This window comes from Caballeronia sp. LZ035 (assembly GCF_031451175.1).
In the GTDB taxonomy this organism is placed as follows: domain Bacteria; phylum Pseudomonadota; class Gammaproteobacteria; order Burkholderiales; family Burkholderiaceae; genus Caballeronia.
On sequence record NZ_JARUXS010000003.1, the window covers coordinates 1,557,177 to 1,614,847 of the forward strand.

At 64.6% G+C, this 57,671-nt stretch carries 47 protein-coding genes (2 of these 47 cut by a window edge); 18 read left to right on the forward strand and 29 right to left on the reverse strand.

The genetic code is table 11. The features are described from left to right. On the forward strand, nt 1-264 hold the 3' portion of the coding sequence (locus QCE88_RS29740; RefSeq protein WP_309908562.1) for a PLP-dependent aminotransferase family protein. The gene continues 1,128 nt to the left of window position 1, outside the view; only the last 264 of its 1,392 coding nucleotides appear in the window; the start codon falls outside the window, past its left edge; its stop codon occupies nt 262-264. 12 nt (nt 265-276) lie between these two features. Here QCE88_RS29740 and QCE88_RS29745 read toward each other — a convergent pair whose 3' ends face one another. The 8 genes from QCE88_RS29745 to QCE88_RS29780 all read right to left on the reverse strand — a co-directional run bounded on the left by QCE88_RS29745 (nt 277) and on the right by QCE88_RS29780 (nt 12,400). Then, entirely contained in the window at nt 277-738 is a 462-nt protein-coding gene (locus tag QCE88_RS29745) for a hypothetical protein (protein WP_309908563.1), read from the reverse strand. A gap of 226 nt (nt 739-964) precedes the next feature. After that, a complete protein-coding gene (locus tag QCE88_RS29750) occupies nt 965-1,834 on the reverse strand; it encodes a hypothetical protein (protein ID WP_409018241.1) in 870 nt (289 codons plus the stop codon). 20 nt (nt 1,835-1,854) lie between these two features. Beyond that, a complete protein-coding gene (locus tag QCE88_RS29755) occupies nt 1,855-4,272 on the reverse strand; it encodes an NfrA family protein (RefSeq protein WP_309908564.1) in 2,418 nt (805 codons plus the stop codon). 8 nt (nt 4,273-4,280) lie between these two features. Next, nucleotides 4,281-6,461 carry a glycosyl transferase family protein gene (locus QCE88_RS29760; RefSeq protein ID WP_309908566.1) on the reverse strand — a complete coding sequence of 727 codons (2,181 nt, stop codon included), beginning with the start codon at nt 6,459-6,461 and terminating at the stop codon, nt 4,281-4,283. Beyond that, nucleotides 6,458-8,710: a cellulose synthase gene (locus QCE88_RS29765; protein WP_309908568.1), complete on the reverse strand. Its 2,253-nt coding sequence runs from the start codon at nt 8,708-8,710 to the stop codon at nt 6,458-6,460. Before QCE88_RS29765 ends, QCE88_RS29760 begins: the two co-directional genes overlap by 4 nt. 713 nt (nt 8,711-9,423) lie before the next feature. Next, the gene (locus tag QCE88_RS29770; protein WP_309908570.1) at nt 9,424-9,735 is read right to left on the reverse strand and encodes a hypothetical protein; all 312 of its coding nucleotides are present in this window, start codon (nt 9,733-9,735) and stop codon (nt 9,424-9,426) included. Further along, nucleotides 9,722-11,077, reverse strand: coding sequence for an acyclic terpene utilization AtuA family protein (locus QCE88_RS29775; protein WP_309908572.1), 1,356 nt, complete (start codon nt 11,075-11,077; stop codon nt 9,722-9,724). The genes QCE88_RS29770 and QCE88_RS29775 overlap by 14 nt, the downstream gene beginning before the upstream one ends. 18 nt (nt 11,078-11,095) lie before the next feature. Further along, nucleotides 11,096-12,400, reverse strand: coding sequence for a citrate:proton symporter (locus tag QCE88_RS29780; RefSeq protein WP_309908573.1), 1,305 nt, complete (start codon nt 12,398-12,400; stop codon nt 11,096-11,098). 100 nt (nt 12,401-12,500) lie between these two features. Here QCE88_RS29780 and QCE88_RS29785 point away from each other — a divergent pair, with 100 nt between their 5' ends. Beyond that, nucleotides 12,501-13,391 carry a LysR family transcriptional regulator gene (locus QCE88_RS29785; RefSeq protein WP_309908575.1) on the forward strand — a complete coding sequence of 297 codons (891 nt, stop codon included), beginning with the start codon at nt 12,501-12,503 and terminating at the stop codon, nt 13,389-13,391. Between the two features lie 54 nt (nt 13,392-13,445). On the opposite strand, the gene QCE88_RS29790 is transcribed toward QCE88_RS29785, so the two are convergent. Then, a complete protein-coding gene (locus QCE88_RS29790; protein ID WP_309908576.1) occupies nt 13,446-14,504 on the reverse strand; it encodes an NAD(P)-dependent alcohol dehydrogenase in 1,059 nt (352 codons plus the stop codon). Nucleotides 14,505-14,898: 394 nt separating this feature from the next. Between QCE88_RS29790 and QCE88_RS29795 the strand changes: the two genes are divergently transcribed. Continuing rightward, nucleotides 14,899-15,195, forward strand: coding sequence for a hypothetical protein (locus QCE88_RS29795; RefSeq protein WP_309908578.1), 297 nt, complete (start codon nt 14,899-14,901; stop codon nt 15,193-15,195). Here QCE88_RS29795 and QCE88_RS29800 read toward each other — a convergent pair. Continuing rightward, a complete protein-coding gene (locus QCE88_RS29800; RefSeq protein WP_309908579.1) occupies nt 15,187-15,504 on the reverse strand; it encodes an HNH endonuclease signature motif containing protein in 318 nt (105 codons plus the stop codon). The two genes, QCE88_RS29795 and QCE88_RS29800, sit on opposite strands and share 9 nt — an antisense overlap. Nucleotides 15,505-15,649: 145 nt before the next feature. On the opposite strand from QCE88_RS29800, the gene QCE88_RS29805 reads away from it, so the two are divergent. Continuing rightward, complete coding sequence (locus QCE88_RS29805) at nt 15,650-15,952, forward strand: hypothetical protein (protein WP_309908580.1); 303 nt, start codon at nt 15,650-15,652, stop codon at nt 15,950-15,952. 1 nt (nt 15,953) lies between these two features. On the opposite strand, the gene QCE88_RS29810 is transcribed toward QCE88_RS29805, so the two are convergent. Then, entirely contained in the window at nt 15,954-17,153 is a 1,200-nt protein-coding gene (locus tag QCE88_RS29810) for a nitronate monooxygenase family protein (RefSeq protein WP_309908582.1), read from the reverse strand. 337 nt (nt 17,154-17,490) lie between these two features. Here QCE88_RS29810 and cyoA point away from each other — a divergent pair, with 337 nt between their 5' ends. The 5 genes from cyoA (at nt 17,491) to QCE88_RS29835 (ending at nt 22,691) form a co-directional block, all read left to right on the forward strand. Continuing rightward, nucleotides 17,491-18,378, forward strand: coding sequence for a ubiquinol oxidase subunit II (gene cyoA / locus QCE88_RS29815; protein ID WP_309908584.1), 888 nt, complete (start codon nt 17,491-17,493; stop codon nt 18,376-18,378). A gap of 3 nt (nt 18,379-18,381) precedes the next feature. Next, entirely contained in the window at nt 18,382-20,388 is a 2,007-nt protein-coding gene (gene cyoB / locus QCE88_RS29820) for a cytochrome o ubiquinol oxidase subunit I (RefSeq protein ID WP_309908586.1), read from the forward strand. Further along, the gene (gene cyoC, locus QCE88_RS29825) at nt 20,389-20,997 is read left to right on the forward strand and encodes a cytochrome o ubiquinol oxidase subunit III (RefSeq protein WP_309908587.1); all 609 of its coding nucleotides are present in this window, start codon (nt 20,389-20,391) and stop codon (nt 20,995-20,997) included. After that, a complete protein-coding gene (cyoD, locus tag QCE88_RS29830) occupies nt 20,997-21,329 on the forward strand; it encodes a cytochrome o ubiquinol oxidase subunit IV (RefSeq protein WP_309908588.1) in 333 nt (110 codons plus the stop codon). The genes cyoC and cyoD overlap by 1 nt, the downstream gene beginning before the upstream one ends. 213 nt (nt 21,330-21,542) lie before the next feature. Continuing rightward, a complete protein-coding gene (locus QCE88_RS29835; protein ID WP_409018252.1) occupies nt 21,543-22,691 on the forward strand; it encodes a YhcG family protein in 1,149 nt (382 codons plus the stop codon). A 112-nt stretch (nt 22,692-22,803) separates the two neighbouring features. Here the strand turns inward: QCE88_RS29835 and QCE88_RS29840 are convergent, their stop codons facing one another. The 3 genes from QCE88_RS29840 to QCE88_RS29850 are packed head-to-tail and all read right to left on the reverse strand — an operon-like array spanning nt 22,804 to nt 27,772. Then, nucleotides 22,804-23,082, reverse strand: coding sequence for a helix-turn-helix domain-containing protein (locus QCE88_RS29840; protein ID WP_309817917.1), 279 nt, complete (start codon nt 23,080-23,082; stop codon nt 22,804-22,806). A 15-nt stretch (nt 23,083-23,097) separates the two neighbouring features. Continuing rightward, nucleotides 23,098-24,966, reverse strand: coding sequence for a biosynthetic-type acetolactate synthase large subunit (gene ilvB / locus QCE88_RS29845; protein ID WP_309908589.1), 1,869 nt, complete (start codon nt 24,964-24,966; stop codon nt 23,098-23,100). 7 nt (nt 24,967-24,973) lie between these two features. After that, nucleotides 24,974-27,772 carry a 2-oxoglutarate dehydrogenase E1 component gene (locus QCE88_RS29850; RefSeq protein ID WP_309908590.1) on the reverse strand — a complete coding sequence of 933 codons (2,799 nt, stop codon included), beginning with the start codon at nt 27,770-27,772 and terminating at the stop codon, nt 24,974-24,976. A 323-nt stretch (nt 27,773-28,095) separates the two neighbouring features. On the opposite strand from QCE88_RS29850, the gene QCE88_RS29855 reads away from it, so the two are divergent. Together QCE88_RS29855 and mug are read left to right on the forward strand one after the other, a co-directional pair. Further along, entirely contained in the window at nt 28,096-29,136 is a 1,041-nt protein-coding gene (locus tag QCE88_RS29855; RefSeq protein ID WP_309908593.1) for a GlxA family transcriptional regulator, read from the forward strand. 2 nt (nt 29,137-29,138) lie between these two features. Beyond that, entirely contained in the window at nt 29,139-29,651 is a 513-nt protein-coding gene (mug, locus tag QCE88_RS29860) for a G/U mismatch-specific DNA glycosylase (RefSeq protein WP_409018242.1), read from the forward strand. Nucleotides 29,652-29,662: 11 nt separating this feature from the next. On the opposite strand, the gene QCE88_RS29865 is transcribed toward mug, so the two are convergent. Continuing rightward, nucleotides 29,663-30,592, reverse strand: a complete 930-nt coding sequence (locus QCE88_RS29865; RefSeq protein WP_309908595.1) for a LysR family transcriptional regulator — start codon at nt 30,590-30,592, stop codon at nt 29,663-29,665. A gap of 272 nt (nt 30,593-30,864) precedes the next feature. On the opposite strand from QCE88_RS29865, the gene QCE88_RS29870 reads away from it, so the two are divergent. The 4 genes from QCE88_RS29870 to QCE88_RS29885 are packed head-to-tail and all read left to right on the forward strand — an operon-like array spanning nt 30,865 to nt 35,728. Next, nucleotides 30,865-31,539 carry an antibiotic biosynthesis monooxygenase gene (locus QCE88_RS29870; RefSeq protein WP_309908597.1) on the forward strand — a complete coding sequence of 225 codons (675 nt, stop codon included), beginning with the start codon at nt 30,865-30,867 and terminating at the stop codon, nt 31,537-31,539. Beyond that, entirely contained in the window at nt 31,536-33,098 is a 1,563-nt protein-coding gene (locus QCE88_RS29875) for an MFS transporter (protein ID WP_309908599.1), read from the forward strand. The genes QCE88_RS29870 and QCE88_RS29875 overlap by 4 nt, the downstream gene beginning before the upstream one ends. 12 nt (nt 33,099-33,110) lie before the next feature. Next, complete coding sequence (locus QCE88_RS29880) at nt 33,111-34,193, forward strand: HlyD family secretion protein (RefSeq protein WP_309908600.1); 1,083 nt, start codon at nt 33,111-33,113, stop codon at nt 34,191-34,193. Then, nucleotides 34,190-35,728, forward strand: a complete 1,539-nt coding sequence (locus QCE88_RS29885; protein ID WP_309908602.1) for an efflux transporter outer membrane subunit — start codon at nt 34,190-34,192, stop codon at nt 35,726-35,728. Before QCE88_RS29880 ends, QCE88_RS29885 begins: the two co-directional genes overlap by 4 nt. 122 nt (nt 35,729-35,850) lie before the next feature. On the opposite strand, the gene QCE88_RS29890 is transcribed toward QCE88_RS29885, so the two are convergent. The 6 genes from QCE88_RS29890 to QCE88_RS29915 all read right to left on the reverse strand — a co-directional run bounded on the left by QCE88_RS29890 (nt 35,851) and on the right by QCE88_RS29915 (nt 41,602). Next, nucleotides 35,851-36,051: a copper chaperone gene (locus QCE88_RS29890; RefSeq protein ID WP_309908604.1), complete on the reverse strand. Its 201-nt coding sequence runs from the start codon at nt 36,049-36,051 to the stop codon at nt 35,851-35,853. 72 nt (nt 36,052-36,123) lie between these two features. Beyond that, nucleotides 36,124-37,677 carry a DHA2 family efflux MFS transporter permease subunit gene (locus QCE88_RS29895; RefSeq protein WP_309908605.1) on the reverse strand — a complete coding sequence of 518 codons (1,554 nt, stop codon included), beginning with the start codon at nt 37,675-37,677 and terminating at the stop codon, nt 36,124-36,126. 58 nt (nt 37,678-37,735) lie between these two features. Then, nucleotides 37,736-38,929, reverse strand: coding sequence for an HlyD family efflux transporter periplasmic adaptor subunit (locus tag QCE88_RS29900; protein WP_309908607.1), 1,194 nt, complete (start codon nt 38,927-38,929; stop codon nt 37,736-37,738). A gap of 31 nt (nt 38,930-38,960) precedes the next feature. Continuing rightward, entirely contained in the window at nt 38,961-40,433 is a 1,473-nt protein-coding gene (locus tag QCE88_RS29905; RefSeq protein ID WP_309908609.1) for an efflux transporter outer membrane subunit, read from the reverse strand. A gap of 57 nt (nt 40,434-40,490) precedes the next feature. Continuing rightward, on the reverse strand, nt 40,491-40,928 hold the full coding sequence (locus tag QCE88_RS29910) for a MarR family transcriptional regulator (RefSeq protein ID WP_309908611.1): 438 nt from the start codon (nt 40,926-40,928) through the stop codon (nt 40,491-40,493). A gap of 119 nt (nt 40,929-41,047) precedes the next feature. Further along, nucleotides 41,048-41,602: a DUF4863 family protein gene (locus QCE88_RS29915; protein WP_309908613.1), complete on the reverse strand. Its 555-nt coding sequence runs from the start codon at nt 41,600-41,602 to the stop codon at nt 41,048-41,050. A gap of 372 nt (nt 41,603-41,974) precedes the next feature. On the opposite strand from QCE88_RS29915, the gene QCE88_RS29920 reads away from it, so the two are divergent. From QCE88_RS29920 to QCE88_RS29930, 3 genes are read left to right on the forward strand one after another with little or no spacing between them, the layout of a single operon-like run. Beyond that, nucleotides 41,975-43,549 carry an MFS transporter gene (locus QCE88_RS29920; RefSeq protein WP_409018243.1) on the forward strand — a complete coding sequence of 525 codons (1,575 nt, stop codon included), beginning with the start codon at nt 41,975-41,977 and terminating at the stop codon, nt 43,547-43,549. A gap of 11 nt (nt 43,550-43,560) precedes the next feature. Continuing rightward, nucleotides 43,561-44,637, forward strand: a complete 1,077-nt coding sequence (locus QCE88_RS29925) for an HlyD family secretion protein (protein WP_309908615.1) — start codon at nt 43,561-43,563, stop codon at nt 44,635-44,637. After that, nucleotides 44,634-46,160 carry an efflux transporter outer membrane subunit gene (locus QCE88_RS29930; protein WP_309908616.1) on the forward strand — a complete coding sequence of 509 codons (1,527 nt, stop codon included), beginning with the start codon at nt 44,634-44,636 and terminating at the stop codon, nt 46,158-46,160. The genes QCE88_RS29925 and QCE88_RS29930 overlap by 4 nt, the downstream gene beginning before the upstream one ends. On the opposite strand, the gene QCE88_RS29935 is transcribed toward QCE88_RS29930, so the two are convergent. The 8 genes from QCE88_RS29935 to QCE88_RS29970 form a co-directional block, all read right to left on the reverse strand. Next, nucleotides 46,141-47,079 (reverse strand): aldo/keto reductase, encoded by a 939-nt coding sequence (locus QCE88_RS29935; RefSeq protein ID WP_309908618.1) that lies wholly within the window; start codon nt 47,077-47,079, stop codon nt 46,141-46,143. The two genes, QCE88_RS29930 and QCE88_RS29935, sit on opposite strands and share 20 nt — an antisense overlap. 16 nt (nt 47,080-47,095) lie before the next feature. Next, nucleotides 47,096-47,479, reverse strand: a complete 384-nt coding sequence (locus QCE88_RS29940) for a nuclear transport factor 2 family protein (protein ID WP_309908620.1) — start codon at nt 47,477-47,479, stop codon at nt 47,096-47,098. 36 nt (nt 47,480-47,515) lie between these two features. After that, entirely contained in the window at nt 47,516-48,835 is a 1,320-nt protein-coding gene (locus QCE88_RS29945) for an epoxide hydrolase (RefSeq protein WP_309908621.1), read from the reverse strand. A gap of 53 nt (nt 48,836-48,888) precedes the next feature. Further along, nucleotides 48,889-49,449, reverse strand: coding sequence for a VOC family protein (locus QCE88_RS29950; protein ID WP_309908622.1), 561 nt, complete (start codon nt 49,447-49,449; stop codon nt 48,889-48,891). Between the two features lie 17 nt (nt 49,450-49,466). After that, entirely contained in the window at nt 49,467-49,826 is a 360-nt protein-coding gene (locus QCE88_RS29955) for a BON domain-containing protein (RefSeq protein WP_309908624.1), read from the reverse strand. A gap of 140 nt (nt 49,827-49,966) precedes the next feature. Further along, nucleotides 49,967-50,830, reverse strand: a complete 864-nt coding sequence (locus tag QCE88_RS29960; protein WP_309908625.1) for an alpha/beta hydrolase — start codon at nt 50,828-50,830, stop codon at nt 49,967-49,969. Between the two features lie 10 nt (nt 50,831-50,840). Beyond that, complete coding sequence (locus tag QCE88_RS29965; RefSeq protein WP_309908627.1) at nt 50,841-56,795, reverse strand: AAA family ATPase; 5,955 nt, start codon at nt 56,793-56,795, stop codon at nt 50,841-50,843. A 144-nt stretch (nt 56,796-56,939) separates the two neighbouring features. Beyond that, nucleotides 56,940-57,671: the 3' portion of an enoyl-CoA hydratase/isomerase family protein gene (locus QCE88_RS29970; protein WP_309908628.1), read on the reverse strand. The gene runs 108 nt beyond the window's last position; the window shows 732 of its 840 coding nt (coding positions 109-840); its start codon lies off the right edge, out of view — the gene reads right to left on this strand; it ends in the stop codon at nt 56,940-56,942.

Sequence of the window (57,671 nt, forward strand, 5' to 3'; positions counted from 1 at the left end):
TTCGATGCCAACCCGCACGGTTTTCATCTCTGGCTGCCGGTGCCTTCGGTCTGCGACTGGAGCGCGCCGGAACTGGCGTTGCAGTTGCGTAGCCAGGGGATTGGCGCGGTGGCGGGTGCGGCGTTCTCCACGGATGGCAATCCGCCGAATGCGTTGCGTTTATGTCTCGGCGGGCCGCAGGACCGGGAGGATTGCAGGGAAGCGCTGCGACGCGTGGCGGATATGCTGGGTGATCCGCATCATTTGCATATGCCGATGTTGTGAGGGGGAGCGAGGTTATTCAGGAGACGGAGGAGCAGCGGTGTCAGACCGTCCGTGTCTGATCTTCGGCGCCATGACGACGACTTCCTCGAAGAGACGATCGACCGTGGCCTCGACATGATCACCGGAAGTATGGAAGCCCGGCGAAAGGCGCAAGGTGAAGGAATCGAAACTGACTGCCTGGATGGGTATCTGCCTGGACGCAGCGCGGCGCAATGTGCGTGACGCATGTGCCATGATCATCCGTATGTCGCGCGGCGGAAATGAATCTCCGTAGATATATTCCAGATATTGGTAGTCATCCAGCAGCCGGAATCTCAAAGAGTCCTCCGAAGGCTGCACGACAACGCCTACGCTGAAGGACTGTGGCACAAAGACGTCCGGTTGCAGTTCGACCGTGCACCAAAGTGCTTCGGAGAAAGAGCCGACGATCTTCGGGTCTCTGAAATGCTCCGGGCAATCAAGTGAAGCAGCCATGTTGGCTTCACGAAATTCTGCTATACGGGCTTCATACCACGCGGAGCTATCGAAAATAGGAAGGGGCATTGCGGACTACCTCAGACATCCTGAAGACTTGGGGCTTAAAGCATGGCGAACCGCCATTGAGCTTTGACAGCACTCAATCTAGCATGCCGACACCCCGCGCCACCCCCCATCCGCAACGTCCCGAATAAATTCAGATTCTTCGCTCCGCACTCGCTTATCAACGCTTCGAGTAAGCATCCAGCAACTGCTGCACGAGTTGATTCGACACATAATGCGGACCATCGAACAAATAGATCCGATAACCCCGATACGCATCGATCTGCGGCTTCAGTTCCGCCACCGTAGCCGCCCGAAAGCCGCCCCCGACCTGCGGCCGGAACGCCTCCGTGATGATCCTGACGCGTGCCCGCCCCAGCTTCGCCGCCAGTTGATCCGCATACTCCCGTGCGATCTTCGGCTCGCGCGCATACACCCCGCAGCCGTCCTGCAGCAGCACGCCGACGTCGCGCGGCAGCCATTCGTCGAGCCATGCGGCCAGCGCCGTGCCGCCCACGTTCGCGCGATCGTAGACGCTGATCCACAACGGCCGGGGCAGCGCATCCAGCATCGCGCGCAGCGCGCCGGCGTTCTGCCAGGTCGGATCGATCTCGACGGGAAAGTAATAGCCCGTGACATGCACCGGCGGACGCGCATCCACGAGCTGCATCGATTCGTTGAACAGCTGCGCCATGTTCGCGCGCGCCGCGGCTTCGTCGAAGCGGCCCGCCAGCCCGATGATCACGTCGCGGGCCCACGGCTCCTGTCCGATGCGCTCCCAGTCCGGCATCCGCGCCGCCGCGCGCAGGCCGGTTCCCGGCAGGAACGAGAGACCGTCCACCGCCGTCCACTGCACGATGAGTTCGTGCGCGCCCAGTCTGTCCCAGTCGCCGTGCGGGTCCGCATGGGCGTTGTCGGGTTGCCAGACCATGCCGTGCACCAGCCGTGTCGGCGGCGCGTCGGCACAAGCGCAGGAAAACGCGCAGCACGCGGCGGCCAGCACGGCACAGCGCGCGGCCATCAGCGGATGGAATTGCAGAAACGGGAACATGGCGCGAGAAAGCAGTGGCGTCAGTACGAGAATACCGCACCGAAGAACACGCCTTTCGCGCGGTCGTCGCCGGCGACCCGGAAACGGTATTGCACCGATATATCGACGAACGAGCGCGGCGCGTCATATCTGCCGCCACGAAACGCGTAGCGCGCCGACACGCCCGCGCCGACGCCCACCGGCACGCTGTGATCGATCGCCGAGTCGTAGTCCATGCCGACCACCGCATGCGGAAACACGGTCAGGCGCGGACTGAGCGCATCCACGCGATAACTGCGGCCGAGGCGCGCGTTGGCCGTCGCGTAGCTCGAATGATTCGCGATGTAATGCCCCGCTTCGCCGTACACCGTGCCGGTCCACCAGCTCGGCACGTCGAGCCGGCGCGCGTCGCCGAAGCCGTTCGAGTAGGCAGCGCGCGCCAGCCAGTCCGAACGCACGTCCGAACCGAGCGGCAGGATTTTCTCAATCGCGAAAATCGCATTGGCCGACGCGAACGGCTTCACCCGCGCGCCGAACGCCGCCTGCCACGTCGAGGCTCCGGACGGCCCGCCGCCCTTCACGCCGAAGTTCTCGTAACTGCGCGCATAGACTTCGAACATGCGGTCACCGAGACTGCCGAACGGACGCCAGTACGCCTCCACGCCCGCTTGCCAGTTGTTCGACACGCCCGGCACTGGCGAGAACGCCACGCCCTGCTGCGCGCCATTGCCGCGGTAGTTCACCGCTGTGCTGAAGCCCCAGTCGCGTGTGGCTTCGGCATGCGCCGAGCGGGCATCGTTCAGTGCCTGCGCGGAGAGCGCTTCGTCGGCGGGACCGTCCGCGCTGCGGTCGATCGCATGCTCCAGATAGCGCGCGCCCTCGCCTGTGCGATGCATGCCGAGCGCCGCGTAACCCGCATCGGCTTGCGCGGATGCAGGCAACTTGCCGTCGCGGTCCGCACGCGCGAAGTAATGCAGCGCGAGAGCATTATCCCCGGCGCGTTGCGCGACGAAGGCCGCCTGCACGTCGGTGAGCGCGTCGAGCAATTGTGCGTCGATGACGGCACGCGCCGCCTCCGACGCCTCGCGCGTACGGCCTTCTGCCACGAGGTCGTCGATCAGCGCGATACGCGGTTGCGGATCGTCCGGCACCGCGGCAATCGCCGCGCGCCATTCCTCCGCCGCCGCCCCGCGCTCGCCGCGTTGCTCCGCCAAACGCGCCGAGCGGGTCGCAGCCAGCGCCGGATCGTGCGCGTAGACATCGCACGATGCGCCGAATTCATCGGCACGGCATTCGAAGGTCGGACGCGCCTGTGGATCGACTTGCGCGGTTTGCGTCAGGCCGCGTTGTGCCAACGCCTGCGCGCGATGGCGACGCAAGGCGATGGCGGCGTCGGTGTCGTCCGCTGCCGACGGGCGCGCCGGAGGCAGCGCAGCGAGCGCGCCTTGCGCGTCGCCCTGGGCCAGTCTCACGTCCGCAACGATCGTCCGCGCCACGCGTGCGTCGCGTTCCTGCCGTTCATCATCCGGTGCAACCGACGCTGACAGCACTTCGGCGAAGTCCCCATCCACGCCCCGCGCCGCACGCGCATAACCACGCAGCGCCCACGCGAGCGCATCGTCGCGATTGCGTGCAATGGCGTCATCGGCTACCGCTTCCACGCCCGCCAGATCATCGCGCGCGAACATCGTCTCGATCAGCTGCATGCGGAAATCCGCGCGCCCCGGCGCATACACCAGCGCCTGCTGAACGCGCCGCTGTGCTTCATCGAGATCGCCCCTCTCACGGGCCGCAAACGCCGCCCGCGACTCGGCCGGTGCAAGCCGGTCGCCGATGAAACGCCGCCGCGTACGCAAACCGTCGCTGTCGCCGAAGCGCGCCGTGGCATCGACGGCGGCGGTCCACGCGGCTGCGTCGTCGCCGCTCGCCGCAAGGGAATCGATCAGCAGAACGCGCAAGCGCTCCGCCTGTGGCGCAAGCCGCACCGCCTCGCGGCTCGCGCTGACCGCGACCGCATAGTCCTTCCGTCCATAAGCCTGATAGGCAGCCCGCGCGGCCTTGAGCGCCGGCGCCGGCAAATCGCTCGGCACGCCGCTCATGCCGCCCGACGCAATCAGGATCTCGATCTGCCGCCGCCGCGCCGTCAACGCGGGCGTCGGCCCGAATTGCGCGACGGCGTCATCCAGCACGTGACGCGCGTCCTTCAGACGCCCGCGCGCCGCCAGCGCATTCGCCAGCAGCAGACGCAATTCGGGCACGTCGGGCCGCTGGCGAATCGCTTCGCGCGCGCCCGCGACGGCGTCGGCGTAACGGTGTTGGTCATAGGCCACGAAGGCCTCGCGCGCCACGCGATACGACGCGCCGCTCAACGGCAGCGGCAGGTTCGCATCGGCGTGAACGGCGGCGGGCGCGCAAGCGGTCGCGGCAGCCCATGCCGCGATGCCCAGGCGACGAGACAAGCGCGCCGTCACGGCTTGGATGTCCGCGCGCGATGGCGGCGGCGCTGCTCGCCAATCGCGACGGTCAACGCTTCGTGCGTGATCACGCCTTCCGCCACCAGATAGTCGCCGATCCGCCCATGCCGCTCCGGCCGATACTGCTGCAACGCCGTCTCGAACGCGCCACGCGTGACCAGTCCCATCTCGATCATGATGTCGCCGAGCAGCGGCACGCCGTCGGCCACGGGTTCATCGGCGGGGTCGGGAAAGCGCTCGTCATCGGCCGCTTCGGGATGAACCAGCCGTCCGACCGCGCGCAGCATCCGCAGCCCCGCCGTGATCTCGCTTTCGCGCACCACCTGCAAGCTCACCGGGCGGCCCGCCGCCGTACTCAATTCCGCGAGCGCGGCATTGTCGAGCAAGCCCGCGCAGACGAACAGCGCGTGCCCGTTAGCGTCAGTGCCTTGAGGCAGCGCACGCAGCCGCACGAGCGTATCCGGCGTTGCCACCAGTGTGAGATCCATGCGCGCCAGATCGAAGCGCCCGCGCGGCAAGTCCGCCTGGAACGCGATGGCTTCCGCGAGCGTCTCTTCGTCGAGCCAGCCGCGCGTGATGAGCACACGCCCGATCGGCGCCTCGCGCGCATGTTCGGTGCGGCGCGCCTCTTCGAGCCGCTCGGGATCGATCGCCTGCCACGACACGAGCAGTTCGCCCAGTTCCTGACGCGTGTCGCGCAGGCCTTCGTTGCTCGGGAAGTCGTGCATCGTCTTGTCCCACGCGAGCCTGCGCCCCGTCAGCGTGTGCACGATGAACAGCCGCCACGCGCGCGACACCGCCATGAAGTTGATCACGTTGCCGATCACCATGCGCGGCACCGCGAGTACGCCGTGCTCCCAGCCGTACAGGCGCGTCGTGAAGATGATGCGTTGCGTGACGCGCAGCACGAGCGCAACTGAATTCGCAACCAGCAGCGCCTGGAGCCATCCCGAATCGATGAACGGCGACGGAAAGAAGCGCGTCGCGATACGAAAGTAAGACGCGGCGGCGAACAGCATGAACTGCCCTGCGAGCAGATAAGCAAGCATGCCGACGAAGGCCGTCACGACGCCCTTGCGATCGCGCAGCAACAGATAGCGGTTCGCCAGCGAGCCGCTCCAGCCGGTCAGCGCCCAGCCTTGCAGGCCGATGCCAAGCGTCCAGCGCGCGCGCTGGCGGTAAGCGGTGCGGAAGGTATCGGGGAAGAACTCGCGCACGCACAGCGGCATGGTCATGCGGATCTCGCGTTCGGGGCCAAGCCCGAACCAGCCTTTGCGACGCGTCGTGAATTCGACCGGAAACAGCGGAAAGATGGACTGCATGCCGAGCTTGAGAATGCGCGCGCCGATGTCGTAGTCCTCGGTGAGGCTCTCTGTATTGAACGGCTGCTGCTCCGTCTGCTCGACCAGCGCGCGCATGGCGCGGCGCGAGAAACACGTACCCACGCCCGCCGACGGCACCGCGCCCGCCAGACTTTCGCGCACGACCAGATCCTTGCCGTGCCACTCGGCGAACTCGTCCATGTAGGTGCCCGCGACGAGTTCGAACCAGTGGCGTTCCAGCGACGCCACCGGCAGCTGGATCATGTCCTTGCGCGGCAGGAGATAGTTGAAGAACTTCAGCTCGACGGGATGCAGCACGTCTTCGCTGTCATGCATGACGATGCCCGCGAACTCGATGCCCGCCTCGAACTCGTAATGCATGATGGCCTGCACGAGCCAGTTGAGGCAGTCGGCCTTGCAGGTCGGGCCGTCGTGCGGCACTTCCACGCGATGCAGATGCTTGTAGCGATGCCGCATGCGCTCCACTTCGGCGATCGTCGCGGCGTCGTTCTGATAGGTGCCGACGAACACCGTGTACGCGCGGTAATCCAGCACGCGCACGAGATCCTCGATCATCGCGGCGATCACGTCGTGCTCGTGCCAGGCGGGCACCATGATGGCGATGGGCTGTTCGTCGCGCGCGTAGAGCTGCTCGACCGTGAGCGGCGCGTAACGGCGCTCCACCGTCACGCGCCGCCAGAGCTTGCGCGTCCAGTACCAGACGTCGATGAAGAGATCATCCACGCTCGACAGCAGGATGATGGCCGCAACCGTCGCGGCCATGTACTCCAGTCCCTGGTAGTAATCGGCGAGCAGGATGCCGCCGTACCACCTGAGCGTCTCCAGCATCACGCGCCGTCCTCGTCCTGCGCGCGGCGCTGCTCGTTCTGGTGTTTGCGCCGCGCCCGGCCCGCCAGCACGATCAGCGCCAGCAGCAGGACCACCAGCACGGCCGGAATACCCCAGCGCGCCCAGTGATGCGTGACCCAGTCGGTGCTGCTCGCGGGTTCGTCGGAGAGGTCGTCGGGGTTCACGGTGTCGAACTGCTTGAGCACACCGCTGCCGTCCACCACCGCGATATTGCCGCGCGAAAGCTGGAGTTTGTCGGTCAGCACGGGCGCCGCGCCCGCCGAACGATAGACGATGCCGCTCTGCCCGCCCGCGCTCGCCACGCTCACCACCGCGACGCGCGAGAGACCCGACATGTCGAGCAGCGTGTCGCCGGAGGGCGAGCTCAGCGAAAGACGCTGCGCCGAATACAGCGCGGGGTTCTTCTCGCCGTCGAAGCTCACGTCCGCGGCGAGGAACGGGCCGTCCGGCTGCATGGACGCCTGCGAGGACGCCACCGCGAACTTCGCGGTGGCCGGCGCGATGCCCGCCGCGCCGGTCAGCACGGCCAGACGGGGCACGCTGACGAGTGCGTCGTCGAGATAGGCGCGCGGCACATACACCGTCGCCGACGACGCATAGCGCGCCGCCATGCCCGCAAAGCTGTCCTCGGGCGTGGCCTTCGCGAGCCGCCGAGGGCTCGTCGGCAGCACCGCGACCGGATACGCCTGACGCGCCTGGCACCCGGCATCCGGCTGACGGCGGAACGACACGCGCAATTCGTTGGTGCGCGCGAGCGCATAGCGCGGAATCGACGCGATGAGCCGCTGGCGCGCGCCATCGACATTGATGAGGCGCGCGCCGATCATCACGTCGTTGAAGTAGACGGTGGCGGTCGCGCCGCCGTTCGAGAGCGTCGGCGACGCTGCCAGATCCAGCACCACCTGCGCCGGCAGGCGTCCGTTGCCGGAGGCGGCGGCCAGGTCGAAGCGCGCCACCCACGAGGCGTCGGTCTGCACGTCGATGCTGCGCGGATCGCCGCCGAGATCGGACAACGGAATGTTGTCGCCGCGCGCCTGCTGCTCCACGTCGATGCGATGCACGATCACCCGGTCCGATACGTCGATCGGCCGCCAGCCGTGCGCCAGCGCGCCGATGCCGCGTGTGTCGCCCACCACGATCAGCGCCCGTCCGCCCACATGCGCGACGCGCACCTCGCCTGGCGCGAGCGGCGCCGTCAGTTGCGAGGCCGTCTGCTTGCGCCAGGTATCGAAGGCGGCGAGCGCGTCGGCGGATGTCGCGGTCACTTGCAGCCGCAACGCGTCGAGCGCCGCGCCGAGCGTGCGCCGCAGGGGTTCGTCGGCGACCACCACGTCAGGGCCGAACGCCGTACGCGGACTCAGCGCGACCAGCGCGCCGAGTTCCGCCTGATTCGCGAGCACATGCTGGCCGCCGCCGGCCAGCGCGGCGAACGCGGGGATCGCGCGCAGCGGCGCGGGAACGTCGAGCGTGCCCAGATCCACCGTGTCGCCCGGCGCCGGCAGCGCCTGCATCACGGGCCGCTTGCCGTCGCGCTGCAAGAGCGCGTCGATGCGCCACGCGGTGTCGTAGGCGCTGCTCGCCAGCTTGCGGCCCGAGACCGCGAGCACCGGCGCATACGGCAACGCGCTCCAGGCGGTGCGCAGGTCCTGCACGTCGGCGGGATCGAAGCGGAACGTGAGCCGCGTGGCCGGATCCACGCGCAAGACATTGCCGATCGCCGTCTGATCCGTGCAGTCGTTCTGATTGATCACCGACGCAAAGCCCAGCCCCAGGCGCACGAAGCCCGCGTTGCGCGGCGCGCCGTCCACGCCCAGATTCAGCGACACGCCGCCCGCGTCCTGCGTGAAGGCGCGCGCCAGCACCGGCGAGCCGTCGAGCGAGAGCAGCATGGTCACGCGGCCGCCGTCGCCGCGCACATAGCCGCCGTCGAACTGCAAGGCGGCGTCCTTGAGCGGCACGCCTGCGGGCACCGGCAGGAAGAATTCGCGGCGCGTATCGGGCGCATTGAGCGCGACGCTTTCGAGCAGACCGAGTTGCCTGAGCGTGACGGTGCGCGTTTCCTGCACATCGGCGGCGAGGTGGGAGAACGCGTCCGCGAGGCTCGGGTCCGCTGGCGTCGCGGCGGACACTACGCGCGGCACGATGCTCGCAAACAGGGCGCACGCGGCGATGAAGGTCCTGAAGGTCCGTACGGTGCCTCGTTGATGCCGCTTGAAGTTGTCGTAGATCAAATTACTTGACTCGTATTTGACGCGATGCGGCGCAGTGGCGAGGTCAATGCGTCACCGACGCCCGGTCGATACCGGTTGCCGTCGAACGTGAATTGACATGCGCGAACGCCGCGATAGCGTGAGACCCGAATTCCGGCGGAATGACTCAGTGCTGGGTGTTGCTCGAAAGAAGCGTCGCGGAAAGCAGCAAGGAGGTCCTTGCCGACATGAATGGCGAAGCGCTCCGATCAATACGCAAGAGCGCGGCAGTCCCGTTTTTTTGGGAATGCCAACCGCAAGCGCACGGGCAATCCGCAACGGCGCTGCATGTCAACGGGATAGACGCCCGGATGGATGTCGGGCGATGACGGCGGGCCACGCATGCCACGGAACGAATTGCCGGCTGCTCGCTCCGCGCCCTCGTGCGCGACCCTGCCTCGACGGCTTCGGGAGATATCCCGAAGCCGGATCCTTGCGTTGTTGGCTTCGTTTTCATTGTCCAGACGACGACACAATCTTTTGACAAAACGGATTGTATTCAGACGTTTAAAGACAGCCAGACAACAAAAATGTAAAAAAGTCTAACGAGAGCTTCAGGGCCTGTATTGGCTATTTTTTGTCTATCGTCAGACAGTGTTTTTTACTGATTTTGGCCAGAATGGTTAGTTAGTCCCATGTTCTGAAGATGCATCTTGCATGCGTATTCAATCCATCCGACAAATGCCTGGACAAGCTCAAGCGGGCGCTTCGATCTCGATGTCGAGCAACGCGGCGCTCACCGACTTGCCGTGCGCATCGAGCGCGAGGGACCGCGTGACGCCGCCGCCGAGGGCCTGATTCAGCACGAAGTTGAAGGCATGGAGATTCGGCAGTTCATGGCGCACGACTTCGCCCTTCACGACATCCGCGAGATGCGCCTTGACGCGCTCCGGCGTCACTTGCTCGCGGACGTGCGCGTAGTGTTGCGGGTCGAAGCAGATCACCGAGACATTGAGCGTGTTGCCCTTGTCGCCGGTTCGGCCGTGGGCCAGTTCACGCAGTTTCATCGCTTGTCTCCACGAATTCGAAAGCCGGGTTCACGTGCTCGCACGGCAACAGTACCGACTGCACGGCGATGACTTCGCGCGTCGCCTTCGTCACCCCGCCGCCGCCCGCCGGGCCGTTGGTATACAGCGTCTCGACCTCGTTGCCGATGCGCGCTGCTTCGCGCGCCTTCGCCGTGCGTCCCGCCACACGCACGCGGACTTCGTACGGTTCCGTGTGACCGGCGGCCAGCGCCTCGCCATACAACGCGTTCACGCCGATCACGTCGAAGCGCAATTCGGTCGTCTCGACGCCGGTAAGCGCGAGCCGCTCCCGCACGATATCGAGTGCAAGCCGCGCGCGTGCCAGCGCGCCCGGTCCGCCATAGGAAATCTGTCCTTCACCAATGAAGCCGTCCACATACGCCACCGATACCTTGAGCGTCCCGGTGCGTTGATGGCCGCGCCCGCCCGTCACGCGCACGCGGTCCGGCGCTTCCTGCGCGACGCGGACCTGGGTGAAATCGGCGACCACGTCCGGCTGGAGGTAACGCGCCGGATCGTGGATTTCGTAGAGCAGCTGTTCCTTGCAGGTCGCTTCAGTCACCGCGCCGCCCGCGTGCGGCACCTTCGTCACGACCACCGATCCGTCCGCGCTCACCTCGCCGATCGGAAAGCCCAGCCGTGCCAGCGCGCTCACGTCCTTGTACCCGGGATCGGCGAAATAGCCGCCTGTCACCTGGCCCGCGCACTCGAGCAGATGACCCACGACCGTCGCCTGGCCGAGCGCGGTCCAGTCGTCCATGCGCCAGCCGAATGCGTGGATCAGCGGCGCGGCGAACAGCGACGGGTCCGCCACTCGCCCCGTCAGCACGATGTCCGCGCCCGCTGCAAGCGCATCGACGATCGGCGCCGCACCCAGATACGCGTTCGCCGACACGATGCGCCCGGCATAAGCGCCGACCTCGTCGCCCGATTCCTCGAAGCGCAGCGGCGCACTCAGCACGACGTCCAGCACGTCGTCGCCGGTCACGGCCGCGATTTTCAGCGACAAGCCCAGGTCGCGGGCGATTTCGGCTGTCCTGCGCGCCGCCGCGTGTGGATTGGCCGCGCCCATGTTCGAGATGATGCGCACGCCGTTCTTCGCCGCGACAGGCAGCACGGCGCGCATGCGGGCCTCGAGCAACGGGTCGTAGCCGGAAGCCGGATCGTGGCGGCGCGACTGTTGCGCCAGTGCGATGGTGCGTTCGGCGAGACACTCGAACACGAGATAGTCGAGCGCGCCGTGCTCCGCGAGTTCGACGGCCGGCTCAATCCGGTCGCCCGAATAGCCCGCCCCTGCGCCAATTCTGATGATGTCCTTCATGACCTCGTCCAGTTCGGGTTAAAGCGGAAACACGCCCAGCAGCACGCACGCAAGCGTCATGACGAGCGATGCGCCGAACAGCAGCGGGAAGGTGAACTTCTGATGGTCCGCGAGATCGATGCCGCACAGCCCGACAACGAGAAAGGTCGCGGGCGTGAGCGGGCTCACGGGAAAGCCGGTCGTCATCTGACCGAGCAGCGCCGCCTGGCCGACGTGCACCGGCGCGACGCCAAGTTGCGACGCCACCTCGGCGATCACCGGCAGCACGCCGAAATAGAACGAGTCGGGATCGAACAGCATCGAGAGCGGCATCGACAGCACGCCGAGCACGACGGGAATGTGTCCCGCCATCGCGGGCGGCACGAAGCCGACTGCCGCCTGCGCCATCGCCTTGAGCATGCCGCTGCCCTGCATGACGCCGGTGAACACGCCCGCCGCGAGCAGGATGCCCGCCATCATCAGCGCGGCGCGGGCGTGCGCGTCGATACGCTTGCGCTGCATCTCGACGTTCGGATAGTTCACCATCAGCGCGATGCACAGGCCCACCATGAACATGATCGCGGGCGGAATCTTCTCGCCCATCACGACCATCGTTCCAAGCACCACGACCGTCAGCACGATGTTGAACCAGAAGTTCTTCGGGCGGCGCAGCGCCTGTTCCTCCGGCGTCAGTTCGCGCGTCGGCAGCGGCACGGAACCGCTCGCGCCGGAATAGCCGAGGCGCTTTTCCTCGCGCCGTCCAAGCCACCACGCCATGCCGAACACAAACACGAGACCCACGGCCTGCACCGGAATCAGCGGATTGAACAACGCCGAGATGGGCAGATGCAGCGAGGCGGACGCGCGGATCATCGGTCCGGTCCATGGCAGGAAGTTGATGCCCGCCGCCATCGAGACCGCCGCCGCCAGCACGCGCTTGTCCATCTTCAGGCGTTCGTAGAGCGGCAGCATCGCCGGGATCGTGACGAGGAAGCAGACCGCGCCGGAGCCGTCCAGATGGATCAGCAGCGCGAGCAGCGTCGTGCCCATGACGATGCGCGTCGGCTTCGTGCCGACCGCGCGCAGGATGCGGTCGATGATCGGATCGAGCGTGCCCGCGTCGGTGATCGTGCCGAAATACAGGATCGCGAACACGAACATGCCGACGACCGGTGCGAGACTCTTCAGGCCGTCGATGACGAACTTGCTGGTCTGCAGGCCGAAGCCGCCGAGCAGCGACGCCGCAATCGGCACGATGATCAGCGCCACGAGCGGCGACATGCGTTTTGAGAGGATCGCCCCGAGCAGGACGACGATGGTGGCCAGGCCGAGCAACGGCAGCATGAACGTGTCTCCGAATCTTGTTTTTTGATGACGTTCAGCGTAAGTTCGATGCAGCGATAACACAATTGAAATGATTTGATCGCAGCCATCACATCTCATAATGGATCTGAATCTTCGCGACATCCGGGCGCTGGTCGCGGTGGCCGACACCGGCAGCTTCACGCGCGCGGCGCAACGGCTCAATCTGTCGCAGCCGGCGCTGACCGTGCAGATTCGCCGGCTGGAAGAGGCGGTCGGCGCGCGGCTGTTCGACCGCAATAGCCGCAACGTCGCGCTGACGCCCACCGGGCGCGAACTGCTGCCGCTGCTGCGCAAGTCGCTGAACGACATGGAGAACGTGCTGCGCGACGCCCGTGCGCTGGGCGAAGGCGGCAGCGGCACGATCCGCCTGGCGTGCCTGCCCACGTTCGCGGCGAGCATGCTGCCGGAGTTGATCATCAGCATGAAGCGCGAGGTGCCGCGTGTGGCCTTCCAGATTCGCGATGTCGTGGCGAGCGCCGTCAACGCGCTCGTGCGCAGCGAGGAAGCGGATATCGGGCTGACGGGCGGCGAGGTCGCGGACCCGTTGCTGGAGGTGCTGCACGCGGGCGTCGACCGGCTCGTGGCGGTGTGTCCGCGCGGGCATGCGCTGGCGCGGAAGCGGCGCATCGGTCCGGCCGATCTCGCCCGCGAGCCGCTCGTGCTCACCGCGCCGGGCACCAGCGTGCGCGCGGTCGTCGATGCCGCGCTTAGCGCCACGGGCGAGACGCTCGAGATTGCGTGCGAGCCGACTTACATGATGACCGCCGTCGCGATGGTGCGCGGCGGCCTCGGCGTGACGATCCTGCCCGAAACGGCGCGCGAGGTGCGTGCGGAGCCGGGGCTCGTCGTGAAAGCCATCGATGACCCGGCCTTCGTGCGGCCGGTCGCGCTCATCCGGAAGAAAGGCCGGACCTTGCCGGCCGTGACGGAGCGGTTTGTCGAAAGACTGCGCGCGGCCATCGCGCGGTGATTCCTGTTTGTGCAGGCGCGGCAGCGAACGCCGCGCCTGCCATGACAACGTCGCTCAGCTCGGCATCGTCGACATGTCGATCACGAAGCGATACTTCACATCGCTCTTCAGCATGCGCTCGTAGGCGTGATTGATTTCGTCCATGCGGATCATCTCGATGTCGGACGTGATGCCGTGCTTGCCGCAGAAGTCGAGCATCTCCTGCGTCTCCGCAATGCCGCCGATCAGCGATCCGGCCAGCGCGCGCCGCTTGAAGATCATGTTGAACACCGCCGGCGACGGATGCGGATGCTCCGGCACGCCGACCAGCGTCATGGTGCCGTTGCGCTTGAGCAGCACCATGAACGGATCCAGGTCGTGCGACGCGGCCACCGTGTTCAGGATGAAGTCGAAGCTGTTGGCGTGCGCGGCCATCTGGTCCGGGTCCTTCGAGATGACGACTTCATGCGCGCCCAGGCGCTTCGCGTCCTCGATCTTGCCCGGCGACGTGGTGAACAGCACCACATGCGCGCCCATCGCGGCGGCGATCTTCACGCCCATGTGTCCGAGCCCGCCCAGCCCGACGATGCCGACCTTCTGCCCTTTCTGCACGTTCCAGTGACGCAGCGGCGAGTAGGTCGTGATGCCTGCGCACAGCAGCGGCGCGACAGCCGCGAGGTCGAGATTTTCCGGCACGCTCAGCACGTAGGCTTCATCGACGACCATGCTCGTCGAATAGCCGCCGAAGGTCACGCCGCCGGACTGGCGGTCGGGCGAGTTGTAGGTCTGGATGAAGCTGTCCGGACCGTCGCAGAACTGTTCGAGGCCTTCCTTGCAGGCGTCGCAGACACGGCAGGAATCGACCATGCAGCCGACGCCCGCGAGTTGCCCCACCTTGAACTTCGACACGTCCGCACCGACCTCGACCACGCGGCCGACGATCTCGTGACCCGGCACGATCGGATAGTTCGACGCGCCCCATTCGTTCCTGGCCATGTGCAGGTCCGAGTGGCACACGCCGCAGAACAGGATGTCGATGCGAACGTCGTTCGCCCCGACCTCGCGCCGTTGAATCTCGTGCGGGCCAAGCGCTTTGTCGGCTGCGGCGGCGGCAAAGGAATACGCTTTGTACATGGTCTGCTTCCCTCCGGTGTTTGAATCTTTTGCGAACGAACGAGCATCTTTCCACGATGGAAAAACGTGACCGTTGCAAGGTGACAGGTGGATGTTATGTGCGACAGCGAACGTTCGCCGTGGTGCTTCGTGCTTCCGGCGGACGCCGTGCGGATCGCGCCGATGTTTCGGCGGCCATCCGCAACGCCAGTACTGTATGCCTAAAGGGGAGTTTCTGCCGGGACGGTCTTGCATTCGCGGCGCGGCTGGAGAATCCGGCAATCGCGCCCCCGGGTCCGATCCCTGCTAAGGCGGGACTGGCCGTTTCGACCGTTGTGGTTCAGAGTGGTTTGCAACGAGAAAGAAAACGCGCCGGGCGACGACGAAGCAACGCACAGAGAGAGACCAAAAGATCATGAAAGCAAAAGCCATCACGGCGAGCATCGACATGCCGGGGGGCGCGGTGAGCGCCGAATTTCACATCGATACGGGGCGGCTCAGAATTTTCGAGCGCGGCCTGTTGCGTGTCGAACTGTTTCAGCCGCAATCGTGGTTCGCGGTGGCGTCGGTGGCGGGCAACAGCCGCTGGGGCACGCGGCCGTGCGAAGCGGACCTCAAGCTCGTGGTCGAGAGCTTCATCCTGCAACGCTTCGGCATGACGGCTTACCGGCGCGAGGCGCCGCGCGTGCGCGAGGTGCAAGTCTCAGCGTGAGCGTGAACGCCGCGTGCGCTGATAGAAACTGTTCGGCTTGGTCTTCACCCACTCGACAAACCCGCGCACCGCTTCGTGCGCGAGCAGTGCCTCGACGGTCGAATAGCGCTGCGCCAGTTCCTTCTCCGTGAAAAGCGCATGCAATTGCCGATGGCAGATGCGGTGCAGGACGGCGGTCTGCCTGCCGCCCTGCGACTTCGGCACCATGTGATGCAAGTCGCGCTGTGCGGGCGGCACTTGCCGCCCGCACAGCGCGCAGACTTCATCCGCTGGCGGGTGATACCACGGTTCAGGCGTGCGTCGGGCCATCGCGTGACTCGCTTCGATCGCTATTCATGAATCGAGTCTACGCTTCGATGCCTGTTCGCGCGTCCGGCCGTTTTAATTTGCGCGCGCCCGTGGCACCATGAAGACGCTGTTCACCGTCCACGCAGTGCCTGAGCCGGGAGAAGCCATGGAAGTGACCATCAGCGAATTGACGGGCATGCTTGCAGAACTCGAACGGGAAGATCCGGTCGACTACGGCGACCTTCCCTTTGCAGAACCCGAACTGCGCAGCCTCGTGATGACCGCGCTCGTGGACAAGCATCGGCAGCTCCAGGCCAGCGGACTCAATCCCGGCGACGTCAATCTCACCTACATGCTCACCACGGCCCTGCTCGTGCTGGAGAACCTCGTGCTGCATACGCGGCTGTTGCTGCTTCAGGGACAGCGCATCGACGTGAATGCACTGTTGCGCAAGTATTCGGGCGGCTGACTCAGGAGACCGCGGGCGGCGTTTGGGTCGCCCCCGTCAGCAGCACCTCGATCAGATCGCGCACGCTGCGAATCGCCGCGCCGAACGGCAGCCCTTCCTTGCCGCGAAAGAACAGCCCGTTGCCCACGTCGCCGCGCAGCGCCGCAGCCAGACGCGTGTCGATGCAGAAGTGCCCGAACTTCTCGATGCCGTCGCGCAGGCCGCACGCACTCAGGCAGTCGAGCGCCGTCGGACAGGCCTGCGGGCGCGCGCCGATCTTCGTCCGGATGCGTTCTTCGTTGCGCAGATAGCGCATGAGCCACGGCGTCTTCACGGCGCGCGCGGGCAGACCGGTCACACTCACGAATTCCACGATATCCTCCGGCCGCGCTTCCGCCAGCACGCGCTTGAACGCCGGATGCGCGTCGCCTTCCTCGGTGACCGCGAACGGCGTGCCGAGCTGAACTCCGTTCGCGCCCGCGCCGAGCCATGTGCGCACGGCTTCGTGTCCATCGATGCCGCCCGCGACGATCACCGGCACGTCCACGCGCGCCAGCCCGAGCGTGGCGAACGACGCATCCAGTTCCGCCAGCACGCGCTCGAAGCCGAAGCGTTCGTCGTGCATGTCGTCGACGCCGGCCACGCCGAGATGTCCGCCCGCGTGCGCCGGATGTTCGATCACGACGGCGTCGGGCAGCCTGCCCTTCTTCATCCATTTCCGGAGCACGAGCGTGACGCCACGGCTATCGGACAGAATGGGGATCAGCGCGATGTCATGACCTTGCGTGAGATCGGGCAGATCGAGCGGCAGACCTGCGCCCATCACGATAGCGTCCGCGCCGTGCTCGCATGCGGCGCGCACGTAGTCGGCATGCGCGCTGACGGCTTTCATCACGTTCACCGCGAGCATGCCGCGCCCTTCCGACAAGACACGCGCCGCGTCGATCTCGCGGCCGAGCGCCGTCAAGTTGGCGCGTTCCAGCGTGGCACGCGATGGATCCGCGCGGCACATCGCCAGCAGGTCTTCATGGTGATGACGCAAGTCGATGCTCGCGATGGTGCCCATTGCGCCCTCGCGCGCCACGCTGCCCGCGAGCCGATGCGCAGAGACGCCGACGCCCATGCCGCCCTGCACGATCGGCAGCAGGCTGCGGCCGCGTATCACGAGCGGGGCGAAGGAATGGACGTGAGGGGTCGGGGCGGCGTCGGGATGCAGGTTCATGATGAGGCGATGGCGGCAGGATGCTGCGGATCGTAGCCGCGCGGTGTTCGTCGCGGCAAGCCAGCGCTGGACACATCTCTTGACGTTCATCAGAGGCACCGTGCTTCGCCCGAATATTTTTATTACACCTGCGCGCATCGAAGCGCGTTGTAGACTCGCCTCTGTTTCGCAAAACGTTTCGAAGGTCCGCGACACCCTGTCGCATCCCTTTGATCTGAAACAAAATTTCAACCATTCGCGCCATCACGGGAAACCGTAAGTGGCATGATCCTGACGCGGCGCAATGCCGTTCAACGGCGTTCCTCCAACGCCTCGATCATCGAAACAAGCGAATGCAATGAATGACACTACTCAACGTTCCGCTGTACCCGCGCTGACGGCGTTGATGCTCGGCGTCTGCCTCTCGGGATGCAAGCTGGAAGTCCTCGATTCCAAGGGCGTGATTGGCGTGGCCGAGTCCTCGCTGATTGCCACCGCGACCTACGCCATGCTGCTCGTCGTGATCCCGGTGATCCTGCTCACGCTGTTCGTCGCGTGGCGTTATCGCGCGTCGAACACGAAGGCCACGTATGCGCCCAAGTGGGCCCACTCCACGGCCATCGAAGTGGTCGTGTGGGCCATTCCCGCGATCATCATCCTGTATCTCGGCATCCTGACGTGGAAGACCACGCACGAGCTCGACCCGTACAAGCCGCTGGACTCGCACATCAAGCCGATCAACGTCGAAGTGGTCGCGCTCGACTGGAAATGGCTCTTCATCTATCCGGACCTGGGCGTGGCTTCGGTGAACCAGCTGGCGTTTCCGGTGGGCACGCCGGTGAACTTCCGGATCACGTCGGATTCGGTGATGAACTCGTTCTTCATCCCGCAACTGGGCAGCCAGATCTACGCGATGGCCGGCATGCAGACGCGCCTGCATCTGCAAGCCGACCATGCCGGCGACTACGCGGGCATCTCGGCCAACTACAGCGGCGCGGGCTTCTCCGACATGAAGTTCCGCGCACTCGCGCTGTCTCCCGCCGACTTCGACAAGTGGCTGAACAAGGTCAAGACCGCGCCCGAAAATCTCAGCATGGACGTCTATGCGGGCGTCGCGCGTCCGAGCGAAAAGGTAGCGGTGCGGTACTTCTCGACCGTCGATCCGCGGCTCTTCAACAACATCGTCGGCAAATACAACGACGGCCGTTTCGACGTGAACGGCAACTACTGCGTAACCAAGGGGTAAGCCATGTTCGGCAAATTAACGCTCGAGGCGGTCCCGTACCACGAGCCCATCATCATGGGGGCGACCGTCTTCATGGCGATCGCGGCGCTCGGCACGGCTGGCCTCATCACCCGGCTCGGCAAGTGGGGCTGGCTGTGGCGCGAGTATCTGACTTCGGTGGATCACAAGCGCATCGGCGTCATGTATCTGGTGGTGGCCGGGCTGATGCTCGTGCGCGGCTTCGCGGACGCCGTCATGATGCGCATCCAGCAGGCCATCGCGCTCGATTCGCCGGGCTACCTCCCGCCGCATCACTACGACCAGATCTTCACCGCACACGGCACCATCATGATCTTCTTCATGGCGATGGCGCTGCTGGTTGCGTTCTTCAACCTGATCGTGCCCTTGCAGATCGGCGCGCGCGACGTGGCCTTTCCGTTCATCAACTCGCTGTCGTTCTGGATGACGGCCGTCGCGGCCATCCTCATCAACCTGTCGCTGTTCGTCGGCGAGTTCTCGACCACCGGCTGGCTCGCCTATCCGCCGCTGTCGGAGACGCAGTTCAGCCCGGGCGTCGGCGTGGATTACTACATCTGGTCGTTGCAGCTCTCGGGCGTCGGCACGCTGCTGACTGCCGTGAACTTCTTCGTGACCATCGTGAAGATGCGCGCCCCCGGCCTGACGTGGATGAAGCTGCCCGTCTTCACGTGGACCGCGTTCTGCTCGAACGTGCTCATCATGGCGACGTTCCCGATCCTGACCGTCGCGCTCGCGCTGCTTGGCCTCGACCGCTATGCAGGCATGCACTTCTTCACCAACGACGGCGGCGGCAACCCGATGGTCTACCTGAACCTGATCTGGGCCTGGGGGCATCCCGAGGTCTATATCCTGGTTCTGCCGGCGTTCGGCATCTATTCGGAAGTGGTCGCGACGTTCTCGAAGAAGCCGCTGTTCGGCTATCGCACGATGGTCTACGCCACCTGCTGCATCATGGTGCTGTCGTTCCTCGTGTGGCTGCACCACTTCTTCACGATGGGCTCGGGCGCGAACGTCAATGCCTTCTTTGGCATCATGACGATGATCATCTCCATTCCCACCGGCGTGAAGATCTTCAACTGGATCTTCACGATGTACCGCGGCCGCGTGCAGATGACCTCGCAGATCATGTGGACCATCGGCTTCATCGTGACCTTCACGCTGGGCGGCATGACGGGCGTGATGCTCGCGATTCCCGGTGCGGACTTCGTGCTGCACAACAGCCTGTTTTTGATCGCGCACTTCCATAACGCAATCATCGGCGGCGTGGTGTTCGGCTACTTCGCGGGCGTGTCGTACTGGTGGCCGAAGGTCTTCGGCTTCAGGCTCGATGAAAAGCTCGGCAAGAAGGCCTTCTGGTGCTGGTTCGTGGGCTTCTTCGTGGCCTTCGTGCCCATCTATATCCTCGGCTTCATGGGCGCGACGCGCCGCCTGAATCACTACGACAACCCCGCCTGGCAGCCTTACTTCACGGTGGCGGCGATCGGCGTGGGCATCATCGCGCTGGGCGTGGTGTTCCAGGTCGCGCAGATCGTCGTCAGCGTGCTGCGCCGCAATCAGCCCGCCTATCGCGACGTCACCGGCGACCCGTGGGATGGCCGCACGCTCGAATGGACCATGAGTTCGCCGCCGCCTGCGTACAACTTCGCGCGTCTTCCTGCGGTGCGCGCACTGGACGACTTCGCCGACGCGAAGGAAAGTCGCCGCGTCGATGTCCGTCCGTACGGCGACATTCACATGCCGTCGAACACGAGTGCGGGTTTATTCATCGGCCTGTTCTCGCTGATGTTCGGCTTCGCGGCGGTCTGGCAGATCGTCTGGCTGGCGGCGGCGGGCATCGTGGGCGTGGTGGCGATGGTGATCGGCTACAGCTTCCGCGACAACGCCGGCTTCATCATTCCGGCGGCCACGGTCAGGTCGATCGAAGAACCGAACGCGCCGCGACCGCCCGTCAAGGCCGGCGCGGAGCGGGAACTGGAAATGGAGGTGCTGTAAATGTCGCAATCGACACTGTCCGCGCACGCCGCGCACGACCACGGGCATGAACATCAGTCGCACTCGGTGTTCGGCTTCTGGGCTTACCTGATGACCGATTGCGTGCTGTTCGCGTCGCTCTTCGCTACCTTCGCGATGTTCGCGATGCAGACCGTGGGCGGGCCTACCGGCAAGGATCTGTTCAACCTGAACGACGTGGCGCTCGAGACCAGTCTGCTTCTGACGAGCAGCCTGACCTTCGGTTTCGCGATGATTGCCGCGACGCGCCAGCGCATCGGTGCGGTGCTCGGCTGGCTGTTCGTCACGTTCGCGCTCGGCGCGGGATTCTTGTGGCTGGAGCTGAACGAGTTCGCGCACCTCGTTGCGGAAGGCGCGGGACCGCAGCGCAGCGCGTTCTGGTCGGCGTTCTTTACGCTGGTCGGCACGCACGGCCTGCACGTGACGGTCGGCTTGCTCTGGCTCGTGGTGCTCGTGGTGCAGATGCTGGGCAAGCGCAAGCTGAGCGAGCGCGACCTGCGCCGGCTCGCCTGCCTGAGCCTCTTCTGGCACTTCCTGGACATCGTCTGGATCTGCGTGTTTTCTTTTGTCTATCTCGGGAGCATCGTCTGATGGCTAAATCGCACGGCAATTCAAGCGATTTCCCGCACGTCACCGCGCGCGGGTATCTGATCGGCTTCGCGCTGGCGGTCGTGCTGACCGTGGCGTCGTTCTGGGCCGCGACGTCGGGTGCGTTCAGCGGGGAGAAGGCGATCCTCATGCTGGCGGTGCTGGCCGCCGTTCAGGTGATCGTGCATGTGGTGTTCTTCCTGCACGTCAATGCGTCGAACGGCCAACGCTGGCATGCGATGTCGTTCGCGTACACCATTCTGATGTCGCTGATTCTGATCGTCGGCACGGTGTGGGTGTTGCATAACGTGCATGCGCTGATGATGGCGCGTTGAGGTTCCGGGCATCTGCCATCTGGCGACAACTGACATTGCCAATTCCGCTCTGCCGACCAAGCTGGCATGATGCTGACAGGCCACAAGATCGTGGCGATGTTCATCCCGACGACACGCTGGTGCGGGACGCGGCCGATTCGGGGCGAACCGGCGGCTGGCAACTACGCGGGCATCCAGTTCGTTAGAGGTGGTGGCATGACAAGGAAGAAGCAAATGCCGACGGGCAAGCCTGCGGCCTTACCGGCTGGCTATGTCGGCATCCACAGCGGCATTGTAGAGTTGCTGGATGCCGCGCGTCAGGCAGCGGCGCGCAGCGTCAATGCGCTGATGACAGCCAGCTATTGGGAGATTGGCCGCCGGATTGTCGAAGCCGAGCAGAAAGGCAAGCGGCGGGCCGGTTACGGCGACCAGTTGATGGAGCGGCTGTCAACCGACTTGACCGCAAGGTTCGGGCGCGGGTTCAGCCCCGACAACCTGGAGAACATGCGGCGCTTCTTTCTCATTTACCCGCTGGCTGCAATTTCCGAGACAGTGTCTCGGAAATCTGGAGAAAGACTGCCCGCAAAGAATCCCGAGACAGCGTCTCGGAAATTTGACCTCTCCCAACTGGCTCACGTCTTCACGCTGCCGTGGTCGGCTTACGTTCGGCTGCTTTCGGTCAAGAATGACCATGCCCGGCAGTTCTACGAGACCGAGGCGCTGCGCGGTGGCTGGAGCGTGCGCCAGCTCGACCGACAGATCGGCAGCCAGTTCTATGAACGCACGGCCTTGTCCAGGGACAAGGCGTCGATGCTGGTCAAAGGGGCGGCGGCCAAGCCTGAGGATACCGTCACGCCCAATGACGCGATCAAGGATCCTTATGTGCTGGAGTTCCTCGATCTCAAGGATGAGTATTCAGAATCAGATCTCGAAGCAGCGTTGATCCGGCGACTGGAAGACTTCCTGCTGGAACTGGGCGAAGGATTCACTTTCGTCGGGAGACAGCGCCGGTTGCGCATCGATCAGACCTGGTATCGCGTAGACCTACTGTTCTTTCATCGCAAGCTGCGCTGCCTGGTCATCGTCGACCTGAAGCTGGGCAGCCTGACCCATGCCGACGTCGGACAGATGCACATGTACTGCAACTACGCCAGGGAACATTGGGCCTACCCGGATGAGAATCCGCCCGTGGGCCTGATCCTGTGCGCCGACAAGGGTCATGCCCTGGCACGCTATGCACTGGATGGCCTGCCGACCAAGGTGATGGCGGCCAACTACCGGACGGTGTTGCCGGACGCCGAGTTGCTGCAAATAGAGCTCGAGAACACACGGCGTCTGCTCGAATCCCGCGGAACGCTGTGCCTCAAGAACGACAAGCCCTAGGCGAGCTTGACGGGCTCTCCGCTGAAGGGCTTGCACGTTGCGCCCCCGCAGGCTCAGCCATCAGGCTGTTCAGTACTTGCCGACATCGGTCCGCTCTTGCGACGTAGCCAATTCACAAGCTGCTCCGCAACTCCGCGATAAACGCGCCGATCACCTCCTCATTGCGCGACACGATGATGAACTGGCCCACATGCCGCGCCACGAGCAACCCGGCCTCGATCATCGCGGCGACATGCGCGGAGATGGTCGACTGCGACAAACCGCTGCGCGCCTGAATCGCCTTGATCGGCAGGCCGGAGCCGAACGCGCCTTCCGGCTCCTTCAGCCACGTCAGAATCTCGCGCCGCACCGGACTGGCGAGCGCTTTGTGGATCAGATCGGCGTTCATCATGTTCCAGGCTCCGCGTCAGAACATGTCGCTGGGAGAGGCATCTGCCGCTCTCTCCAGACGCGCATGCGGATCCGAACGCGACGGAATGAACGGTCCCGTAATCATGGTTTCATAGGTCTGCCCCGGACCGACCATCGGAAACACATCGGCATTCTCGTCGATCATCACTTCGAGGAACGCGGGACCGTCGAATGCCACAAATGCCCTGAGCTTCTCGTCCAGTTCATCTTCCCTCTCGACGCGGCACGCAAACCCGAAACCATCCGCCTGCGCCGCCAGCACGAAGTCCTTGCGATGCAGCGCCTTGTCGCTCACCGACAGGCGGCCGTCGTAGAACAGACGTTGCCATTGCCGGATCATGCCGTCGCCGCGATTGTTCAGCAGCAGCACTTTCACCGGCACGCCATAGGTCGTCGCCGTTTCCAGTTCGCCCATGTTCATGCGGATGCTGCCGTCGCCATCGATGTCGATCACGAGCGCGTCCGGCCGTGCAAACTGCGCGCCGATTGCCGCGGGCAGGCCGAAACCCATCGTCCCCATGCTGCCCGAGGTGAGGAAACTGCGCGGCGCGACGAAATCGAAGAACTGCGCCGCCCACATCTGATGCTGGCCGACACCCGTGCTGATGACCGCGCGCCCGCCGGTGATCTCGCCCAGCATTTCGATGACGCGCTGCGGCTGGAGCGCCGGATTGCGCCGGTCGTAGTTCATGCCGTGATCGCGCCGCAGCGCGTCCACATGCGCGGCCCAGCCGGACGCAGGACGCGCGGCCGGACCGTCCGACATGAGCGCCCGCAACGCATCCTTTGCGTCGCCCACGTGGCTCCATTCCACACGCCTGACCTTGTTGATCTCGGCTTCATCGATATCGATATGCGCGACCGCATGCGCCTTCGACGCGAATGCTTCCGGGCGGCCGCCCGCGACGCGGTCATCGAAACGCGCGCCCACGGCGATCAGGAAATCGCAGTCTTCGACCGCATAGTTGGCGCACGCCGCACCGTGCATGCCAAGCATGCCGAGGTTCAGCTCATGCCGCGCGGGCAGGCTGCCGAGCCCCATCAGCGTGGTGACGACAGGAATCTCGTAACGCTCGGCGAACTGGCGCAGCTCGGCGCTCGCGCCCGACGCGATGATTCCGCCGCCCGCATACAGCAGCGGCCGCTGGCTGCGCGCGAGAAGCGCGAAGAACGCGGCGCGCTTTTCGTCGTCGAGCCGGGCGCCCTTCGCGACCAGCCGAAGACGATCCGAATAGCCGCGATAGTGCAAGGTGCCGTGCCCGCGCCAGGCACCCTTCCAGTTCTGAATGTCCTTCGGCACGTCGATCACGACCGGTCCCGGCCTGCCCGTGCGGGCAATCTCGAAGGCCGTCCGCAAGGTTTCTTCCAGCTTCGCGGGGTCGGTGACGAGAAAGACCTGCTTCGCGCACGCCGACATGATGTTGAACACCGGCGCTTCCTGAAACGCGTCAGTGCCGATGGCCGCGCGCGGCACCTGTCCGCAGATCAGCACGACGGGCACGGAGTCGCCGTTGCAATCGGCGATCGGCGTGACGGCGTTGGTCGCGCCCGGCCCCGACGTCACCATGAACACGCCCACCTTGCCGCTGGCGCGCGCGTAGCCCGCGGCCATGAAACCGGCGGCCTGTTCGTTGGCGGGCACGACGAGCTTAATCTGCCGGTCGGGACGGTCCGCATGCGTTTCGTTGAAGCGAAACACGGCGTCATAGGTCGGAAGGATGGCGCCGCCGCTATAGCCGAACAAGGTATCGACACCTTCCTCGGCGAGCACACGAAGAATGATGTCTGCGCCTGATATGAGTTCGGCGTCGCCCTGCAAAGGCTCGCTCGGGCGCTGTGTAGTCACTGCCGGATTACGGGTCATGTCAGCCTCACTTCGTGAATGCGCGGGTCAGCGCATCGGTTTGCCGTGCCACGTGGGCGGCGTGATGACCTGGCGCAGTCGATGCGGACGCTCGCGGCCCGACATACGACAGATCAGCGCCTGAAGGCAGAAGCTCGCGCAACTGCGGTTCGGCATAGGTCCATGCACCCTGATTGCGCGCTTCTTCCTGACACCAGATCACACGCTTCACGTTCGGGTAGCGCGCAAGCTGCGCGGCGATCTGCGAGGCCGGAAACGGATACAACTGTTCGACGCGCATCACGCGTGCGTCGTCCATGCCGTGCTTGCGCCGATAGTCGACCAGGTCGTAGTAGAACTTCCCGGACGTCACGATGACGCGTTCGACCTGTGCGTCCTGCGCTGCATCGGCGTGGGCGTCGGGCAGCACTTCATGAAACGCACCTTGCGACAACTCGTCCAGCGTGCTGACGGCTTCCGCATGCCTGAGCAGCGACTTGGGCGTCATCACGACCAGCGGCCTTCCGTCGAACGCAAGCACCTGCATGCGCAGCAGATGGAACAACTGCGCCGGTGTCGTCGGCTGCACCACGCGCATGTTGTCCTGTGCGCTCAGTTGCAGATAACGTTCGAGCCGCGCCGAGGCGTGCTCCGGCCCCGCGCCTTCCTGTCCATGCGGCAGGAACAGCGTCAGGCCGCTGCGTTGCCCCCACTTTGCCGCGGCGGCCGCGATGAACTGATCGATCACCACCTGCGCGCCATTCGCGAAATCGCCGAACTGCGCTTCCCAGATCACGAGCGCGTCGCGCTTCACCGTCGAGTAGCCGTATTCGAACGCCAGCACGGCCGCCTCGGACAGGATGCTGTTGGTCACCGTGAAGCGGCCTTGCACGTCGTGTACATGATCGAGCGGGATGAACACGCCATCGCTGCGTTGCGTGCGCTTCTGGTTGTGCAGCACCGCGTGCCGATGATTGAACGTACCGCGCCCGCTGTCCTGTCCGCTCAGGCGCACATCGATCCCCTTGCCGAGCAGCGACGCGAAGGCGAGATGCTCGCCCATGCCCCAGTCGATGCGCTTCTTGCCGCTCGCCATGTCCCGGCGCGCGGCCATCATCTTGTTGACGAGCGGATGAAGCTCGTAGCCCTCGGGCACGCTGGCGATGCGCCGCGCCCAGACGCTCAATTGCTCGTGAGACGGTGCTTCGTAGCGGCCGGTCTGACTCGCGCCCACTTCGGCTTCGATAAGCAGCGACTCGCCGCCGCGCGCGCCATCGAATGACGCACGCTGCGCGTCGGCATAGGCATCGACCTGCTCGGGCGTCGTGACGCGTTGCCGGATCAGTGCCTGCGCATACAGCGTCCGCACGCCCGGATGCGCGGCAATCGCGCGATACATCAGCGGCTGCGTGATGGCGGGCGTGTCCTGTTCCTGATGACCGTGCTTGCGGAAGCACACGAGATCGATCACGACACTGCGCCTGAACTGCGTGCGATAGTCCACCGCGAGATGCACGGCCATGGCCACCGCTTCCGGATCGTCGCCGTTGACGTGAAGCACCGGCGCTTCGATCATCTTGACGATATCCGTCGCGTAGAACGACGAACGCGTATCGCGCGGGTCGGACGTCGTGAAGCCGATCTGATTGTTGACCACGACATGCACCGTGCCGCCCGTGCCGTGGCCGCGCGTATAGGAAAGGCTCAAGGTTTCCATCACTACGCCTTGTCCCGACATCGCCGCGTCGCCGTGGATTTCCACCGGCAGCACGCTGCCGGCGTGGTTCGGGCCGAGCGCGTCGGCCTTGGCGCGCGCCATCCCCTGCACCACCGGATTGACGATCTCCAGGTGCGACGGATTGAACGCGAGCACGACTTCCACCGGACCTTGCGCGGTGTCCGTCACGGTGCTGAAGCCCTTGTGATACTTGACGTCGCCTTCGGGAAGCGGGTCGGCATGCTTGCCGTCGAATTCATCGAACAACGCATGCAAGGGCTTGCCTGCGATGTTCACCAGCACGTTCAGCCGTCCGCGATGCGCCATGCCCATGATGACCGAGCGCACGTCTTTCGCGGCGCCGTAGCGCACGAGTTCGTCCAGCAACACGATCAGCGATTCGCCGCCTTCGAGCGAGAAGCGCTTCTGCCCGACGAACTGCGTATGCAGATACTTTTCGAGTCCTTCCGCCGCGGTAAGGCGGTCGAGAAAGCGGCGCTTCTCGTCGTTCGAAAATGAGGGTGCCGCGCGCGACGATTCGAGCCGCATCTGCCACCAGCGCCGCTCGTTGGCATCCGAGAGATGCATGAATTCCGCGCCCAGCGTGCCCGTATAGGTTTGCTCGAGCGCCGCGACGATCTCGCCGAGGCTTGCGTCTTCGTCGAAGAAGTAAGTGTCCGCGGTGCTGAAGCGCGTGGCCATGTCGGCCGCCGTCAGACCGTAGTATGCGGGCGTGAGCTCCGGCAGCGCGCGCTGCGGCTCCCATCGCAACGGGTCGAGATTCGCGCGGCGCGTCCCGATGCTCCGGAACGCGGCAACGAGCGATTGCACCGCCACTTGCTTCCGCGCGAGCGCAAGCGCGCTGTCGGGTTGGGCGGCAACCGGGTGCGGATGCCGCGCGAGTTCGACGAAACCGGAGACCACCGGCGTGTGCGGTTCGTCATCGCGGTCGCTGCCGTCGACAGCGGGCGTTTCGCGCAATGCGTCGAAATAGCCGCGCCATTCGTCGGTCACCGAGGCCGGCTCGGCAAGATAGCGTTCATATTGTTCTTCCACGTAAGGCGCGTTGGCGCCGAACAGGAACGAGTTCTGGCGTTGTTCGATCAACATGATGAATGTCCTTCTTGTCTCATACGGCCCGGTGCTCTCGCGCTACCGCATGCCGTGGTTCTTCGGAGACAGACCTGTCTACCTCATGCAACAAAGTCTAGTCAGCCGCGTCACGGAGGGGGCGCACATCTGGCGTCGTGGCGGGCCATTCGGCGTCGAATTCGGGCCACGCCGAAGGGAACACCTTGCGGGAGGCAAGAAAACGCGCTTGTTACACGGACGCAAAAGTCATTTACCGGACAAGGTGTCACTCGCGCGCGAGGGCTGGGATAGAGTGGGGCAATCGGTCTCAGTCGGCCGCTTTCCATCAAGAAGGTCACGGCATGAAAGTCGCCCTAGTTCTGTTCGACGGTGTCCAGGCACTCGACGTTGCCGGCCCGCTCGACGTATTCGCGGAAGCCAACACGCATCTGCCGCCGGATCAGCGCTATGAAGTCTCGCTGGTCGGACGCGAGGCAGGCCTGGTCACCTGCTCCAATGGCATGCAACTGGTCGTGCCGGTCGGCTATCTCGACTCGGACGTGCAATACGACCTGTTGCTCGTGGCCGGCGGCCCGCAGTTGCCCGACTGGAACCCGCCTGCCGAATTCCTCGCCTGGCTGCGCAGGCAGGCGCTCGGCGCGGCCCGCTTCGGCGCGGTGTGTAACGGCGCCTTCGTGCTTGGCCATGCCGGCCTGCTCGACGGCAAGCAGGTCACGACGCATTGGGCCGACGCCGGGCGCCTCGCCAAAACCTTTCCGCAAGCGCGCGTGCAGCCAGACAAGATTTTCATGCGCGACGAACAACTGTTCACTTCGGCGGGCGTTTCAGCGGGCATCGATCTGTGTCTCGCACTGGTAGCCGAAGACTGGGGCCACGAACACGCGATGCGGGTGGCGAGACGCCTCGTGGTCTACATCCAGCGCGAAGGCGGACAGTCGCAATACAGCCCGTATCTCGCCGAAGTCACGGAGGAAGCGCCGATCATCGCCCGGGTGCATCGCTATGTCACCGAACATATCGCCGAAGCGCTCTCAATCGAGCAACTGGCCAACGCGGTGTCGGTGAGCCGCCGGACCTTCTCCCGCGTGTTCGCCCGGTATGCGCAGGTCACGCCGTCGGCGTTCGTTGAACAGGTGCGCGTCGATACCGCGAGAAAGCGCCTCGAATCCAGCGACGCGCCGCTCAAGACGATCGCATTCGAATGCGGCTTTCATAGCGCGACGCACATGCGCACCACCTTCGCCCGGCGCCTGAACGTCACGCCGAAGCAGTACCGTGCGCGCTTCCGGGATGCGCCGATGGCTCAGCATGTTGCGAGCCGTTCCGATGTGATCGATTCCGTCTCGTTGACCGAACTGGAAGAACTGGCGGAGGCCGCATAAGCTTGCCAACGATCCAGTCGCTTCCGGACATTCTCGAACCCGGCCTGAACGTCGTGTTTTGCGGCATCAATCCGGGCCTGCTCGCCGCATCCACGGGGCACCACTTCGCGGGCCGAGGCAACCGCTTCTGGCAAACGGTTCATCTCGCGGGCTTCACGCCCGCGTTGCTACGCCCCGAAGACGGGCGCGCGATCCTTCGATACGGATGCGGACTCACGACTGCTGTCGCGCGCCCGACCGCGCGTGCAGACGGTCTGTCGCGCGCCGAGATCGCCGACGCGGCGGCAGCGTTCGAATTAAAAATGCGCGGCCTGTCTCCAGGAAACATCGCGTTTCTCGGCAAGATGGCGCTGTCCGCCATGACCGGCCAGCGTGATATCGCCTGGGGACCGCAACAGCACAGCCTGGGCGGCGCACGCGTCTGGGTGCTGCCCAATCCCAGCGGCCTCAACCGCGCCTTCAGCCTCGAAGCGCTCGTGCGCGCCTATCGCGAGTTGCGTGTCGCCGTTGAATAGCCGAGACAGGTTCAGCGTCGCGCGGCCATCGTCCTGGCAACGCATTGCAGATGCGCGTTGCCGCGCAAGGCCTCGGTCACGAATTCGAGGAACGCGCGAATCTTTCCGCTCCCGCCACGACGCTCCACATGCAGCAGACTCACCGGCACCGGATCGGGCTCGAAGGCCGACAGAATCGGCGTGAGCGTGTGGTCCAGCACTTCCGGTGTCGCCTGATAGGAAAAGAGTTGCGTGATGCCGACGCCGTCGCTGGCCGCAGTGATCGCGGCGGGCGCGAGATCGACGATCATGCGCGGATGGAGACGCACCGCCAGGCGCGCGCCGCGCTCGGCGAACACCCATTCCAGCGGCTGCGTCACGCCCGTGTACGACACGCAGTCGTGCTGTGTCAGTTCACGCGGATGCAGCGGTTCTCCGCGCGCTTTCAGATAAGCAGGCGACGCATACGTCCTGCGTCTCACGAAACCGAGCGGCACGGCAAACGTCGTCGAGTCGCCGAGATGACCGATGCGAATCGCGACGTCGACGCCTTCCTCCAGCAGCCGCGTCGTGCGATCGACATACACCGCGTGAATGGTGATGTCCGGATAGCGCTTCGCAAAAGCGTTGATCAGCGGCGCCACGAAGCGCTGGCCAAACAGCACCGGCGCCGACACCGTCAGCGTGCCGACCGGCTTGACATGCCAGGCGCCGAGGCGCGCCTCCGCATCCGCGACGGCATCGAGCACGTGTCGGCAGGCATCGAGGTAATCGATACCCGCGTCGGTGGGACGCACCGAGCGCGTCGTGCGCGCGAGCAATTGCGCGCCAGTGCGCGCCTCGAGTGAATTCAGCGCTCTCGATACCGCGGCCGTCGACAACCCGAGCCGCTCCGACGCACTGGTGAAGCCACCGCTATCCACGATGGCGACAAAGACTTCCATCTCACGCAACCTGTCCATTCCGTTTCCCACACCGCGAACATCCGCTTCGAGATTCTAGGCGGCGATGGATGACGCGTAACCGCGCTTGCAGCGCATTGGCCCGATTCGAGTGCGGATTGGCCCACAAGAAGCACAGGACGCGTGCAAGGGTTCGACGCCGATCGCAATGGCCCGCGCGGCACATTCATTGTCCCGATTCCGGCGCAGCCCGGACTTCAACCGCGCAGCTTGCTCACCGACAATTCATCCAGCCCGAAGCCATTCGACAACGAACCAAGGAAGAGCCTGTCATGTTCTCTGCAATGCTGGAAGTCAATCCCTTTCGCGATCAGTTCGACGCCTATCTCGGCATGGCCAACATGCTGCGCCCCGAGCTGCAAAAGATCGACGGTTTCGTCGACAACGTGCGCTACGCCAGCCTCACGCGCGATGGCTGGCTGCTGTCGCTGTCCAGCTGGCGCGATGAGAAGTCGCTGGTGCGCTGGCGCACGACGAGCCGCCATCACAAGATTCAGGAAGCGGCGCGCGATCGGGTATTCGAAGACTATCGGCTGCGCATTGGGCAGACCGTCGCAGATACGCAAATTCCAGCGGGACACGTTCTGCTCGAACAGCGTCTCGACGTGACCGAAGTCGGCGCGGGCAAGGCCGTGACGCTGCACGATGCAAGCCGCAAGCCGGACTGGATCAAGGAAGCCGGACCGCAGGCGGTCGCGGCATCGCTGGGGCTCGATATCGCCGCGCCCGGTCTCGTTACATGGGATGTGTTCGACGCGCTGCTTTCGCCGGGCGATGTCATCGCGGTAGCAACGTGGCGCGATCAGGCCGCCGCCGATGCGTACGCACGCGAAGCCACGCTCCCGAGCGACGTGCGCTCGCGCCAGATTCGCGTGATTCGTGAATACGGCATGTTCGATCGTCGCGAGGCGCCACAGTATTTTGAAGAGGCGCGTAGAAAGGCATGAGCACGGCAGAGCTTTCCATCGCCACGGCACCGCCGCATGCCAAAAGCGCCGCGCTCTCGCTTCGTCTTGCCACGGGCCTGGCCGGCATGCTGCTCGCGTCCTTGCTGGCGATCCTGAACGAACAGGTCACGGCCATCGCCATGACCGATGTTCAGGGAGCGCTATCCATCGGTCACGACGACGGCACGTGGCTCACGACGCTCTTCGAAGCGGCCAACGTCGCCACCATGGTCTTCGCGCCGTGGTTCGGCATGACGTTCACGCTCAAGCGCTTCACGATCGGCGCGGTGCTGGCCACGATGTTCTTCGGCGTGCTGTGTCCGTTCGCGCCGAACCTCGCTGCGTTGTACGGGTTGCGCGTGTTGCAGGGGATCGCGGGCGGCTGTCTGCCGCCGATGCTCATCATCGTCGCACTGCGTTATCTGCCGCCGAAGGTCAAGCTGTACGGCCTCGCCGGCTATGCGATGACGGCGACCTTCGGGCCGGCCCTGGGCACGCCGCTCGCCGCGCTGTGGACCGAGTATGTCAGCTGGAAGATGGCGTTCTGGCAGATCGTCCCGCTGGGCGCGCTCGCGTGCGCGGCGATCCAGTACGGCCTTCCCGCCGATGCGTTGAAGCTCGACCGTCTGCGCGCCTTCAACTGGACCGGCTTTCTCACGGGCAGCCCCGCCATTGCGATGCTCGTGACGGGTCTGCTGCAGGGCGAGCGGCTGGACTGGTTCGAATCGGATTTGATCTGCACGATGTTCGTCGGCGGCGGGGCGTTGCTTGCCGTGTTTCTCTTGAACGAATGGTTTCATCCGCTTCCGTTCTTCAAGCTTCAGCTTCTGTCGCGCCGGAACTTCGCGCACGGCCTCACGACGCTCGCCGGTGCGGTGATCCTGCTGGTCGGCGTCGCCGCGATCCCGGGGCAGCATCTCGCGCGTATCCACGCTTACCGGCCGCTGCAGAGCGCGCCGCTCTCCTTGCTGGTGGCGTTGCCGCTGCTCGTCGCGTTGCCGCTGACAGCGGCGCTGCTGAACCTGAAGCGGGTCGATTCCCGCTGGGTCATGGCGACCGGACTCACGCTGATGATCGCCACCTGTCTGATGGGCAGTTCGATGACATCCGAATGGATCCGCGACAACTTCTACCTGCTGCAAGCCTTGCAGATCGCCGCGCAGCCCATGGTGATCCTCGCCATCCTGATGGGCGTCACCACCGGCCTGCCGCCGACGGAAGGCCCGTTCGCCTCGGCAATGTTCAACTCGCTCAAGACCTTCTCCGCCGCCGTGGCGACCGCGCTCATCGAAGGTGTCGGCACCGCGCGCGAACACTATCACTCGAATGTGCTGGTGGATCAGATCGGCAATCGTCCGCTGGTCGCGAACCCGAGCCTCGATGCCGCCGGCGGCCTGGGCGAACTCGCGCATCGCGTGCATGAGCAGGCGCTGGTGCTGATGTCCGCTGATCTCTATCGCGTCATGGCCTGCATTGCCATTGCGTTGCTGTTACTCATTCCGGTGTTACCCGTGCGCATCTATCCGCCGTGGAGCACGACACCGCCCTCTTCACACTAAGGGACGCCTGTCATGTCATCCTCAACCCCTTCCCAAGCCTCTTCCCGTATCGTTCGCATCGCCGTGCCGACGGTTGCACTCGCCGTCATCGCGGGGCTGGGTTTCAAGCTTTCGTCCGACTCGGGCACCGAATCCACCAACGATGCCTACGTGCAGGCCGATTTCACCCTCGTCGCGCCGCGTGTCGCCGGTCAGATCGCCGATGTGATGGTGCAGGACAACCAGACCGTCAAGGCGGGGCAACTGCTGTTGCGCATCGACGATCGCGATTTCCACGCCGCGTTGATGAGCGCCCAGGCGGATGTCGTCGCGGCCCACGCCGCCGTCGCCAACTTCGATGCGGAAATCGCGCGGCATCCGTCGCTGGTCGAGCAGGCACGCGCCACGCTGCGCTCGGATGACGCCGCGATCGAGTTCGCGCGCGCCAACGCATCGCGCTATCACAACCTCTCGGAGACCGGCGCGGGCACCACGCAGGAACAGCAGCGCGCATCGAGCACGCTGGCGCAACAACTCGCGCAACAGGCCCGCGACCACGCCGCGCTGAGCACGACCGAACAGAATCTCGCCGTGCTGCACTCGCAGCGCGACAAGGCCGCTGGTGCGCTCGCGCGTGCCGAGGCCGCGCTGGAGCAGGCCACACTCAACCTGTCGTACACGGAGATCCATGCGCCCGTCGATGGCAAGGTGGGACGCCGTTCCGCGCGCGTCGGCGCATTCGTGACGCCCGGTGCGCCGATGCTGGCCATCGTGCCGCTGCGGGACGCCTATGTCGTCGCCAACTTCCAGGAGAACCAGATCACGCGGATGCGGCCCGGCGAAAGCGTGCGCATCAAGGTCGACAGCTTCCCGGGCCGCGTCATCACGGGCCATGTGGAAAGTCTCGCGCCGGCGACCGGCGTGAGCTTCGCGCCCATTGCGCCCGACAACGCCACCGGCAACTTCACGAAGATCGTGCAGCGTGTACCGGTGAAGATCGCGATCGACCGTCCGCAGGAAGCCGCCGATGCATTGAGCGTGGGCTTGTCGGTGGAAGCGGAAGTGTCGGTCGGCAGGCAGCGCGAAACGCTCGCCCTTGGAGGTGACGCCAAATGAACCCGAATGACATGCCGCTGCGCACGCTGGCGCTCGCCGTCCTTGCAAGTTTCGTGATAACAGGATGCACGGTCGGCCCCGATTTTGTAGCGCCGCAGAGCGCCACGCCCGACGTGCTCGAACGGACGCACAACGCACAGGCGCCGAGCAAGCCGGTGCAGGCCGACTTCAATCCCGACTGGTGGACGCTGTTCGACGACCCGGTGCTGAACGCGCTGCAACAGCGCCTCGCCGACGCCAACCTCGACGTGGCTGCGGCATCCGCGCGCTTGCGGCAGAGTCGCGCCACCCAGCGCGTGGCCGGTGCGGCCGCGCTGCCGACGCTCGATGGCGCGGCGTCCTACAACCGCGAACGCGGCAGCGAGACCGGCGTGCTGTCGCTGCTGGGCGTCACGCCGACACAAAGCCAGCCGCAGTCCGCGTCGGGCAGCGCGCCGCTCGGCGTGGCGGGCATGCCGGGCGCGAAGGGCTCGCCGGCCTACGATCTCTATCAGGCGGGCTTCGATGCATCGTGGGAACTCGACATCTGGGGCCGCGTGCGACGCGGCGTCGAAGCGGCGGGCGCGTTGTCGGAGGCGTCGTTCGAGGACCGCAATGCCATTCTGCTGTCGGCGCGCGCGGAACTGGCACGCGACTATATCGACTTGCGCGACACTGAATCGCTGCTAGACATTGCCCGGCAGAACCTCGACATCGCCCGCGATGCGGTCAGGCTCACGAAGATCCGGGTGCGCGAAGGTGTCACGACGGACCTCGACGTCGCCAATGCATCGGCGCAGATGGAAAACATCGAGAGCCTGATTCCGACGCTCGAAGCGCGGCGCGATACCACCATCAACGCGATCGGCGTATTGCTCGGCGAGCAGCCGGGCGCATTGCGCGATGTACTCGCCGATGCCCGCGACCTGCCGAAGCTGCCAGAACAGGTGCCGGTCGGTTTTCCGTCGGAACTCGCGCGGCGGCGGCCGGATATCAGGAAGGCCGAGGCGCAACTGCATGCGGCCACCGCTTCCATCGGCATGGCGAAGGCCGACTTCTATCCGCGCATTTCGCTCAACGGCAGCGCGGGGTTTCAGAGCCTGCAACTCTCCAGTCTCGCCGACTGGGCGTCGGGGCAATTCGTCGTCGGGCCGTCGATCACGTTTCCGATCTTCGAAGGCGGACGGCTCAAAGGCACGCTGCAACTGCGCGAGGCGCAACAGGAAGAAGCCGCGATCGTCTTCAAGCGCACGGTGCTCGAAGCCTGGCGTGAAGTGGACGATGCGTTGCTCGTCTACGATGCCGAGCAGCGTCGGCGCGAACGGCTTGCTTCCGTGGTGAGCCTGAACCAGCGCGCGCTTGCCGTGGCGGAACAGCGTTACAAGGCCGGCGCGCTCGACTATCTCGACGTGCTCAACGTGCAGAAGCAATTGCTCGACGCACAGAGCAATCTGGAACGCGGCAAGGCCACGGCCGCCGAGAATCTGATCACGCTGTGCAAGTCGCTGGGCGGCGGGTGGGAAACGACTTACGATCATCGTTACGCCAGTCGTTGAGGGCTCTGGCACGCCCGGCGTGCCATTCCTGTTGCTTCATGCGCCCGCAGCACAAATAAGATCGCCGGCTCATCACTCGAACGCTTCGAGCGACACAGCCGGCGATGGCTCGCAAGACCACGCTACGCTTCAAGAATCTTCACGTCATAGTCTTCGTCCGCAAACGCGACGATGAACTCCTCCGGCATCAGCCACGAATCGACGCTGACCGTCTTCGCGCCGATATCGACCTGGACCTGCGCGTCGGCATCGACGGTGCGCATCGCGTGTTCGAGCGCGGCGATGTCTTCGGAATGAATCTCCTGCTTGACTGAGAATTTCATGATGTTGCTCCAGTAATGGAAGGATCGGTTGAACCATCCGCAGCGCGGATCCGTGCATCGAAACCAGACACCTCAGTGACCTCCCGCGCCCGCCGCGCCTGCGCCCGCGCCCTTGCCCGGCTTCGTCAGCCAGATGAGCGGCACGATCGCGATGAAGATCACTCCGGACAACCAGAAAATGTCGTTGAGACCGAGCATCGCGGCTTGCGTCGTCAGCGAGCGCTCGAAGAACGCCAGTGCCTGCGACGGATTTCCGCCCAGCGCGCGTTGTATCGAGCCGATTGCATCCGTGAAAAGCGGGTTGTGCACGCTCGCTTGTTCGACGAGCTGTGAGTGATGCAGGATCGTGCGGTCGTTCCAGCCCGTGGCCGCGAGCGACGTGCCGACCGCGCCCGCGAACACGCGCGCGAAGTTCGACAGGCCCGCCGCCGCCGGAATCTTCGAAGGCGGCAAGCCCGACAGGATGATGGCCGTCAGCGGCACGAAGAACAGCGCGGTGGGAATGCCCTGCAGCAAGGTCGGTACGACGAGCGTCCACGTATCGACGCCGGTCGTGTAGTGCGAGCGCATGAAGAACACGGCGGCGAAGCCGAGGAACGCCAGGGTGGCGAGCACGCGGGCGTCGGAGCGCGGCATCAGCTTGCCCATGACCGGCGCGAGGATCACGGCGAAGATGCCGAGCGGCGCGGTGGCGAGGCCGGCATCGACCGAACGATAGTCGAGGTATTCCTGCATCCATTGCGGCAGCAGCACGAGGTTCGAAAAGAACACCGCATAGGCCACGGAAATCGCCACCGTCCCGCCCAGGAAATTGCGCCCGGTGAAAAGCGTGATGTCCACCACCGGGTTCTTCTCCGTCAGTTCCCAGATGAGAAAGAACACGAAACTGATGAGCGCGAACACACCGAGCGCGACGATCACCGGCGAATTGAACCAGTCGAGGTCCTTGCCCTTGTCGAGCATGATCTGCAACGACGCAACCCACGCGATCAGCGAGAGCAGTCCAACCTTGTCGATGGGGATGCGCTTCACCGGCGTCTCGCGATCGCGATAGATCGCCCAGGTCACGCCCGCCGCGAACAGCCCGACCGGAATGTTGATGTAGAAGATCCATGACCACGAATAGCTGTCGGTGATCCAGCCGCCGAGTGCGGGCCCCGCAATGGGACCGACGGTCGCCGTCATCGCCCAGAGCGCGAGCGCGGTCGAACTCTTTTCTTTCGGATAGGAGGCGAGCAGGATGGCCTGCGACATCGGGATCAGCGGGCCCGCCACCGCGCCTTGCAGAATGCGCGCGGCGAGCAGCACCGGCAGATTCGGCGCGATGCCGCACAACCACGACGAAATGACGAACAGCAGGATCGACCAGACGAACAGCCTGATCTGTCCGACGCGCTGCGTGAGCCAGCCGGTCAGCGGGATCGAGATGGCGTTGGCGGCGGCGAACAGCGTGATGACCCATGTGCCTTCATCGACGGACACGCCGAGATTGCCCGCGATGGTCGGTATCGCCACATTGGCGATCGACGAGTCGAGCACGTTCATGAAGGTGGCGAGCGCCACCGCGAGCGTGGCGAGGACGAGCTTGCCGCCTTGCAGCGGAGCCGGTTGGGATGTCGGGTTCATTGCTTAACCTGTTTTGTCTTTCACTGACGTGTCAGATAAATGGCCACAAAAAAGTGCGTTAGCGGGCCGTCACGTTGTCCGCGATGATCCGCTCGATCTCCGCGTCCGCTTCTTCGCCGTAGCGGCTGAAGACATCGGTCTTGTATGACGTCGTCGTGGCCGCGCCGAGTTGCGTGCCGGACCGGTCGCGCGTTTCGACTTCCGTTTGCATGGAGAGGCCGATGCGCAACGGATGCGCGTCCAGTTCTCGCTGGTCGAGCCGGATGCGCACCGGCAGACGCTGCACGACCTTGATCCAGTTGCCCGTTGCGTTCTGCGCAGGCAGCACCGCGAAGGCCGCACCCGTGCCCGCCGAGAAGCCTTCGACATGACCGTGATATTTCACCTTCGAGCCGTAGGCGTCGGCGCTGAGCGTCACCGGCTGACCGATCCGCATGTGCGCGAGCTGCACTTCCTTGAAGTTGGCATCGACCCAGACGCCGTCGAGCGGCACGATCGCCATCAGCGGCGCGCCGGGTGCGACGCGCTGCCCCACTTGCACCGAACGCCGCGCGACATAGCCGGTGACCGGCGCGGGCAGCGTGTTGCGTGCGTACGCCAGCCACGCGTCGCGCACTTTCGTGGCGGCTGCCTGGACATTCGGATGCTGCGCGATGGAGGTGCGGTCGGTCAGCGCGTGATTCGCCTCGGACTGCTGGCGCGCGGCGTCGAGCGCGGCCTGTGCGGCGCTCACGGCATCGCGCGCATGGGCGACGTCTTCGCCCGACACCGCACCGGTTTCGGCGATCGAGATGCGCCGCTTCAGGTCGGCTTGCGCGCGCGTGAGATCGGACTGGCGCTGGGCAATCGTCGCGCCGTAGTACGCATTGTTGACGTACAGGCTGCTCACCTGCCGTACCGTTTGCGCGAGCGTCGCTTCGGCATTGCCGAGCGCGACTTTCGCGTCGGCGGCGTCGAGCGTGACGACGGGCGCGCCCTGATGCACGATCTGCGTGTCGTCCGCATTGACGGCGACCACGGTGCCGCTCACTTCCGGCGTCAGTTGCACGAGATTGCCGCTGACATAGGCGTCGTCGGTGTCTTCGAAGAAGCGGCCCGTGGTGTAGTAATAGCCGCCCCAGCCTGCGCCCGCCAGGGCCACACTCGCCGCAAGCAGCGTGAGCAGCAGCTTGCGCTTGCTGCGCGGTTTCGTCTCGGCGGCGGAGCCGGATCGATCCGCCTCGCTGCGTTCCTTGATGATGGTGTCGCTCATGTCCCTGCTCCCGTTCTGTTCGTGATGTCGCTCAGCGTGCGGCGATGGCGTCCGCCTGCGTGTCCGTGTAGCCGCCGCCCAGCGCGGCCGCGAGTGCGATCTGTTGATCGCGGCGGTCCATCTTCAGGTCCGCCACCGCACGTTCGGCCGCGAGCGCGTTGGTCTCGGCGTTCAGCACGGTCAGCTGATTCGTGAGTCCCGCGCGATACTGCGTGAGCGCGAGTTGCTGCGCGCTGCGAGCGGCGTCCTGCGCGCTCGTGGCGTCGACGAGTTGCGCGTCGGTCGAGCGGATCTGCGAAAGGCCCGTCGCGACATCGCTCAGCGCCGTGACGAGCGTCTGGTTATAGGTGGCCACGGCGTAATCGAAATCGGCGTAACGGCCTTTCAGTTGCGCACGCAATGCGCCGCCGTCGAAGATGGGCAAGTGAATCGCCGGTCCCGCCGACATCGTGCGGCTCGCCGCCGTCAGCAGCCGGCCGAAGCCGAATGCATCGAGCCCGAGCGACGCGCTCAGGTTGATGTCGGGATAGAACTCGGCCTTCGCTTCCTTGATGTCATGCGTCATCGAGTCCACGCGCCAGCGCGCCGCGACGAGATCGGGGCGGCGGCTCACGAGATCGGCGGGCAGATTGCCGGGCAAACGCACTTCATCGCCGATGCCAAGGCGCGGACGGTCGATCGACAAGCCACGATCCGGGCCCTTCCCCAACAGCGCCGCAATCTGATAGCGCGTCGCGACGATGCGGCCATCGAGCGCCGACAGCGTTGCGCGACTCGTTGCGAGATTGGCGTCCGCGGTCTTGCGCTCGACTTCGGTATCCAGCCCGTTGGCAATGCGGCCCGCCGTGATCCGCACAATCTGCTCACGCTGGGCCACGTCGCTCTGCGTGATATCGCGTAGCGCATAAAGCCGCGCAAGCTGGTTGTAAGACCGTGCGATCGATGTATCGAGCGCGAGTCGCACAGCCTCGGCATCCGCCTGGCTGGCCTGCACCTGGGATACGGCGGCGCGCAGCGCCTCACGATTCTTGCCCCACAGATCGAGCTCATAGGACGCGGACAGCAGCCCCTTGTTCTCGGATTGCCACGATCCCGCATAGGGCGGCGGCACGAGCGCGTTCTCCGAATAGCGTTGCCGCGTCCAGGAATACGACGCGCCGACTTGCGGCAGGGTATTGGCCCTGGCGGTCTCGCTGTACGCCGATGCCGCCGCGATGCGCGCACGCGCCTGGTCCAGGGTCGGACTGCCCGCGATCGCTTCGTCGAGCAACGCATGCAATTGCGCGTCGCCGAATTGATCGGCCCAGTCGGGCGCGGGCCAGCGGCCACCATCGGCGGCCGGAAGGCTCTGCGCTGTCGCGTAGCTTTGCGGCTCCGCCATGTCCTTGTCGCTATGGATGCCGGCGTAGTTCGCGCACGCTGTCAGCACGGCAGCGAAGGCCAGCGTGATGCTGGTTTGCGCGAGCCTCGAAGTGAGGCGGTCATGATTCACTTGCTTGAACATTTTCTGACCTGTCAGATAAATGAGCGAAAAAATACACGGCCGTCAAACGCCGTGCGTTCAGTCTTCGAGGAACTTGCTCAGCAGGCGGCGCAGTTCGTTGAACTCGGCCCGCGTGAATTTCCTCAGACGTTTATTGAGTACCGCCGGCGCGATATGCGGCAATTCATCGGCGATCTTCTCGCCCTCGGGCGTCAGCGTGAGATTAACGACGCGTCGATCTTCCAGACTGCGCGCGCGTTGCAACAGTTGCCGCGCTTCGAGCTTGTCGAGCATGCGCGTCATCAGGCCGGTGTCGATGCCCAGCAGTTTTGAAAGTTCGAACGGCGTCTGCGTCACCCCGCCGCGCATGGACATGAGAATGCCCATCTGCTGCGTGGTGATGCCGAGGTCCTTCAACGCCGCGTCAAGTTCCGCGACCAGCAGGTTGCGCGCCTTGTTGACGGCAAAACCGACGCTCTGTGTCAGCGTGAAGTTCTTGTGGGAGTAGTGGTCCATGGAGTTTCTCCAGAGCGGCCAAACTTCAATGGACTCAACTTTACTGCAAAGTCAGATTTTGTCATAGTCTGTTTTTGGAATGATCTATTGCAGGAACGCTCGGCTCAGGCATGACGCGCTCACGGTTGTGGTGAAACGTCGAACGAAATGCGTCCCGCCGGCAGAAAGGTCAGCGAGATCACCGCGCCGCCCTTGACCTCCGGGTAGTGGCGGCTTCCAGGGTCCGGCGAGGTCCAGCCGCCATGGCACCAGCCGTTGAGACCGCGAAGCGCGGCGCCATCGTCGAGCGGAAACACCATGTTGAATTCGCCGTACGGATGCGCGTGGAAGTGCCCTCTGAAGCTGTCTTCCGGATGTCCCTGCGTATTGCCGGCGCTATCCATCAGCACGACCGTGATGCTGAAGAAGCAGGTCTTTTCGCAAGGCGCACTGAGCAACGAGCGGCGATAGCGCGGTCCATCGATCTCGAGGTTTGCCGCCCAGCCGTCTTGCACGCCACGCTTCACCCATTGCGCTATTTGCTGGTAGAGATCGCTCTGCACGCCATATTCCCTGTTGAGCCATTGCTCGACCTCCGGACTTGCCGTCCTGTCCTTGATTCCTTCGAGCAACGTGAAGAGTCGCGCGAGCAATGGCTCCTGCGGCGGCGTCGCGTCCTGGTTCGTTTCGGGCATGGCGGTCGTGTCCTCGTTCGAAGTTTGGGGCGCAGATGAAAGCACGGATCGCCTTCGACAAGTGCACGTTGGCCAGAAACCGCACGCGAATGGCCAAGGAAACACCTCGTTCTTCGAGATGAGGAAGGTCTGCACGCAAACTGCAACCGCGATTTTCCGCGCGTACACTCGACGCAGTCCAACATGACATGCACGAGTCGTCGCAATGGGAACCCTCGTGTTCCGTTGCGTGCCCCTGGCGTACAGGCGGTTGACTCAACCCGGTGTATTAGCAGCATGAGGAAGAGGTTTCGTTCTCCCGGACCCGCGATGCCGTGATGCGTCGTCCCGGCATGCGATGTCTGACCGCGCACGCGCAACAGGTCAACCTTCATGAATATCGCCGACGTCCACGACAACAGCCGCGCAAACACGGACGCTCCCGCGCCGCAAGCGCCCATGCTGTCGCTGCGCCTTGCGGTGGGATTGATTGGCATGCTCGGCGCCTCACTCCTCGCGATCCTGAACGAGCAGGTCACGGCGGTCGCCATGGTGGATGTGCAGGGCGCCTTCTCGATCGGCCATGACGATGGAACCTGGCTCACCGCATTGTTCGAAGCGGCCAACGTCGCCACGATGATCTTCGCACCGTGGTTCGGCATCACGTTCACGCTCAAGCGCTTTACGACAGGCGCCGTGCTCGCCACGATGCTCTTCGGCTTCCTGTGTCCGTTCGCTCCATCGTTGATGGCGCTGTACGTCCTGCGCATCCTGCAGGGCATTTCAGGCGGCTGCCTGCCGCCCATGCTGATCATCGTCGCGCTGCGTTACCTCCCGCCGCAGATCAAGCTGTACGGACTCGCCGGCTACGCGTTGACCGCGACCTTCGGACCGGCGCTCGGCACGCCGCTCGCCGCGCTCTGGACCGAGTACGTCAGCTGGAAGATGGTGTTCTGGCAGATCCTGCCGATGGGCCTGGTGAGTTGCATCGCGATTGTGTGGGGCCTTCCCGAAGATGCGCCGAAGCTGGAACGCTTTCGCTCGTTCAACTGGATCGGCTTGATCACCGGGCTGCCGGCGGCGGCGATGCTCGTGATTGCGCTCTTGCAGGGCGATCGTCTCGACTGGCTCGAATCCGGTTTCATCTGTGCAATGTTTATTGGCGGCACTGCGCTGCTCGTTGCGTTCCTGATCAACGAGTATTTCAATCCGATGCCCTTCTTCAAGCTGCAACTCCTCAAACGCCGCAACTTTACCCATGGTCTGGTGACGCTCGCCGGCGCCGTCACGCTGCTGGTGGGCGTCGCCGCGATTCCCGGTCAGTTCCTCGCACGCGTGCACGAATATCGCCCGTTGGAGTCCGCGCCGCTCTCGCTGCTCGTGGCGTTGCCCTTGTTGATCGTGCTGCCGCTCACGGCCGCGACTCTGAACATGCGGCGCGTGGACGTGCGCTGGGTGTTATCGCTCGGCCTGCTGTTCATGATCGCCACGTGCGCGATGGGCAGCTATATGAACTCCGAATGGATCCGCGACAATTTCTACTGGTTGCAGTCCCTGCAAATCATGGCCCAGCCGATGGTCATTCTCTCGATCCTGATGGGCGTCACCACCGGCTTGCCGCCCACGGAAGGACCCTTCGCGTCCGCGATGTTCAACACCGTCAAGACCTTCTCCGCGGCCGTGGCGACCGGCCTGATAGAAGGACTCGGCACCGCTCGCGAGCGCTTTCATTCGAACCACCTCGTGGATCAGCTCGGCAATCGCGCGCTCGTGACCAGTGAGAGCATCGACGCGACGCACGGCCTCGGCGAACTCGCGCATCGTGTGCATGAGCAGGCGCTCGTGCTGGCATCGGCCGATCTGTATCGCGTGATGGCGTGCGTCGCCGTCGCGCTGCTCGTGCTCGTTCCCGTCTTGCCCGTGCGTATTCATCCGCCCTGGTACGTGAAGCCGTCACCCTCTCCTTAAGGGACGTCATCATGTTTTCCACCCTTCGCGCGCATTCCAGGCTCATCATCGTTGCGGCACTGGTCATCGCGCTCATTGTCGTCGCGTGGATCGCGTACCGGTTGCTTTCGAACCCGGACGTCGAATCCACCAACGATGCCTACGTACAAGCCGATTTCACGCTCGTCGCGCCGCGCATCGCCGGCCAGATCTCCGATGTGCTGGTCAACGACAATCAAATGGTGAAAACGGGGCAAGTGCTCGTGCGCATCGACGATCGGGACTATCGCGCCGCGCTGCTGAGCGCCGAAGCCGATGTCACCGCAGCCCGCGCCGCCGTGGCCAACTTCGATGCCGAAATTGCGCGGCAGCCTTCACTCGTCGATCAGGCGCGCGCGACCTTGCGTTCTGATGAAGCCGCTATCGAATTCGCGCGGGCCAACGCTTCGCGCTATCGAAACCTGTCGGATGCGGGCGCGGGCACTACACAAGAGCAGCAGAGCTCATCGAGCACGCTGGCGCAACAACTCGCCCAGCAAGCGCGTGACCGCGCCGCATTGAAGACCACGGAGCAAAACCTGCAAGTGCTGCGTACGCAACGTGACCGGGCCGCCGGCACGCAAGCGCGTGCCGAGGCAGCGCTGGAGCAAGCGAAGCTGAACCTTTCGTACACGGTGATTCCTGCGCCTGTCGACGGCAAGATCGGGCGACGCTCCGCGCGCGTTGGCGCATTCGTGACGCCGGGTGCGCCGGTGCTTGCCGTCGTGCCGCTGGCGCAGGCGTATGTGGTCGCCAATTTCCAGGAAAACCAGATCGCGAAGATGCGGCCCGGCGCACGGGCGCGAATCAGAGTGGACAGCTTCCCCGGCGTGGTGATCCGCGGGCGTGTCGATAGCCTCGCGCCCGCGACCGGCGTCAGCTTCGCGCCCATCGCGCCCGACAACGCCACCGGCAACTTCACGAAGATCGTGCAGCGCGTGCCGGTCAAGATCACCATCGATCCGGGACAGGAGGCGGCAGCGGACCTGAGCGTCGGTCTTTCAGTCGAGGCGCAAGTCGTAACGGGCCGGCACGGCGAAACCCTCGCGCAGGGAGTCGAGTCGAAATGAAAGCGAAGATTGTGCTTGCCCTGCCCGCATGCCTCCTGATCGCCGGCTGCATGGTCGGGCCGGATTTTGAACGCCCCGCCGCCGCCACGCCCAAGGTCTTCGACCGCACACAAACCGAGCAGGCCCCGAGCAAGGCTGTCGAAGCGGCGTTCGTTCAGGACTGGTGGACCCTCTTCGACGATCCCGTGCTAAACGCACTCGAACAGCGTCTCGCCGATGCGAACCTGGACGTGGCCGCGGCATCGGCACGGCTGCTCCAGAGCCGCGCGCAACGGCGTATCGCGGGCGCGGCGGAATGGCCGGCGCTCGATGCCGCCGCGTCGTATAACCGCGAGCGCGGCAGCGAGAACGGCATCCTCTCGCTGCTCGGCGTGACGCCCTCGCAGGGTCAGCCGGAGTCGGCATCGGGAGGCGCACCGCTCGGTGTATCGGCGCTGCCGGGCCCCAAGGGATCGCCAGCCTATAACCTGTATCAGGCCGGCTTCGATGCATCGTGGGAGCTCGACATCTGGGGCCGCGTACGGCGCAGTGTCGAAGCTGCCAGCGCGCTGACGCATGCATCGTACGAAGACCGAAACGCCATCCTTCTGTCCGCGCGCGCGGAACTCGCGCGCGACTATATCGATGTGCGCAGTGCGCAATCGCTGCTGGAGATCGCACGACAGAACCTCGCTATTGCACGGGACGCGGTGAAGCTCACGCAAGTGCGCGTGCGGGAAGGCGTCACCACCGACCTCGACGTCGCCAACGCCTTGGCGCAAATGGAAACCATCGAAAGCCTGATCCCCACGCTCGAATCGAGTCGTGATACGGGCATCAACGCCATTGGCCTGTTGCTTGCCGAGCAACCGGGCGCGTTGCAACCCATGCTCGCCGCCACGCGCGATACCCCAAACCTCCCGCGTCAGGTTCCCGTCGGCTTCCCGTCGGAACTTGCGCAGCGCCGGCCCGACATCAAGAAGGCCGAGGCGCAGTTGCATGCCGCGACGGCGTCCATCGGCATGGCGAAAGCGGATTTCTATCCGCGCATCGCCTTGAATGGCAGCGCGGGATTTCAGAGTCTCCAGCTGACGAATCTCGCCGATTGGGCATCGGGACAATTCGTGGTGGGGCCTTCCATCACATTTCCGATTTTCGAAGGGGGACGGCTGAAGGGCACGCTGCAACTTCGCGAAGCGCAGCAGCAGGAAGCGGCGATCGTCTACAAGCACACCGTGCTCGAAGCATGGCGCGAAGTCGACGATGCACTGCTCGTCTATGACGCCGAACAGCGGCGGCACGCGCGCCTGACGAACGTCGTCAGCCTGAATCAGCGCGCGCTCGGCATTGCGCAACAACGCTACAAGGCCGGCGCGCTCGACTATCTCGACGTGCTCAACGTGCAAAAGCAATTACTGGATGCGCAGAGCAAGCTGGAAGAAAGCAAGGCGACAGCTGCGGAGAATCTCATCACGCTGTGCAAGTCGCTTGGCGGCGGCTGGGAATCGAGCTACGAGACGTCGCTCACGGTCTTCGGGGAATGAAGCCCGGGCTGCCGGTCTTGACGACTTCGTTGAAGCGCAGCCTCGTCTGAATGCCGTCGATCTCGTCAAACGCTTCATCCGGCAGCGCGGAGACCGTGAAGTTTTCTTGCGCGCGCGCTTCGCTCTTGGGCGTCGTGAGCAACGCGGTGCCGCGTTGCACGGCCCAGGCGAGCAGCAACTGTGCCGGCGTTCTATCCAATTGCGCGGCCAGTCTGGCGATGACCGGATCATCCAGCGGTCCAGGCTTGATGCCATGTCCCAGCGGCGCGAAGGCAAGAAACACGATGCCATGCGCCTGGCAAAACTCCAGCAACTCGCGCTCGGGCAGATAGGGATGGGCTTCGACTTGCACGGCCGCCGGTTTGATGCGCGCAGCTTCGTAAAGCGGACGCAGTTCATCCAGACCGATATCCGACAAACCGATGGCGCGGCATCTTCCGTCATCGACGAGGCGCTCCATCGCCTTCCAGGTATCGAGCAAGCTCACGCCTTCATCGTAAAGAACATTACCGTTCGCATCGCGCGGATCGTGCTCGTCGCCCGCCTGGAACGCGAACGGCGTGTGGATGAGATACAGGTCCAGATAATCGACCTGAAGCCGTGCGCAACTGGCATCACAGGCCGCCTCCACCCGTTCCGGCCGGTGATTCGTGTTCCACAGCTTGGTGGTGACGAAGATGTCGCCGCGCGACAATCCTTCGCTTGCCATCCCTGCTTGCAGCGCCTCGCCGACTTCGCGCTCGTTGCGATAGCGCTCGGCGCAGTCGAAGTGTCGAAAGCCTGCTTGCAGCGCGGCGCGGGTCGCGCTCAACGTGATGGCCGGATCGGCAATGAGTGTGCCGAAACCGATGGCAGGCATCTGACCGGCGCCCTGTGCAAGCGGCAAGGTCTTCAACCGGAAATCCTCGAAGGTATTCATGACGGCATCTCCTGGTTCACGGCATACGCTGCACCCACCGGCTTCGCCACGCCGGCGCCTCGAACGCCTCAGTGAAGTACTGGGTTTCGTGCACGACCTTGCCGTTCGCGAACGACATGATGCTCACGGTCAGCGCTGCGCGCTTGCCATACGTGATGACGTATTCCGTCACCCACAGGTCGCCGCTTCCCTGTATGCGCCTGACCTCGAAGCCCGAGGGCCGGTCCGGATGACCGGAACGCAGCGCCTGAAGATTGGCCTTGCCGTGGATCCGCTCGCCTGATTGAGGATAGTCGCAGATGGCGTGTTCGTCGTAGATAACGTGTTCCGCGTCGAGATCGCCCGCCGCCGACGCGCGCCAGTGTGCATTCAATGCTTCACGTATCGTCTCATCGTGCACGGCGGGCTCCTGTTCTCATGAGGACTCGGAAGGCCATCAACGCAGCGTCTGGAAACTCGCCCGGATTTCCTGAGTGAAAAGCTGAGGCTGCTCCCATGCCGCAAAATGCCCGCCCTTGGGAAGACGATTGTAGTGAATCAGTTTCGGATACGCCCGCTCCGTCCAGCTGCGCGGCGCGCTATAGATTTCGTCAGGAAACACGCTGACGGCGACCGGAATCTCCACGTGCTTCGGTGCGAAGAAGTTGAACTTGTTTTCCCAGTACAGTCGCGCCGACGAGATGGATGTCCCGGTCAGCCAGTACAGCGTGACGTTGTCGAGCACGTCGTCGCGCGTCAGCCCTTCCGGTTGGCCCTGAAACACGCGCGCGATCATCTCCTGGCTGCGTGCGTCGTGATCGAGCATCCACGCTGCCGCACCGATAGGCGAGTCTTCGAGTCCATACAGCGTCTGCGGACGGTTCGACATTTCCAGCGCATAACCCAGGCCATGCTTGTAGAAATAGTCGAGCTGTTCGAATGCATGTTGCTCGTCTTCGGATAGCCCTGCCGGCGCGGGCTTGCCGTATTTCAGATCGTCGGCGATATCGTCGGGAACCGTGGCCGGCATGTTGGTATGCATGGCAAGCAAACCGGACGGCTTCAGCAGCGCCATCTGTTCGGTCACGGCGTTGCCCCAGTCGCCGCCCTGCGCGACATAGCGCGTGTAGCCCACGCGCTCCATCAACGCGACCCAGGCCCGTGCGACGCGGGCGGGATCCCAGCCGGTGGTGGTGGGCGCACCGGAAAAGCCGTATCCCGGCAGCGACGGAATCACCACATCGAATGCATCCGCCGCCGTGCCGCCGTATGCGGTCGGGTTCGTCAGCGGATCGATGATCTTCATCTGTTCGATGACGGAACCGGGCCAGCCATGCGTGATGATGATCGGCAACGCATTCGCATGGCGCGAGCGCACGTGCGTGAAGTGAATGTCGACACCGTCGATCTCGGTCACGAACTGAGGCCGCGCATTGAGCTTCGCTTCCATCTTGCGCCAGTCATACGCCGTGGTCCAGTAACGCGCGAGGCTTTGCATCGTCACGAGTTGCACGCCCTGGGTGGCATCCGGAACCGTTTCGCGGCTGGGCCACTTGGTCGCCTTCACGCGCCGTCTGAGTTCCGCAAGCTGCGCTTCCGGCACATGCACGCGCAAGGTCCGTATTGCAGTCTTGTCGCTGCCGGACGGCTTCGACGTGGTGGTAATGGCGGTATCGGCGAAGGCGAATCCGCTTGCGGAACCGGCAGCCGCCGCGGCCACGGCCGTTTCCATGAAACGCCGACGTGACGACGCTTCGACTCGAGTACTGTCTGCCATGTCATTCCCCTGGGGTTCGTTTCGCCATTCCCGGCACGCGCTCAACGCCGGCGTCATGCCTTGCCGTGCAGCACCGCGAGAATTTGCGGCGTAAAGCGAGGATCGTCCGCTGCCACGTCGGCCGACAGTCGCGCCGTGATCTCCTGCAGGAACCAGCGATTGCCGTCCGGATCGCTGAACGTGGCAAACGTCGCGTAACTCCTGCGCTCCGGACTGGCGCCCGCAACACACCCCGTGCCGTCATTGCGATGAAAGACGCCACCCGCGTCGTGGAAGAGCGGGCCCACCTCCACGCCTCGCCGCTCCAGTTCCGCACGCGTGGCCGCGATGTCGGCAACGACGAGGTAATGCCCGCGCGCCGTGCCCGGCGCGGCATCGGTCATGTTCTGCCCGAACATGACCGAGCATGCGGATTCCGGCGGCGTGAACTGGATCACCCGGTAGCCATCGTCACCTTTGAAGTCGACGTCCAGACGCCATCCCAGGCCGCTATAGAAGGCTTTGGCGCGGTCGACGTCGGACACCGGCACCACGGCAATCTCCAGTTTCATGCCGAGCGCGCCGGCGCCGGACGTCGCGGATTCCTGTTCGCTTTGCATCGAATCGGTGCTCATGACGGCTCCTGGAGAGATCAGTTGCCCGGTTCATAAATGGTGAGCCGGTTGTCGACACGCTGGACGCCCGCCACTTTCGCTGCGGCCGCCTGTGCGGTATCGATCTGCGACTGGTCCGGTACAGAGCCTTCCAGCGTGACCGTGCTGCCACGTGCAAGCACGTTGATGTGCGACGAGTCCAGACCCTTTACTTTGGTAAGCGTATGGCGCACGGAGCGGCCCAGTGCGCGATTCTCCGCGCGGATCGCCTTCTTGCTGGTCGCGGCCGTGCTGTCAGGCGACGCTTCCGCGGCGATTGCGCGTGGAACGGTCACGGCGAAGATGACCATGAATGACGCGGCCGCCGCGACGGTGAAATTCAATAATCGGGTTCGCATGCCTTGCTCCTTTCGGTAACGAAGTCGGCACCGACGCAACGCGTGACGCCGGTCGCCAAACTTCATTACAGGACGGCGCGCGCGTTCCTTCAATCGTCACCGGGTATGTCGAACCTTGCCGCGCGTATAGTCCCGCTCGGTCAGCGAGCCGAAGGACGGCGCAGAAACTCGCGGACGATGTCAGCGATTTCATCGGCCTTTTCATCGAGCGCGAAATGTCCCGCATCGAGCAAGTGAACCTCTGCATCGGGAACGTCATCCCGGTACGCGTGGGCTTCGCCGGGCAGGAACGACGGGTCGTAACGCCCCCATACCACCAGCATGCGCGGCCGATGACCGCGCAGCCACGCCTGCCACTTCGGATAGGCGGCGACGTTGGACTGATAGTCGTAGAACAGATCGCTCTGTATGCGCGTCTGGTCCGCGCGCGACAGGAACGCGAACTCGTCGGTCCACAGATCCGGATCGTATCGATCGACGTTCGGGCTCGTGCCGACATGACGCTGTTTCGCCGCCGCGAGCGACATCAGATTCTGTTCGACCGCGGCCTGATACTTCTCGCGATGGGCCCAGAACGCCCGGCGCGTATCCCACAACGGCCCGAGCCCCGATTCATGCGCTACGGCGTTTTGCACGATCATCGCCTGCACGCGTTCCGGATACGCCAGCGCGAGCCGAAAGCCCACGGGGCCGCCATAGTCCTGCACATAAAGCGTGTACGAATCGAGCCCGAGCGCGTTGACGAAGCCGCCGACCACCTCGGCCACATGATCGAAGGTGTAGGCGAAACGCTCCGGAGAAGGCGCGTCGCTATGACCGAAGCCCGGGAAATCCGGTGCAATCAGGCGATATTCGTCGCCGAGTCTTTGCAGCAGCGGTTCGAACATGCGCGAAGACGAGGGAAAGCCGTGCAACAAAAGCACGACTCGCCGATTCTCCCAGCCGGCTTCGCGATAGAAAATCGACAACCCGTCGACAGTAATGGATTGGTATCTCACCTGCATGATGAGCGGCTCATGATGTGCCGGACTGTGCCAGCGGAAGGTTGAAGAAGAATCGTGCGCCGCCGTGTACCGACGCGTTGTCGGCATCGATACGTCCGCCATGCGCCTCGATGATCGACCGGCAGATGGCCAGGCCCATGCCCATGCCGTTCTCTCGCGTCGTGAAGAAGCTTTGAAAGATGTGCGTCATGTCCTGTACATCGACGCCGGGGCCGCTGTCTTCCACGCTGCACGTGACGCTGGATGAATCGGCGAGATCGGTGCGTATCGTGACGATCCGGGCGCCTGTGCCGTCCGCTTGCATCGCTTGCATCGCGTTGACGACCAGGTTCACGATGACCTGTTGCAACTGCACGCGATCGACGAGGACCACGGGCGCGGGGCGCGCGCACTTGCGAACGATCGTGACGCCGCGCGAGCCGACATCATGTTGCAGAAACAGCAGCGCCTCGTCGATGAGTTCATCCAGCGGCGCCTCGGCGCGCGTCAGTCCGCGGCGCATGGCCATCGCCCGGATACGGTCGACGATGTCCACCGCGCGCTGGGCATCGATCCTGATGCGCTGATTGACGAGGCGTGCCTCATCCACGTCCGGTGTCTTGCGATCGAGCCAACGGGTGCTGAGCGCGCTGTTCATCGTGATCGCGGCGAGCGGCTGTTTCAGTTCATGCGCGATCGAGGCGCTCAGTCCGCCGAGCGTGGCAATGCGCGCCGCGTGCGCGAAGTCCGCCTGGAGCCGCTGCAACATGTCCTGCGCACGAATGCGCTCCGTCAGGTCGACGAGACTGATCAGCGCAATGCCGAGATCCTCCGCCGCGATGGGCCGGGCGATCGTCAACAGCACGTCGATGATGCGTCCGTCGAGCGTCGGGATTCTCGTCGTCTCCTGAAACACCGATGCGCCGCTGTACCGGCTTTCCAGCGCGCGCCTGAAGGTGCCGGGACTTTCGCGCCAGACCCAGGGCACCGGACCGAGCAGCATGTTCGCCTCCTGGGCGCCGAACATGCTCGCGGCGTGGTGATTGACTTCCTCGATGACGAGCAGCTCCATTGCGCGGTTCAGCCAGCCGGGATGGTCGTCGATATAGTCCGACAGGTTCTCCACGCCTTGTGCGCGCAGATCCGACAGCAACGCAATGAGCGGCTGGGCGTCGATCTGCCAGAGTCCCACGGGCATGTCGAAGAACAGGCTGCGATAGCGATGCTCGCTGCGCAGCAATGCGGCATGGGCCTGCTTGCGCGTCGTGATGTCCTTCAGCACGCCGAGCACGCGTATGCCGTCATCGAGGTCCGCCAGCACGTGCGCCACCAGTTGCAGGTGCCGCACGGCGCCATTCGGCATCAGCAGCCTGTGCTCGATATCGAACGGCTGGCGTTCGCGCATCGCCCGGTCGAGCATCAGGCGCACGAAGGTCACGTCATCGGGATGCACCCGCGCCAGCATCAGTTCAAGGGTCGGCGGCGTGGCCGTGTCGTACTGGAAGATCCGGAAGCTTTGCTTCGACCAGAACAGCTCGCCGCTCGACACATGCCAGTCGAAGCTGCCGGTGTCGCTCAGTCTCTGTGCATCGGCCAGCAGCGCCTCGGCATGTTGCAGATCGGCGTAGAGGCGCGCTGTCTCAAGCGACATCGCCGCCTGCGATGCAAGCAGCCGCAAGATGGCGCTGCGGGCCGGCGTGAAGACGTTGGACGCGAGCGTGTTCTCCAGATAGAGCACGCCGATCAGGCGCGTCTGCTTGATGAGCGGCAAGCACAGGATGGATCGGCAGTCGTGACGCATCACGTACTCGTCGGATGAGTACGGATGGGTGGATGAGGCATCGTGGAGCAGCAGACTGTCGCTGGCCCGCATGACATAGCGCAGGACCGACCCCGGCAAATCCACCTGGTCGATCCGCAACTTGAGCGAACGCACGTCGATGCGATTCGCACTCGCCGTGGCCTCGGCTTCGACACGCATGTCCTTGCGGCGCCTGAGCAGCAACAGACAGCGATTCGCGCCAGCGTGTTCGAGCGCCAGCTTCATCAGCGTATGGATCAACTGCTCCAGATCGACACCGCTGAAGATGGCGCGCGACACGCTGACGACCGTTTCCAGATCGAGCTGCTCGCTGGTGGTGGCGATGGTTCCGTCGATGTCCGTGAGCGCGCGCGGCGCCTGCGCGTGGTCGCGCGCCAGCTGGCGCACCTTGCTGTGGGCGCCCCAGCGCTCATAGCAGGAGCGCGCATTCGCCAGATAGGTGCCCGCGATCGTCTCCAGCCCACGCCCGGCGAAAAAGCGTGCGGCCAGTTCATGCGCCAGCGCCTGGTGATGGATGAAACCCTGCTCGCGCGCCGAGCGCACCGCTTCCTCGTAGTGGTGCATGGCATCCGACGCGCGGCCTTCGAGACGCGCGGCTTCAGCGGAGATCAGCGCGTGGCAATGACGGAAATTGCTCGGGCAATGACTCGCCCAATCCGCGAACTTCGCGCAGACCGCATGCACGGTGCGACGCCGTTCAATCCGCTGTTCCTCGTTTGCCGACGCATCCAGCGCCGTCAAGGTCAATGCATGAAAGAAGTGAAACGTCGCTTCTATCGGCAGCGCCATGGCGGCATCGAGATTTGCCTGTGCGTGCCGGGCGGCGTCGAGCGCGTCGTCGTAGCGTCCTTCCAGATAGGCCAGCATCAGATCCATGATGTGACCGAACGCGATGCCGCAGCCGAAGTTCGCCTGCACGATCACCGCAAACGCGGCTTCGCGATCGAAGCGGGCGTTCGCCGGGGTGTCGTCGCCGGGTTCGCCCAGCAGCGTCGTCGCGAAATGCTGTTGCAGGCGCACCGTCTCGTACACCGCGTCGTTGCGGCTCTGCCGTGCAAACGCCGCGTGACGCCGGGAAAGCCGCAGCACTTCGCTTAGGGGCGTGCCCTTCTCTATCGTCTGCCAGACGGTGGTGAAGGCAAGGTAACCCGCGAAAGCCAGGTCGCCGACGTCGAGACACGCGCTGCTCGCGCGTTCGAGTATCGGCAGATCGGTCATGATGTGACGACGCCAGAAGTTGATGTGATTGCCGTGAAGATGCAGCAGCTTGCCCTTGAAGCGCCGATTGCCGAACTTCTCGTTCAATGCAAGCGACATCTCCGAGAACTGCACCGCGGAGGCAATGTCGCCGATGCGCGAGACCAGCATCAGCGCGTAGTTGCCATACGCGAAGCTCGACTTGTCGGTATTGCCCGCGCGCAGCGACAGGTTCACCGCCTTCAGTGTGATGAGCGGATAAAAGGCAGGCCGGGCGATGAACGCGCAGGGCATCGATTCCACCAGCAAGTCGATGATCGTCCAGGTGGCCGGATCGGTTGCGACCGGCGCATCGACCAGCATGTCGATGCTGCGGCCCGCAAGACCACGGGCAATGTCATGCAGTTCCCGTTCGACCTCGGCGCTGGCGGCGGCGTCGTGCAGCGGCAGCAGCACGCCGAATTCGCGCAAGGCCAGCACGGCGACGTCGAAGCTTTCATCGAAGCGGCCCGCAACCTGATACAGCTCCATCCGCAAGCCGAAGACCTTCGCACGGTCCAGGCTCGAACAGGCGCGTTCGAGCATCATGTCGAAGAGCGCGTCGGCCTCCGCAAAGCGGCCAGCGAGATACTCGCATTCGGAGAACGCCAGATAGAGCGCGAACGTGCGGGCGTAGTGCCGGGTCCACGCGTCGCCGGACAGAAGCGCCACGCCTTGCGCGAGATAGTTGCGCGCCGCCGCGAACGCCGCCGAATTCATCGCGCGGCGCCCGGCCTCGTCATTGAGCACGAGGGTGCGTTCGCGCTCGTCCGCATCGGACATCAACGCGATCCCGCGATTGAGATGGTTGACGATATCGAAGAGGAACTCGCCGGGCTCGTCCGGCGCGCTGCCCGCCGCCAGCGCGCGGCCGACATGCAGATGCAGCGCGGGCCGCTCGTCCTCCGGAATCAGCGCATAGGCGGCTTCCTGCACGCGGTCATGCACAAACACATAGGCATCGTCGACCCGACGCACCAGGCCGCTTTTCATGGCCTCCCACAGCCTGGCGTCGATCGCGTCTTCTGCTTCGCCATGGACGCGCGTCAACGCGTCGATTCGCGCCACGTTGCCCAGCGCCGCAAGCCGGCTCAGCGCTTCGCGCGTCGGCTGCGGCAGGCGGCCGAGCCGGGCGGCCATCAAGCTGGCGACGTTCTCGGTCAGGCCCTTCGCGCGGATCCGCCCCAGGTCCCACGTCCAGTGGCCGGCACGATGATCGAAGGCGAGCAGTCCTTCGTCGGCCAGCATCGTCAGGAACTGGATCAGGAAGAACGGATTGCCGCCGGTCTTCTCGTGCAGCAGGTGCGCGAGCGGCGTTGCATCGTCCGCGCTGCAGCGCAGCGCATCGCAGAGGAGTTCCGTCGTGCTGCCGGTCGCGAGTGCCTTTAGATCGATGTGTTTCACGTTCATGCCGGCGTCGCTCACTGCATCGATCATGTGGGCGAGGCGATGTCCCGGCTCGGCGCCCTCCACGCGATACGCGCCGACCAGCAGCAGGTGTGTCACGTCGGTATGCGCCGCGAGGTCTTCGATCAATTCGAGCGTCGCTGCGTCGAGCCATTGCAGATCGTCGATGAACAACGCGAGCGGATGCTCCGGTCGCGCAAACACGCCGAGCAGGCGGCGAAACACAATGTGAAGCCGGTTGCGTGCTTCCTGCGGCGGCAGTGCCGGCACCGCCGCCTGTTCGCCGATGATCAGCGCCAGCTCCGGAATCAGAGCGATCATCAACTGCGCATTGGGTGCGAGCGCTTCAGTCAGTTCGCGCCGCCAGTGCTTGAGTTCCGCATCGCTCCGGTTGAGCAGGATACGCACGAGCGACTGGAACGCCTGCGTGAGCGGCACATACGGGGTATCGCGCTGATACTGATCGAACTTGCCCGCTGCAAACAGGCCGCGCGACGGCACGAGCGCCTTTTGCAATTCGTTGACCAGCGCCGACTTGCCGATGCCCGCATAGCCCGAAACCAGGACGATTTCGGCATCGCCCTGGGTTGTCACGCGATCGAACGCCGCGAGCAGCGCGTCGATCTGCGTCGCGCGTCCGTAGAGTTTCTCCGGGATGCGCAAGCGGTCGGACGCATCGCACGTGCCGAGCGTGAAGGACGGTATGTCGCCGCTCGCTTCCCACGCCGCGAGGCAGGTTCGCAGATCGGCCAGCACCCCGAGTGCGGTCTGGTATCGATCCTCCGCGATCTTGGCGAGCAACCGGTCAACAATGCACGCGATCACGGCGGGCAAGCCCTGGACGCAATCCGTCACGGGCACGGGCCGGCGCGCAATGTGGCAGTGGATCCATTGCATCGCATCCGATGCGGCGAAGGGCGGTGAGCCCGTCAACATCTCGTAGAACAGCGCGCCGAACGAATACAGGTCGCTGCGGGCGTCGACCGAGCGGTTCATGCGTCCCGTCTGCTCGGGAGACATGTAGGCCAGCGTTCCCGCGATGACCTCCGGCGGCACCGCCGGCTGATGCTCGTGCGGCAGCAGCGACGCAATGCCGAAGCCGGTCAGGCGCACGTGCTCGTCCGCGTCGACCAGCACGTTCGCGGGCTTGATGTCCTTGTGCACGATGCCGAGCGCGTGCATCTCGACCATGGCCTGCGCGAGATTCACGGCGATGCGCAGGCAGCGCGCCAGTGCCAGCGGCTTGCCCAGCGCGCGGACCAGCGGGTCGCCGCCGCTGTCATCGAGGATCAGCACGGGCGGCACGCGTCCGAGATCGAGCGCGAGCGGCTGCGCGGACCACTCGGGCGCGAGCAGCGAGGCCAGGCCATATTCGTGTTCGAGCCGCATGATGGTCGGCGACGCAGGCTGATTCGCGACGCGCACGAGCAGCGTGACCGGCGAGTCCGGGCGATTCGCGCGGTACATGAGCAGGTCGCCGTCGTTGTGCAACGGTTCGAGCGCAAAGCCGGTGAGGTCCATGTGATGCTCCCTTTCGCCGCTCTCTTCCGACGAAATCGATACGCATCCGACGACCCGTACCGCTTCCGACGCGAAAAGCAGCCTATCACGCAAGGAGCCCGTTTCACCTTCCCTGGCTTGCGCCACTCTTCACCCGAAGAAGGACTAGCGCCACAACGATCCTGTGTAATGCGCGAGTCTCGCTTCCACATCCGGATCCTTCTGCAAACCCATCTCCATCAATTGAGCGATCTTCTCGCGAGCGGCCGGCCGCTGCACGGCGGCGATGAAGGCGTCCCATTCGGGTGCGACGGATGTATCGGGCGGCAACGTCTGTGCATTGACATGGCGCTTGATGACCGCAAGCGATTGCTTGTCGAAGGAAGCGATGCGCGTGGCGAGCGCTTCGACGAAGTCGTCGAGTTCCTCGTCCGGCAACGCCCGGTTGACGTAGCCGTAGCGCTCCGCCAGCGCGCCGTCGAAGTCGTTTCCGCTCGTCAGCACTTCGAGCGCGCGCCCCCGACCGATCAGCCGCGACAGCCGCGTCATGGGTCCGCCCCCGGGCACGAGCCCGGCGCCGATTTCCCATTGCGACAGCAACGCGTTGTCGCGGCTCGCGAAGCGCATGTCGCTCGCCAGCGCCAGTTCGCTGCCGACACCGGTTGCGCGACCGCGAATCTTCGCAATCGAGATCACCGGCATCCGGCCAATGCGCACCAGCATGTCGGGCAACGGCGGCAATCCCGTCGGACCGGGCGCCATGCTGGTCGTGGCTTCGAGCGGCGGCTCAAAATCGTAGTGCGTGAGAAAGAAGCCCGGCACCGCGCTCTCGAAGACCACCACCTGCACATGCGGGTCCGTTTCAAGCGCGGTGACCACGGCGTTGAGCTGCGGCAG

Bases quoted from the DNA above. Each gene is read 5' to 3' on its own strand.
- QCE88_RS29905 (WP_309908609.1), bottom strand. From the start codon at position 40,433: ATGTTCAAGCAAGTGAATCATGACCGCCTCACTTCGAGGCTCGCGCAA.
- QCE88_RS29800 (WP_309908579.1), bottom strand. From the start codon at position 15,504: ATGGCCCGACGCACGCCTGAACCGTGGTATCACCCGCCAGCGGATGAA.
- QCE88_RS29865 (WP_309908595.1), bottom strand. From the start codon at position 30,592: ATGGACAGGTTGCGTGAGATGGAAGTCTTTGTCGCCATCGTGGATAGC.
- QCE88_RS29930 (WP_309908616.1), top strand. From the start codon at position 44,634: ATGAAAGCGAAGATTGTGCTTGCCCTGCCCGCATGCCTCCTGATCGCC.
- QCE88_RS29910 (WP_309908611.1), bottom strand. From the start codon at position 40,928: ATGGACCACTACTCCCACAAGAACTTCACGCTGACACAGAGCGTCGGT.
- QCE88_RS29775 (WP_309908572.1), bottom strand. From the start codon at position 11,077: ATGAAGGACATCATCAGAATTGGCGCAGGGGCGGGCTATTCGGGCGAC.
- QCE88_RS29945 (WP_309908621.1), bottom strand. From the start codon at position 48,835: ATGGCAGACAGTACTCGAGTCGAAGCGTCGTCACGTCGGCGTTTCATG.
- QCE88_RS29780 (WP_309908573.1), bottom strand. From the start codon at position 12,400: ATGCTGCCGTTGCTCGGCCTGGCCACCATCGTCGTCCTGCTCGGGGCG.
- QCE88_RS29960 (WP_309908625.1), bottom strand. From the start codon at position 50,830: ATGCAGGTGAGATACCAATCCATTACTGTCGACGGGTTGTCGATTTTC.
- QCE88_RS29895 (WP_309908605.1), bottom strand. From the start codon at position 37,677: ATGAACCCGACATCCCAACCGGCTCCGCTGCAAGGCGGCAAGCTCGTC.
- QCE88_RS29750 (WP_409018241.1), bottom strand. From the start codon at position 1,834: ATGTTCCCGTTTCTGCAATTCCATCCGCTGATGGCCGCGCGCTGTGCC.
- QCE88_RS29850 (WP_309908590.1), bottom strand. From the start codon at position 27,772: ATGTTGATCGAACAACGCCAGAACTCGTTCCTGTTCGGCGCCAACGCG.
- QCE88_RS29900 (WP_309908607.1), bottom strand. From the start codon at position 38,929: ATGAGCGACACCATCATCAAGGAACGCAGCGAGGCGGATCGATCCGGC.
- cyoA (WP_309908584.1), top strand. From the start codon at position 17,491: ATGAATGACACTACTCAACGTTCCGCTGTACCCGCGCTGACGGCGTTG.
- QCE88_RS29795 (WP_309908578.1), top strand. From the start codon at position 14,899: ATGAAAGCAAAAGCCATCACGGCGAGCATCGACATGCCGGGGGGCGCG.
- QCE88_RS29920 (WP_409018243.1), top strand. From the start codon at position 41,975: ATGAATATCGCCGACGTCCACGACAACAGCCGCGCAAACACGGACGCT.
- cyoB (WP_309908586.1), top strand. From the start codon at position 18,382: ATGTTCGGCAAATTAACGCTCGAGGCGGTCCCGTACCACGAGCCCATC.
- ilvB (WP_309908589.1), bottom strand. From the start codon at position 24,966: ATGACCCGTAATCCGGCAGTGACTACACAGCGCCCGAGCGAGCCTTTG.
- QCE88_RS29955 (WP_309908624.1), bottom strand. From the start codon at position 49,826: ATGCGAACCCGATTATTGAATTTCACCGTCGCGGCGGCCGCGTCATTC.
- QCE88_RS29950 (WP_309908622.1), bottom strand. From the start codon at position 49,449: ATGAGCACCGATTCGATGCAAAGCGAACAGGAATCCGCGACGTCCGGC.
- QCE88_RS29965 (WP_309908627.1), bottom strand. From the start codon at position 56,795: ATGGACCTCACCGGCTTTGCGCTCGAACCGTTGCACAACGACGGCGAC.
- QCE88_RS29885 (WP_309908602.1), top strand. From the start codon at position 34,190: ATGAACCCGAATGACATGCCGCTGCGCACGCTGGCGCTCGCCGTCCTT.
- QCE88_RS29770 (WP_309908570.1), bottom strand. From the start codon at position 9,735: ATGAAACTGCGTGAACTGGCCCACGGCCGAACCGGCGACAAGGGCAAC.
- QCE88_RS29915 (WP_309908613.1), bottom strand. From the start codon at position 41,602: ATGCCCGAAACGAACCAGGACGCGACGCCGCCGCAGGAGCCATTGCTC.
- QCE88_RS29790 (WP_309908576.1), bottom strand. From the start codon at position 14,504: ATGTACAAAGCGTATTCCTTTGCCGCCGCCGCAGCCGACAAAGCGCTT.
- QCE88_RS29875 (WP_309908599.1), top strand. From the start codon at position 31,536: ATGAGCACGGCAGAGCTTTCCATCGCCACGGCACCGCCGCATGCCAAA.
- cyoD (WP_309908588.1), top strand. From the start codon at position 20,997: ATGGCTAAATCGCACGGCAATTCAAGCGATTTCCCGCACGTCACCGCG.
- QCE88_RS29880 (WP_309908600.1), top strand. From the start codon at position 33,111: ATGTCATCCTCAACCCCTTCCCAAGCCTCTTCCCGTATCGTTCGCATC.
- QCE88_RS29925 (WP_309908615.1), top strand. From the start codon at position 43,561: ATGTTTTCCACCCTTCGCGCGCATTCCAGGCTCATCATCGTTGCGGCA.
- QCE88_RS29840 (WP_309817917.1), bottom strand. From the start codon at position 23,082: ATGATGAACGCCGATCTGATCCACAAAGCGCTCGCCAGTCCGGTGCGG.
- QCE88_RS29935 (WP_309908618.1), bottom strand. From the start codon at position 47,079: ATGAATACCTTCGAGGATTTCCGGTTGAAGACCTTGCCGCTTGCACAG.
- QCE88_RS29855 (WP_309908593.1), top strand. From the start codon at position 28,096: ATGAAAGTCGCCCTAGTTCTGTTCGACGGTGTCCAGGCACTCGACGTT.
- QCE88_RS29835 (WP_409018252.1), top strand. From the start codon at position 21,543: ATGCCGACGGGCAAGCCTGCGGCCTTACCGGCTGGCTATGTCGGCATC.
- QCE88_RS29805 (WP_309908580.1), top strand. From the start codon at position 15,650: ATGGAAGTGACCATCAGCGAATTGACGGGCATGCTTGCAGAACTCGAA.
- QCE88_RS29745 (WP_309908563.1), bottom strand. From the start codon at position 738: ATGGCTGCTTCACTTGATTGCCCGGAGCATTTCAGAGACCCGAAGATC.
- QCE88_RS29870 (WP_309908597.1), top strand. From the start codon at position 30,865: ATGTTCTCTGCAATGCTGGAAGTCAATCCCTTTCGCGATCAGTTCGAC.
- QCE88_RS29810 (WP_309908582.1), bottom strand. From the start codon at position 17,153: ATGAACCTGCATCCCGACGCCGCCCCGACCCCTCACGTCCATTCCTTC.
- QCE88_RS29785 (WP_309908575.1), top strand. From the start codon at position 12,501: ATGGATCTGAATCTTCGCGACATCCGGGCGCTGGTCGCGGTGGCCGAC.
- cyoC (WP_309908587.1), top strand. From the start codon at position 20,389: ATGTCGCAATCGACACTGTCCGCGCACGCCGCGCACGACCACGGGCAT.
- QCE88_RS29890 (WP_309908604.1), bottom strand. From the start codon at position 36,051: ATGAAATTCTCAGTCAAGCAGGAGATTCATTCCGAAGACATCGCCGCG.